The organism is Fundidesulfovibrio agrisoli (genome assembly GCF_022808715.1).
GTDB classification, from domain to species: Bacteria; Desulfobacterota; Desulfovibrionia; order Desulfovibrionales; family Desulfovibrionaceae; genus Fundidesulfovibrio; species Fundidesulfovibrio agrisoli.
The window spans coordinates 1-54487 of the sequence record NZ_JAKZKX010000012.1; the positions used below are offsets into that span (position 1 = coordinate 1).

Sequence of the window (54487 nt, forward strand, 5' to 3'; positions counted from 1 at the left end):
CCCCGGTGGCCGGCGGGGGGCCGGCGCACCCCGATATATTTGAAGAACATCGTCCTGCGCCGTCCCCCCGCAGGCCACCTTGGAGACACCGCGGATCACGGCGGCGACCCCGGGAATCGGAGACTGAGTACTGCGCGAAGCGGGATGGGATTCCAAAGGGAGGAACTCCCTTTGGCCGCCGGAGGCATCCCCACCCCCAGTTTGTCGAGATCATGTAAAAAAGGCGCGGCCCGGGCTTCCCCGGACCGCGCCTTTTGTCGGCGTTCAAGCCCTTTGCGGGGCTATTCCTTGATGGTGGTCTTGCCGGGCACCGAGTCCTTGCCGAGGAACTGCACCAGTTCCGGGTCGCTCATCATCATGGAGAGCGACTCGGAGAGCACATCGTTGACCAGGCGGGCGTTGGCGTTCTCGTCCGGGGCCATCATCAGCTCGCGCTCCTGGCTCACGGGGAAGTTGCCCTCCCAGGTGCCGGGGCCGTTGGTGGCGCGCACGGCCAGCACGCACTTGGTGGTCACCTTGCGGGTCACGGTCAGGGCCTGGGCGTTGTAGCCCAGCTCGCGGATGGTCACGGTCAGGCTGCGGGCCGCGCCGTCCTTGTAGGGGGCGGGCTCGAAGCCCAGGGAGGAGAGCATCCTGCCCAGGGGCTGGCCCACGGACTGGGCCAGGTCGCCTTCCACGGTGATGGGCGCGCCGTGGGAGCCGTCGGTGTTTCGATAGCCGATCACCCTGTCGGCGCGGGCGTCCACCACGCGCAGGGCCACTGCCTTGCCCTTGCCCACGTTGCCGCTGGGGGCCTTGATCTCGGGCTTCAAGTTCACGCTCTGGGCGGGAACGCCCGAACAGGAGGCCAAAAGCCCGGCGCAGAGGAGCGCGAGCAGAAAAATCGCGTAACGCTTCATTGTTCTTCCTCCTTCTTCAGGGCGGCGCTCAACCGCCACATTTCTTCAACAAGTTCTTCGAGCCCGGCCCCCTCCTTGGCGGAGATGAAGCGCACCTCGAGCCCCCTGTCGCGGGCGGCCTGGCGCAGCTTCTTCAGCCGTTCGGGGTCGAGCAGGTCCACCTTGTTCACGGCGCGCAACTGCGGACGCTTGGCCAGCTCCAGGTCGAAACGGACCAGCTCGTCGTCCACCAGGGAGAACCCGGCGAAGGGGTCGTCGCCCCCGGTCTCCTCGGCGGAGAGCAGGTGCACCAGCAGCCTCGTGCGCGAGACGTGCTTGAGGAAGTCGTGCCCCAGGCCCTGCCCCTCGTGCGCGCCCTCGATGAGCCCGGGGATGTCCGCCGCCACGAGTTGCATGCCGTCCTCGCCCTGGATCACGCCCAGATTGGGGGTCAGGGTGGTGAACGGGTAGTTGGCGATCTTGGGCTTGGCCGCCGAGACCGCCGAAATCAGCGTGGACTTGCCCGCGTTGGGCAGCCCGATGATGCCCACCTCGGCCAGCAGGCGCAGCTCCAGGCGCAGGCGCTTCTCCTCCCCGGGTTCGCCGGGCTGTGCGAAGCGCGGGGCGCGGTTGGTGGAGGTCTTGAAGTGCATGTTGCCCTTGCCGCCCCGGCCGCCCTTGGCTGCCACCCACTCCTGCCCGATGTCGGTCAGGTCGGCGGCCAGGTGCTCGCCTTCCTCGGTGAGCTCGAAGATCAGGGTGCCCTGGGGCACCTCCACCACCTGGTCCTCGGCGTTCTTGCCGTTGCACTGGCTGCCCAGGCCCATCTGGCCGTTGCGGGCCTCGTAGCGGCGCTTGAGGCGCAGGTCGTACAGGGTGAGCAGGCTGGGGGAGACGCGGAAGATCACGTCGCCGCCCTTGCCTCCGTCGCCCCCGTTGGGGCCGCCGAAGGCAATGAATTTCTCGCGCCGGAAGGCCACGCAGCCGCGGCCGCCGTTGCCTGATTTGACGGTGATGACCGCCTCGTCAACAAATCGCATGTTCTTGTCACCTCGCTGGGGCTGCGGGCCATACGGCCTGCGGCGTCCCGGCGTCAAGCATTTGTGGGCGTCTGGCCCTTCGAGGTTACACGCCCCGGCGCGAAAACGGCGCGGGCGGGCGCGAACCCATGCCCCCTCTAAGCCTCGCGGGGCCGCAAGTCAAACAGGACGCCCGGAAATGCGCCGGAGCGTGGACGCGGGGCCGCGCCTTGGGTATATGCCTTGCCGGTCCGCTCGCCGGGCCGGAGCATGACTGGAGACGCAAAATGAAGAGACGCCTCGATTTCATCAAGGACATCTGGCGCATCGCCCGCCCCTACTGGTTCTCGGAGGACCGCTGGGCCGGGCGCGGCCTGCTGGCCGTCATCGTGGCCATGAGCTTGACCCTGGTGTTCATCACCGTGCTGCTCAACAAGTGGAACAACGCCTTCTACGACACCCTCCAGAACCGCGACCTGGACGGCTTCTACCACCAGCTCGGCATCTTCGCCGCCCTGGCGGCCGCCTACATCGTGGTGGCGGTGTACCAGCTCTACCTGAACCAGATGCTCCAGATCCGCTGGCGGCGCTGGCTCACCGACGCCTTCCTGGCGCGCTGGCTGGAGGACAAGGTCTACTACACCGTGCAGATGCGCGGCGGCGCCACCGACAACCCGGACCAGCGCATCGCCGACGACATCCACAGCTTCGTGACCCAGACCCTGGCGCTCAGCCTGGGCCTACTGGAATCGGTGGTCACGCTGGTCAGCTTCGTGGGCATCCTCTGGGGGCTCTCCGGGGACTTCAGCCTGAACGTGGCCGGAAGCGACTGGGTGATCCCGGGCTACATGGTCTGGGTGGCCCTGGGCTACGCCATCCTGGGCACCTGGCTCACCAAGCGCGTGGGCAAGCCGCTCATCGCGCTCAACTACAACCAGCAGCGCTACGAGGCGGACTTCCGCTTCAGCCTGGTGCGCCTGCGCGAGAACGTGGAGGGCGTGGCCCTGTACCGGGGCGAACAGGGCGAGGCCGCCATCTTCCGCAGCCGCTTCGGGCGCGTGGTGGAGAACTGGTGGGCCATCATGAAGCGGCGCAAGATGCTCAGCTGGCTGACCAACGGCTACGCCCAGGTGGCGGTGATATTCCCGTTCATGGCCGCCGCGCCGCGCTATTTCTCCGGGGCGATCCAACTGGGCGGGCTCATGCAGACGGCCTCCGCCTTCGGCCGGGTGCAGGGGGCGCTGAGCTGGTTCGTGGACGCCTACACCGAGCTGGCCTCCTGGAAGGCCACCGTGGACCGCCTGACCACCTTCGGCCAGGCCATGGAGCAGGCCCGGGCGGACATGGCTGCCCCCGAGGCGCTCAAGCCCGCGCAAGGCAGCGAGGAGCTTCTGCGGGTGCGCGGCCTGGAGCTGGACCTGCCCGATGCGCAGCCTCTGCTCACGGGTATCGACCTGACGCTCTCCCCGGGTCAGACCCTGCTGGTCAGCGGCCCCAGCGGTTGCGGCAAGAGCACCTTGCTGCGGGCCATGGCCGGGCTGTGGCCCTTCGGGCGCGGCGACATCGAGCTGCCCGCCTCGGGCCGCGCGGCCTTCCTGCCCCAGAAGCCCTACCTGCCCATGGGCACGCTGCGCGCCGTGGCCAGCTACCCGGCCACGGAGGGCCTGGGCGACGAGGCCATCCGGGAGGCCCTGACCGCCTGCGGCCTGCCGCACCTGGCCGGGCGCCTGGACGAGGAGACCTACTGGGCGCAGGAGCTCTCCCCCGGCGAGCAGCAGCGCCTGGCCTTCGCCCGGCTGCTGCTCCAGGCCCCGGAGTGGATCTTCCTGGACGAGGCCACCTCGGCCATGGACGAACCCGGGGAACGCGCCCTCTACGCCCTGCTGCGCCAGCGCCTGCCGGGGGCGGCCGTGGTCAGCGTGGGGCACCGCAGCACACTCGAGGCCTTCCACGGCCTTCGCCTGGCCATGAGCGCGGGCAGGCCCGGAGCCGCCACGCTCGCGCCCATCGCGCCCGCGGGGTGATATCTGTTGCGTGGATCGCACGGATCAAGGAAAATGCCGCCTGGCCACTCGGGGGTTTGCGCTCGCCGCATGCCCTGCCGTCGGGCCCAAAAACCGCACACAGAGTGTAAGCCATGTCCAAGAAGGTCGTTTTCATTCACGGAAGCCCGCGCAAGAAGGGCAACACCCTGGCCCTGGCCGGGGTGGCCCGCGAGGCCCTGGCCGAGTCCGGCGTCGCCTCGGACGTCATCGACGCGGCCCGCCTGGAGTTCAAACACCCGGGCTGCATCGCCTGCTACAAATGCCAGCAGAGCCAGGAGTTCGGCTGCCACGTCGACGACGAACTGGCCCGGGCCGTGAAGACCCTGCCGGAATACGACGCGGTGGTCCTGGCCACGCCCATCTACTGGTTCAGCTACCCCGCCCAGGTGAAGATGCTCGTGGACCGCATCTTCAGCCTGGTGAAGTTCGGGCAGAACCACGAGTTCTTCAGCCCCCTCTCCGGCAAGCCCTGGGCGCTGCTGGCCACGGGCGGCGGCCAGCTTGAGAACAACCTGCTGGAGCTTGAGAAGCAGTGGCGCATCCCGGCGGGGCTGCTGGGCTGCGAGTTCGTGTCCGTGCTCTTCCCCACCTGCCATTACGAGCCCGGCAAGATCGTGGAGGACCCGGCCCCCGTGGCCAGGGCCCGCGCCTTCGGCCTGCGCTTGGCCGAGATGCTCTAGCAGACCGTTGAAAAATCCGCGCTGGCTGCGTTGCAGCGGAAAAGTCAGACCCTCGCGTATGCTCAATATGCTTCGGCCCTGACTTTTCCTTGCGCCTTGCCCCCGCGTATTTTGAACGGGCTGCAAGAAACGGCTTGCGCGACAGGCCGCCAGCCCCGCCCCCGTTCGCTGACATCAGGCCCGGCCCGGAGACGATCCGGGCCGGGCATTTTTCCAGCGCCCTTGACTTCGCGCCCGCATTCGCCCAATACGCTGGAGCATAACACCTTCCGGCGCATACAGTCCGCCGGGGCGCCGCCTGTAACCGGGGGCGGGCCTGCGGACGACCGGAGAATCTGGAGGTACACATGAACCACAGCACCAGAACCATCACCTTGCGTCCCCTGGCTGCAGCGCTGCCCCTGGTGGCCGCCCTCCTGCTCTGCCTCGCGCCCGCGGCCCGCGCCCAGGACCAGGCCCCTTCCGCACCCCAGACTCAGCCCCAGGCCAAATCCCAGGCCAAGCCCAAGGGCCAAAGAGGCGGCTACAACAACCCCGAGGCCGTGGAGGAGCGCATCGCCGAACTGCGGGCCAAGCTGGCCATCACCCCTGCCCAGGAGGCCGCCTGGGACGACCTGGCCAAGGTCATGCGCGACAACGGGGCCAAGATGCGCGCCAGCATCGACAAATGGCGGGAGCAGCGCGCATCCCTGAACGCCGTGGAGAACCTCAAGCTCCACGCCGGGATGGCCGAGGAGCACGCCCAGGCCATGCGCGGGCTGATCCCCGTGTTCGAGAAGCTCTACAACATGCTCTCCCCGGAGCAGAAGAAGGTCGCGGACGAGTCCTTCTCCCAGCGGATGGGCAGGGGCAAGAAGAAGGGGAGCTGACGGCGAGACCGACGCCGGCAGTGGTTCCCCACAATAGCCGCCCCAAGGAGGCCCCCATGACCAAGCACACCTTCCGCCGGATATTCACGGCTGCAGCCGTAGTGGCGGTGGCGCTCTGCGCGGCCCTGGCCGCCGCTCCGGCGCACGCCGACCGCTACTATTACCGGGGCTACGGCCCGCACTATGCGCCGCCGCCCCGTGGCTACTACTACCCCAGGCCCAGGCCCTACTACTACGCTCCGCCGCCGGTTTACTATTACGCTCCGCCACCGGCCTACTACGCCCCGCCGCCGGCCTACTACTATGCCCCGCCGCCGGTGCCGGTGCCCGGCTTCAGCATCACCATCCCTCTGCGCTGAAGGGTGATCCAAACACAAAACCCCGGGCGCACCGCAGTGCGTCCGGGGTTTCGCTTCTTTTTGCCGGCACCGGGCTCAAAAGCCGGTCGATACATTTGGATTTCACAGCCCGTTCAAAAAACTCGCCGGCAAGGCGCAAGAAAAAGTCAAGGCCGAAGCGTATTCGGCATACGCGAGGGTTTGACTGTTTCGCAGCAACGCAGCCTGCGAGGATTTTTCAACGGGCAGTCAGGCTCCGCGCTTGCGCCGCACGGTGATGGTCTCCCCGCCGATGCCCCAGTTGTCCGTGGGCACCTCCTCGATGACCACCACGGTGGTCTGCGGGTTCTTTCCCAGCACGTCGCGCAGAAGGTTGGTCACGCCCTCGATGAGCTTGGCCTTGGCCTCGGGCGAGGCCCCTTCCTGGGTGATCTTGATGTTCACGTAGGGCATTGCGCCTCCTCCTGTTGGGGTTGATTTCTCGCGGCCAGCCAGGCCCCCGCGCTGACGCAGGCCAGGACGGCGGCCAGGGCCGGGGTCATGGCCTCGCCCAGCAGCAGCGCGGCCAGGCCGCCCGACAAGGCGGGCACCAGGGCCATCAGCGCTCCCAGCCGGGCCGGGCCGAGCCGGTCCTGGGCTCGCAGGTACAGCCACATCACAACCACGGTGGTCACCGCCCCGTGGTACAAACCCTGCCCCGCAAGCCACAGCGGCGAGGCCGCGCCCAGGTTCTTGGGCAGAAACAGGGCGTACACAGGCAGATACAGCAGCGCGGGCGCAAGCGCCAGGAACCGTGTGAGCAGCCAGGGCTCCAGGCCCCAGCGTTTGGCCAGCACGGCGTAAAGCGCCCAACTGAGAGAGCAGCCGAGCAGCAGCGCGTCCCCCGCGAGGTGCTCCCCGCCCGCCAAGGCCTCCCTGCCCATGAGCCCCACCCCCAGGGCGATGAGCCCGTAACCGCCCCATTGCGCCCCGTCGGGCCTTTTGCCCAGCAGCCACCAGCCCAGCAGGGCCGTCTCGAAGGGCAGGACGCCCGGGAACAGCACCGCCCCGTGGGTGGCCGGAGCGAGCCTGAAGCCGCCGTACACCAGCAGGCCGTAGGCCAGCCCGCCGATGAGCGCCAGCGCCCACAGCCTCAAGGAGGTCCACTCGGCCCGGCCAAGGCCCCGGCTGAACGGCGCCAGCACAAGCGAGGCCGTGGCCAGACGCAGGGCCAGCATGTCGTAGACCGTCACCGGCGACTCGCCCGTGAGGCCCAGCCTGCTCACCAGCATGAACGCCGACCAGAACCCGACCACCGCCAGGCCGTACCCTATGCCGCCGGTGCATCTGCCTTCCACCGTCTCTCTCCTTGCCTTTGTTCCGGGGAAGGATTACCCGGACCAAGCATCATGTAAAACGATTTGATATGATTAAACCATTCGCAAAGAGTGAACGATGGAACTGAGCGACCTTCAGGCCTTCCAGGCCGTGGCCCAATGCGGGGGCGTGACCCAGGCGGCGCAACGGTTGAACAAGGTGCAGTCCGGCGTGTCGGCGCGCATCAAGAACCTGGAGCGCGAACTGGGGGTCGAGTTGTTCGCCCGCCAGGGGCGCGGCATGCTGCTGACCGCCAACGGGCGCTCCCTGCTGGACTACGCCGACAGGATTCTGCTGCTGGCGCGGGAAGCGGTGGACAGCGTGGCCGGGCAGGCTCCGTCCGGCCGGTTCCGGCTGGGCGCCATGGAGAGCACCTCGGCCTCGCGGCTGCCGCAACTGTTGGGGGCCTTCCACGCCCGCTACCCCGAGGTCGCGCTGGAGCTCGTCACGGGCACCTCGGCCGATCTGGCGCGCGCCGTGCGGGAGTACGCGCTGGACGCGGCCTTCGTCAGCGAACCCGTCCACGGCGAAGGGCTGGAGAAGCGCCCAGCATTCCGTGAGGAACTGGTGCTGGTGGCCGCCAAGACCCAGCCGACGCTGACCTCGCCCGGCCAGTTGGGCTCGCTTGCGCTGTTGGTGTTCAGCCACGGCTGCGCCTACCGCAAGCGGCTGGAGGATTGGGCCGCCAGCGGCGGCGGGGAGGCTCCGCGCACGGTGGAGCTCGGCTCCTACCAGACCATGCTCGGCTGCGCGGCCTCCGGCATGGGCGTGGCCATCATGCCCCGCTCCGTGACGGGGCTGCTGGCGGGCACGGCGGGCGTGAGCGTGCACGAGCTGCCGCCGGAGATTTCACAGGTGCGGACCTCGCTGGTGTGGCGCAAGGGCGACCGGACCGGCGCGGTGAAGGCTCTGGCGGCCATGCTGGAGGAGCAGCCGGAAGAGCAGGCGGAGGAGGGTCCGGGCGCCTCAATTCCAGTTTCCTCCATTGACTAAACGCCCGTAGTGTGAGCTAGGTTCAAGGTGCCAGGCACTCCTTCCAGGCGATTCCATCCGTTTTGAGATTCCAGGTCGTCAGGCTCACAGTCGTACTGTAGAAACACTGCGGCAAGGAGCACACACCATGTTGCGCAACTCGTTTCCCTGTGCGGTTGTTCTCTTGTTCGTCCTCGCGGCTTCTCCTGCATTCTCCCAGGCCAATTTCTACGTGGCCACGGCCATCCCGCCGGGTATCGGGACCAAAATCAAGAGCCTGCCCTACACCATCAGCAGCCCGGGCCTGTACTACCTGGGGGGCAACCTTTCCTACTCGGCAGCCGGAAACGCCATCACGATATCATCCAACGATGTCGTGCTGGACCTGATGGGCTTCGAGCTGCTGGGCAACCCGGCCAGCCACGGCATCCGAGTGAACTCCAACTCCGTGGAGATCAGGAACGGCACCGTGCGCAGCTTCGACACCGGCATCAGCTCCACCACGAACGTATACGGCCTGCACCTCAATAACCTCAGGGCCTACGCGGGCAGGAACGGCTTCGACCTGAGCGTCAACAACTCCGCCAGCGTCGTGGGCTGCGACTGCTCCGGCAACTCCGAGATCGGTGTGGCGCTCAAGGCGGGCCTAGTTTCCGGCTGCATGGCCAACGCCAACGGCACGGGTTATTATATCTCCGGCGCGGCCAACGTGCTGGGCAACAGCGCCACCAACAACAGCTACCGGGGCTTCGACATCGTCACCAGCGCCTATGTGCTCATGGACAGAAACATGGCCAACGGCAACACAAACGCGAACTACGCGAACAGCGCGCCGAGCGCGATAACCTGGGGCGTCAACGCCGGGCGTTGAGGCCGCTCCAGCTTCCCGGCCGTCAGAACCACAAAAGGCCCCGGATCGCTCCGGGGCCTTCGTCATTTCAGTCCGGCCGTTCTCCCTACTCCTCTTTCGCCCTCTTGGCCTTGTACTCGGCCACCACCTTCTCGGTCACGGGGGGCGGGGCGTCCTCGTAGTGGTCGAAGCCCATGGTGAAGGCCCCCTGGCCGCCGGTCATGGAGCCCAGGGCCTTGGCGTACTCCTGCATCTCGCTCATGGGCACGTGGGCCTGCACCTCGGTGACGCCCGCGGTGGAGTCGGAGCCGAGCACCTTGCCCCGGCGGCTGGAGAGGTCGCCGATGACGTCGCCCATGAACTCGTCCGGTATGGACACGCTCACCAGGGCGATGGGCTCCAGCAGCACCATCTTCATCTTCTCGCAGGCGGCCTTGAAGGCCAGGGAGCCCGCGATCTTGAAGGCCATTTCGGAGGAGTCCACCGTGTGGAAGGATCCGTCGAACAGCTCCACCTTGAAGTCCACCACGGGGAAGCCCGCCAGCACGCCGCGGTGCGCGGCCTCCTGCACGCCCTTGTCCACCGCGGGGATGTACTGCCGGGGTATGGAGCCGCCCACGATGGCGTCCACGAACTCGTAGCCAGCTCCGCGCGTGCCGCCCTCCATCCTGATCCAGCAGTCGCCGAACTGGCCGCGCCCGCCGGTCTGCTTCTTGTGGCGGCCCTGCACCTCGGCCTTGCCCCTGAGGGTCTCGCGGTAGGGGATGGTGGGGGCCTTGAGCACCGGGTTGGCCTTGTAGCGGCGCTTGGCGCGCTCCACGGCGTTCTCCACGTGGGACTGGCCCATGCCCGAGAGCAGCATGTCGCCCGTCTCCTCATTGCGGGAGAGGCGCAGCGTGACGTCTTCGTCCAAGAGCTTGGACATGGCCTGGTAGACCTTGTCCTCGTCACCCTTCTCCGCCGGGGCCAGCGCGTAGGAGATCATGGGCTCGGGCAGCTTGGGCTTGAGCATCGCGAAGGCGTGCTTCTCCTCGCAGAGGGTGTCGCCGGTCTTGGTCTCCTTGAGCTTGGCCACGGCGATGATGCCGCCCGGGCCGACGGGCTCCTTGCAGGGCTGGGTGTCCTTGCCGACCATGAAGAGCATGGAGCTGAAGCGCTCCTTGGCGGAGGAGCGGACGTTCAGCAGGTTGGCCTCCGGGGTGACGGTGCCGGTGAGCACGCGCATGATGGAGAGCTGGCCCGCGAACTGGTCGAACAGGGTCTTGAACACGAAACAGGCCGGAGGCGCATCCGGCGAGACGGGGTGCAGCGAGCCGTCCTCGGCCTCCACCATCTTCTGGCCCACGGGAACGTCCAGGGGGGAGGGGAAGAACAACTGCGCGGCCTGCAGGATGCGCTGGCCGCCCATGCACTTGAGGCCCGAGGCCACCATCACGGGGTAGAGCTCGGCGCAGACCACTGCCTTGCGCGTGGCGGCCACCAGGTCGTCCAGGGATACGCTGGCCGGGTCCTCCAGGTAGCGCTCCATGAGGGTCTCGTCGCAAACGGCGATCTCTTCCATCATGGATTCACGCAGCCCGTCCACTTCGTCCTGCATGTCATCGGGGACGGCGATCTCGCTCATCTTGCCGGTGGTGTCGAAGGCGTAGGCCTTGTTCTCCACGATGTTGACCACGCCGGAGAAGCTGTCGGCCTTGCCGATGGGGATGTTCTGGAGGAAGGGCTTCACGCCGAGCTGGTTGCGGATGCCGTTTAAGGCCATGTCGTAATCGGCGCGGTCGCGGTCCATCTTGGTGATGAGAAATATGGTGGGCAGGCGGAATTTGGAGACTTCCTGCCAGAGCTTCTTGGTCAGCGGCTTCACGCCGTCCACGGCGTCCACCACGAAGATGACGGCGTCCACGCTGGCCAGGATGTAGCCCAGGTCGCCGTTGAAAGAGAGGTCGCCCGGGGTGTCGACGAGGAAGTGCCGGTTCTTGTTCCACTGGAACGTGGCGAAGCCGGGCTGGACGGAGCCGCGCCGTTTGATTTCCTCGGGCTCGGTGTCGAGCACGGTGGTGCCGTCCTCGATCTTGCCCAGCTTCGGCGTCGCCCCCGCGACGTACAGAAGCATTTCGGCCACGGAGGTTTTGCCGCAACCCCCGTGGCCGACCAAAGCGTAGGTCCGCTGGTTTTTCAGAACGTCAAGCATGCCAGTCTCCCGTGGTTTCCTTAGAGGTTGCGCCTCGGAGCCTTCGTCTGCCTTCCGCTTCCGCCAAGGGCCTGTGCGGCCCGGACGGTTGGTTTCCAACTCTTTGCTTCTCTTGTAACGATATCGCAACCTTCGCGCAACCGCCCCTTGAGGGAAAATGCGTCGGCCAGCCATTTTCCCCGCCTGCCGGCAAGGCCCGCCCGTGGTTTGCTTCACGGAGCGGATGCTGTATGCTCCGAAGGTCGTCCGCAACCCAAACGCGAGGTCACTATGCGCACGCTCCTCATCCTGGCCGCCAGCCTCCTGCTCTCGGCCTGCTCCATGCTCGGCATGGGCGAACCCGCGAAGCAGCTCGAAATCGTCGAGGCGGGCATCTTCAAGAACGGCGCCCTGCTGCGCTCCACCAACGCCGTCCCCGTCGAGATGGGCACCACCTTCGGCTATCGCTTCCGCATCGCCGACCCCAAAGCCCAGGCCATGAAGGCCAAGATAGTCACCCTGACCCCCGGCCTGCTGGACCCCTCCAAGCCCAAGGCGCAGTTGGAGTACGTCACCGAGGCCGCGCTTCAGCCGGGCCAGAGCTACGACGTGTTCTTCACCTTCTCCCAACCGTGGGAAATGGCCCCAGGGCACTGGGAGCTGCGCGTGGAGACCGAGAAAGGCGAGGTTCTCACCCAGACGTTCGAAGTCTACAAACCTGCGATGTAAGATATGAACAGCAGCCCTGAAATCGTGGTGCTCGACGGCGCCACCCTCAACCCCGGCGACAACCCCTGGGACGCGGTGGCCGCGCTCGGCCCCCTCACCGTGCACGACCGCACCCCCGCCGGGCTGACCGTGGAGCGCGCCCAGGGCGCGCCCGTGGTGCTCACCAACAAGACCCGCCTGGGCGCGGACGTGATCGCCGCCCTGCCGGAGCTGCGCTACATCGGCGTGCTGGCCACCGGCTACGACGTGGTGGACCTGGCCGCGGCCGGGGCCAGGGGCATCCCCGTGTGCAACGTGCCCGGCTACGGCACCGAGTCCGTGGCGCAGTTCGTGGTGGCCCAGATGTTGGCCATGACCCGCCGCGTGGAGCTGCACGACAGCCAGGTGCGAGGCGGCGAGTGGAACCGCTGCGGCGAATTCACCTTCTGGAGCACCCCCCAGGTGGAGCTGGCCGGGCTGACGCTCGGCGTGGTGGGCTTCGGCGGCATCGGGCGGCGCGTGGCGGAGCTGGGCCTGGCTCTTGGCATGCGCGTGCTGGCCCACGCCCCCAGGCCCAAGGCCCCCATCGAGTCGGCGCTCTTCGGCTTCACCGGGCTGGAGGAGCTGTTCGAATATTCCGACGTGGTCACCCTGCATTGCCCGCTCACCGCCGAGAACGACGCCTTCGTCAACGCCGCGCTGCTCGGGCGCATGCGCCCCGGGAGCTATCTGGTGAACACCGCTCGCGGCCGCCTGGTGAACGAGACGGACCTGGCCCAGGCCCTGCACTCCGGCCGCCTGGCCGGAGCCGCGCTGGACGTGCTGGCCGTGGAGCCGCCCGACCCGGCCAACCCGCTGCTGGCCGCGCCCAACTGCCTCATCACCCCGCACATGGCCTGGGCCTCGCTCACGGCGCGCAAGCGCCTGATGGCCATCGCGGCGGACAACGTGAGGATGTTCCTGGGTGGCGCGGCCCAGAACGTGGTGAACAAGAAATTCCTGTAATATTCTCGACTGATGAAACAAAGAGGCCGCCCCCTTGGGGGCGGCCCTTTCTGTTTTGTATGGGGCAGCCTGTGAGTGTGTCCCCGGACAGCGTCTCCCCCTTTTCCCGCACTGCCGTCAAACCGGTTGCCCACTTCAACATTTTTCAACTTCCTCCCTACATAGCCCTATGTGGGTGGCGCTCAATGCTTTTGCCGCTAGAATGCCTGCTCATCGTACCCTGCGGGAAAGTTGCACGGTAACGCCGCCGGAAAGCGGCGATCCGTCAAAAGGCGATGAACCAGAAACCGCTTTCGTCTGGAAAGCGAGAACACGCCGCGAACAGCGGCAAGGAGAAGCAACCCCATGCTCTGGACCCTCGACTCTCTTTTCGGGCCTCTGGCCCGGGCTTCGTACAGATCAGCAGGCGCAGGAGAAGAACTTTATGTGGATCATCTGGCCGAGAGCTACCTCCGGGCTCACCCTGATCCTGATGAATTCAATGGAGGCGTAATACTGGTCAGCAATCATGAGGACACCGGGCCGGGAGGACTGAACCTGGACGGCAATCACGACAGCTGGCCTCAGGATGGCATGCGGCTTCTGGCTTCATCAGGCGAAGCCCCTGAACGAGGCTCAACGTCCGATTCGGGGCAGCCACAGCCCTCACAGCCTGCTGAAAATTCCGCTTCCGGCGACGCTGGCCCGGCCAAGGGCATCGTCCCCTTGCCGCCGCACCTGCAATGGGTCAACGACCCCGGGATGCTTTCAACCCACCTGGAAGGGTTCATGAAGCGCAATCCATTGAATCCGTCCAGCGCACCGAAAGAGGTCCGGGACATCTACGGCAACATGCAAGCCCCCGGCTCCAACTACGGTCCCCCCACGGGAACCGCCCAAGAGGACGTCAAGTACTGGAGCAATTACTTCGGATATCCCGACCAGTACGGGTACAACAAGGTGTCGGTGGAATCGAAAGGGAAGCCTGATGCCTACGCCAAGAGCACTCACGCGGCAGGTCTGGAGCAAGTGACTCCACAAACGGCAGAAGAAGTCGGATTCAACTTCTTCAACAATCAAGGGACAGAGGATTCCAAAGATCCCAAGCGAGGGACACTTGATGCGGATGCCTGGAAAACTGCCATGGCGGATCCCAACTTCTCAAGCATGGTCGGCTCAATGGTGGCGCGCAGGTATTTCAACCTTGCCGGCGGCGATCCCTTCAGGGCCGAGGCTGGGTACAGATACGGATTCGGTGCGCTACAGAAAGCGAAACGTGCTGGGAATCCCTGGCCGCACCCCGGATACATCCGGGAAATGTTCCCCGGGCAGTGGCAAGGAAGGTAAAACAGGATCGGCTAACGGATGTGCCACAACTCCCACGCCTTATTCACAACGGGGGTGAGATTCCTCTTGTAAAAATCGTCGTTGTACAGATCCAGTGCGTGCAGCGCCTCCCGGGCGAGGCGCTGCTCCACCGGGTAGAGGGGAGGAAAACTTTCGACCCTTGTCCGAAAAGGGTCACGGACGAGCTTGTCCGCATCGTCGTCTATCCTGAACAGGTCCGACACCAAGCGCAATCCGTCAGTGGACGTGCTTTCGGAGATGTCCGCAATCCAGGCCATGGACCAAAGATCGGCCCTGTAACGTACATCGTCCAGAAGATAGGCCAGTTTACCCGGCCAATTGTCCGTAATGCGGGCACCGTATTTCCTTGCCGCCTTCTCCGCTTCCATGCGGACGTGTTCGATCCGCCTCTTGAATGCCCTGAACTCCGGTGTGCTCGCGCATTGGGCATCAGCCCGAGTGCAGTTCGGCGAACCGTGTGCCCCGCATTCCGATTTCAAAAACTCGACCGCGCAAAGTACGGCATCCCGCTGCATCTCCCAGCTCTTTCCGGCCAGGGCCATGAACCTGGCATATTCGGGCATCTCCTCAAGGCCGCGAAGGGTCACAGCCACAGAGGTTTTCCTATCGTCTACCGAGTGCGCAGCCTGTTCGTAGCGCCGGGCGATGTCGCACAAGAGCAGCCGGGAAGCCTTGTCCCCTCTGCCGAGCAGCCCAAGTTCTTTCGCCGAGGTCAGCAGATTGAGGAGTTTCCCGGGATCACCAGCCGTCATTGATTTCGACCACCCGAAGCTGGCCCAGCCAGGCCCGGGAGGATCCTCGGCCAACCGCGCCCGTAGCGCCTCCGTTTCCCCGCGCCACAGATGCAAATGCTCCTGCTGGAGCTTTTCGGCAGCTATCAAGGCCGCCACAGCCTGCGCGTACTCGGTGCAGGCCGCATGTGCTTGAACAACGGGACAAACCGCCGCCAATGCGAGCCAGATCATTATCATTTTCAACATGTGCAACTCCGCATGATTGTATACTCAAATGTATCGCACCCCGGCAATGTACGCAGGGCGGAAAGGGAAGGCACTCCACTTCCGGGCCGATGCCACATCAAACGAATGTTCCGAAACCAGTACGGTGAAAACCGCGCTAGCCGTTCACTCATCCTTGTGCAGCCACCCCGCGACCTGCCTCCCTCGCACGTAAGGCCAGAAAATGCACCGGACGAATTTTTCATGCGCAAAACCTATACGCGACATGCCCGCACTCCGCAATCGGCCAGAAAAAAAAGCGCCGGTACGGGCAAACCCCGCACCGGCGCTTCCTATTCCGCAATCAGGCGGCGGCGCTAGACTTTCTTGTTGAACATGTCGCCCTTGAGGGCGAAGCCGCCCTCCAGAACCTTGGTCTGGAAGTCGTAGTCGGCGTTCTTCCTGGAAGAATCGAACGGATCGGTGTTCATGATGTCCAGGGTCTTCTTGACCACCTGGGCCCCGAACAGCTGCTTGGACGCCGCGATGCTCAGGCCCGAAGTCCCGGACACGCCGCCGCTGCCCATATCATCCGCCATGCGCCTCACCCCCTCAACACGGACGAACCGTGCCGTGTCGCCATCCTTATCGGCAATCACACGGCCCGACTTGAGCCCCGTGCCGAAAAAACCGCCGGAAGCGCCAAGCGGCGCAACCGGCGGTGTGATCGCGGCGACGGAAACCGGCGGGGACAACGACCGCCGGGTCGGCGGGGATGCTATTTCACGGCGTCCAGGGGGTACTTCGCGCCCTTCCAGGCGTAGATGCCGCCGGGGAAGCGCACCACGTTGGTATAGCCCAGCTTCTTGGCCCACAGGGCGCCGTTGTGGCTGCGGGAGCATTTGACGAAGCCGCAGTAGAACACGATGAGCCTGTTCTTGTCGGGGCCGAGCAGAGCCTCGAAATCCTTCTCGGACTTGCCGCCGGTCTTGGAGGCGTCCCACTGGGGCATGGGCTCGATGGGGAACTCGAAGGAAACGGCCTGGGGCACGTGCTCCTTCTTGTAGCTGGCCTCGTAGGGCATGGTGTCCACCACCAGCATGGGCTTGCCCTCGTCCATGGCCTTCTTGAGCTCCTCGCCGCTCATGACGGGGTACCCGCCAGCCACGACCTCGCGCACGAGCTTCACGCTCACGGCGTCCTTGTCCACTTCCTCCTCGAACATGTCCTTTGCGAAAGCCGACAGGGCTCCGCCCAGGATCAGGCCGCACACGGCCAGCACGGCGACGGTGTTGCGAAAGCTCATCATTTCCTCCCGATCAGGTTGTTGTCCGGTTCAGGGGCCTCGCGCCCATGCGCCCGCTCCAGAACAGGAAGGCCACGCCCGCGAGCATGGCGGCGTCGCGCCAGAGGGCGCGCCTGATGGAGCCGAAGGCCTTGTACTGCACGTCCGAGGGGCCGTAGCAGCCGCAGTCCACGTCCAGGCCCATGTGCAGGGCGTAGAGCAGCACGGCCACGAAGCAGCACAGCAAGAGCGCGGTGAGTTCGAGCCCGCCCCGCCGGCCCAGGGCAAGCAGCACGGCGGCCACGATCTCCAGCGCGGGCAGCGCCACGGAGAGCACGCTCACCAGCTGGTCCGGCAGGAGCCCGAAAGCCCCCACCGTCACCGCGAACACCGCAGGATTGAGCAGCTTGACCACTCCGGCGGCGAAAAACGCCGCCGCCAGGGCCAGCCGGACCAGCACCCGCAAGACCATGCCCACGCTCCCGAACGTGTTTGTTCAATAAGAGCAATGGGTACCCGTAAAATCGGGTGCGAGGCCAATCGTTTATCGGGATGTTTTTCTATGGATTGTATAGACTAAGTCGATGCGCATTCTCAAGAATGGTCACCGGTCAGGACTGCAACATGACGAAGCAGCCCTCCAGCATCAGCAGGCAGACAACTGTGGAATAGCCCACAAGGCAGCCCTTGACCACTGCCGCGCTGGCGAGCGGCAAAGCCACCCTGACTACTGGGGCGGAAAACATGCACTGAACAACCATGATGCAACAGACGCTGAGAAACATGTAGACCATCGCTGCGCTCCGTAATCGCAAATCAACCATCGTTGCCTGTGTGACGCGGCGGAGGAGCCTCAGGTTACGCGACGACCAACATCCGACCCCGCGCGGGTGTCATGCAAATGGCATAATCGTCCCGCACTTCCCCTGATATTGCCAGAATTCCCGCGTGCTGATAGCCTTCCGAACAGAAATAACCTGAGGTTCTCATGCCCCCGAAAACGAAAGGACGTACCTCCTGGCTCGGTGCCAGCACCGCCCAGGCCCGCGACACGGGCATGGCCCTGGTGCTGGTCTGCCTGCTCATCGCCTGGCTGGGCGACAAGAAGCCCTTCCTGGCCGCCGGCGTTCTGCTGCTCGTGCTGAACATGACCTGGCCCGCGGCCTACAAACCAGCGGCGAAGGTCTGGTTCGGCCTCTCGCACCTGCTGGGCACGGTGATGAGCAAGCTCCTGCTCGGCGCCGTGTTCTTCCTGGTGCTCACCCCCATGGGGCTGCTGCGCCGCCTCCTCGGCAAGGACCCCATGCAGGCCCGCAAATGGAAGCAGGACGCAACCAGCGTTTTCAGGGTGCGCGACCATCTGTTCACCAGCAAGGACATCGAAACTCCCTACTAGGCGGATAATCATGAGCTTTATTGGCGATCTTTGGGGCTTCCTGAGAGTCAGGAAGAAGTTTTGGCTGCTGCCCGTGATCCTGGTGCTGCTGCTCTTCGGCGTGCTCATCGTGCTCACCAGCGGCTCGGCCATAGCGCCCTTCATCTACACGCTGTTCTAGGTCGCGCCGCGCCGCGTGCGCGCGCCAGCCGTCAACCCGCGCCGGGCGGATCAGTCCCCGCCGCCCGGCGCACTGCATACCTTCAGGACCTGACATGCCAGAGGCCATCCTCGGGATTTCCGCCTACTACCACGACTCCGCCGCCGCCCTCATCATGGACGGGGCCATCGTGGCCGCAGCCCATGAAGAGCGCTTCACCCGCAAGAAGCACGACGCATCCTTCCCCACCAACGCCGCGGCCTACTGCCTGGCCGAGGCGGGGCTCTCCCTGCGGGACCTGGAGGCCGTGGCCTTCTACGACAAGCCCTTCCTCAAGTTCGAGCGCCTCCTGGAGACCTACCACGGCTACGCGCCCTCGGGCATGGTCAGCTTCCTTTCCGCCATGCCGGTGTGGATCAAGGAGAAGCTGTTCATGAGCCGGATGCTCTTCCAGGAGTTCGCCAAGCTGGGGCCCGGCAAGCCCAGGGTGCTCTTCCCGGAGCATCACCTCTCCCACGCGGCCAGCGCCTTCTTCCCCTCCCCCTTCGAGGAGGCCGCCATCCTGACCATCGACGGCGTGGGCGAGTGGACCACCACGGCCATCGGCCACGGCAAGGGCAAGGACATCACCTTCCTGCGCGAGCTGGACTTCCCCCACTCCCTGGGCCTGCTCTACTCGGCCTTCACATACTTCTGCGGCTTCAAGGTGAACTCCGGGGAATACAAGCTCATGGGCCTGGCGCCCTACGGCAACCCCGACGGCGAGCGCGTGCGCGAGTACGTCAGCATCATCCTGGACAACCTGGTGGATCTGCGCCCCGACGGCTCCCTGCTGTTGAACATGGAGCACTTCGGCTTCGCCACGGGCCTGCGCATGTGCAACGAGGCCTCCTGGGAGCGCCTGTTCGGCCTGCCCAAGCGCGCCTCGGAATCCGAGCTGACCCAGGACTACATGGACCTGGCCCTGGCCATCCAGCAGGTCACTGAGGAGGGCGTGCTGCGCCTGGCCCGCACCGCCAGGGAGCTCACGGGCTCGCGCAACCTGGTCATGGCGGGGGGCGTATCGCTCAACTGCGTGGCCAACGGCAAGCTTTTGCGCGAGGGAATTTTCGACGGCGTCTGGATACAGCCCGCCTCGGGCGACGCGGGCGGCGCGCTCGGCGCGGCCCTCACCGCCTGGCACGTCTGGAAGGGCGCGGAACGCACCCCCGCCGGCCGCGACGCCATGGCCGGCTCCTACCTGGGGCCGGAGTTCTCCTTCCCGGACGTGCGCCGCGTGGCCGCGCGCCATCACGCGCCCTACACCCACTTCGCCGACTACGACGCCCTCTGCGAGAAGGTCTGCGGCCTGCTGGCGGGCGGCGACGTGGTGGGCTGGTTCCAGGGCCGCATGGAATACGGCCCGCGCGCTTTGGGCAACCGCACCATCCTGGGCGACCCGCGCAACCCCGAGATGCAGAAGAAGCTGAACCTCAAGATCAAATATCGCGAGGGCTTCCGGCCCTTCGCCCCCTCCGTCATGGAGGAGGCCATCGGCGACTACTTCGAGATCGACCGCCCATCGCCCTACATGCTCCTGGTGGCCCCGGTGCGCGAGGAGCACCGCAAGCCCCTGCCCGAGGGCTACAACGAGCTCGGCATGTGGGACAGGCTCTACGTGCCGCGCTCCGAGGTGCCCGCCATCACCCACGTGGACTTCTCCGCGCGCATCCAGAGCGTGAACAAGGATGTGAACCCGCGCTACTGGCGGCTGCTGGACACCTTCCGCCGCACCCAGGGCTGCCCCGTGCTGGTGAACACCAGCTTCAACGTGCGCGGCGAGCCCATCGTCTGCACGCCGGAGGACGCCTACCGCTGCTTCATGCGCACGGAGATGGACCACCTCGTCATCGGCGACTGCCTGTTCAGCAAGGCCGGCCAGCCCCCGCTGCCCGACGACGCGGACTGGATGACCGAATACGAGCTGGATTGACGGGCATGTTTCGTGCATGGCTGACGGCATGAAACACGCCCTCGCCACCCTGCTGCTGCTGCTGGCCGTTCTGCTGCCCGTGCCCAAAGCCATCGCCATGGATCAGGAGATGGTCCTGCGGTGCGTGCTGGGCGAAGCTTTGGCCGCCCTGACCTGCAAGCATGTCAACGAGTTCCGCTTCGTGGGCAGGCGCGACGACGTGTACGTGTTCAACGCCCACTACGCGGCAAAATTCACCGAGTTCTACTGTCAGGTCTTCGACAAGGACGTGGTCATCACCAGCAAGGCCTGGCATGGCAACATGGCCTCCCTGCGCCTGAATTTCGACGCACAGCCCGGCTGCATCATCGCCAGCGTGGACGCCCCCTGGGGCGAGTGCCGCGCGCCCAAGAGCGTGCAGTGTTGCGGGACACAGTAAGAAAAGAGGCTGGAAGAGGCTTCAGGATGCCTCCGGCGGCCAATGGGCCTTCGGCCCTCTGGACTCCCTTATAGCTTCGCGTAATAACCTGATCCCACTCAATCCTTCCAGCCGATGCCTCTCAGCCAGGCGAAGGCCGCCCCCAGGCCCGCCAAGGGAAACACCGGCCAGGCCAGGCGCGCCTCCAGCAGCGCATACCCGACGCCGGCCACCACCAAGGCCACGGCCCAGGCCTCCAGGCAGCGCCGCCGCCTGCGCCGCGCGGCGGGGCTTGGCCCCTTGAGCGGGGCCAGCAGCTCCAGCCGCCCGGAGCCCTCATCGGGCTCATGGCGCTGGTGCCCCCCGGACTGGAGCTTGTGCCCGCAGCCCCGGCAGGTGAGGGCGTCGTCCGGGTTGTTCCCGCCGCATCGGTTGCAGATCATGGTGCCTGGCGCGTTGACAAATTTGCCCCGCATCCTACATGTTTCCGGGGCGATGCCCTTCCCTACCGCCGCGGACCCCGGCGGGCAACAAGCAAAGCGAGCAGCCATGAGCGACGACCAGACTCTCAAGCCCGTGTACCTGAACCTCGTGCCCTGCCACGGCTGCGGGGCCTGCGCCGAAGTGGCCCCCGAGGTCTTCGAGATGGACCCCCTCACCGACCGCCCCGTCCAACTGGCCGAGGAGGCCCCGGCGGAGACCATCCGCAAGGCCATCGCCTACTGCCCCAACGAGTGCATCTCCACCGACGAGGAGTAGCCCCGCCTTTCCGGCGACGGGGCGGTGTGCCCCGCGCCCGAGCATTTCTGCCGATGCTGTCAATTCGTCCCAAGCCCTGACGCACCCGCCCTGAACATCCCCCCGTCCGGGAAGCGCGCCGCCGGGCCGCTTCCCGCCCGCTTACCCGATTTCAGGCCGCCCTCCGGCAAGTCGCCGCCCCCCATGCGCCGCCCTTCCTCCGGCGGCGTCCCTCCCCCCTCTCGAGGCCGGGCTCGGCCCATACCGGTTCCATCCCGCCAGGATCGCTTCAAAAGTGCACAGCGCCGGCCACATCCTGGGAGATATGTTCATTTTTGAAGATTTTTGCCGCACCCCCGCTTGTGCCCATAGTACAACTTTGTTAATAACCCTTTCTGCCTGTGGCGAACTAACAAATTTGTAACGCCACATCACGCCGAAAACTCAGACAATTTGGCTCAAGAGCCCTTCCGTTCGACCCCGACAGGCCGCCCGGAAACAGAGAGCCGCCAGAAGGCGCGATCGGCGCGTTTTTTTGGCGCATCACCCGCTCGCGCGCCAACTGTCCAACAGGAGGACCCCCATGATCCAGGCGGGCGACACCGCATTCGTATTGATCAGCGCGGCTCTGGTGCTGCTGATGACCCCGGGCCTGGCCCTGTTCTACGGCGGCATGGTCCGGCGCAAGAACGTACTGGGCACCATCATGCAGAGCTTCGTGATGATCTCGCTCGTGAGCATCGAGTGGGTCTACCTGGGATACTCCATGAGCTTCGGGCCGGATGCGGGCGGCGGCTACATCGGCACGCTGGCCTGGGCGGGCCTGGCCGGGGTGGGCGCGGCCCCCAACCCGGACTACGCCCCCACCATCCCCCACGCCGTGTTCATGATCTACCAGTGCATGTTCGCGGTCATCACCCCGGCGCTTATCACCGGCGCTTTCGCCGAGCGCGTGCGCTTCAGCTCCTTCGTGGTGTTCAGCCTGCTGTGGACTGTGCTGGTCTACAACCCGGTGTGCCACTGGGTCTGGGGCAACGGCGGCTGGCTCAAGGAGATGGGCGTGATGGACTTCGCGGGCGGCCTGGTTGTCCACCTCACCTGCGGCGCGGCGGCCCTGGCCTCGGTGATGATCATCGGCTCCCGGCGCGACCACGGCAAACGCCAGTTCTTCCCGCACAACCTGCCCATGACCCTGCTGGGCACCGGCCTGCTCTGGTTCGGCTGGTTCGGCTTCAACGCGGGCAGCGCCCTGGCCGCCGACGCCGTTGCGGGTTCGGCCTTCGTGGCCACGCACCTGGGCGGCATGGCGGGCATGGCCATGTGGACCGTGATGGAGTGGCTCTACCAGGGCAAGCCCACCACCCTGGGCGCGGCCTCCGGCGCGGTGGCGGGCCTGGCCACCATCACCCCGGCCGCCGGGTTCGTGGGCCCCAACGCGGCCGTCATCATCGGCCTGGCCGCCGGGCTCTGCTGCTTCTGGGCCGTGGTGCTCAAGAGCAAGCTGCACTTCGACGACAGCCTGGACGTTGTGGGCATCCACGGACTGGGCGGCCTGCTGGGCACGCTCATGGCGGGCCTCTTCGCCAGCAAGCAGGTCAACCCCGCCGGAGCGGACGGACTTTTCTTCGGCAATCCCGCGCAATTGGGCATCCAGGCCCTTGGCATAGCCATCGTGGGCGCGTATGCTTTCATCGTCAGCTACGTCATCCTCAAGGCCGTCAACGCGGCCATGGGTCTGCGCCTCTCCCCGGATCAGGAAGGTGTCGGCCTGGACGTGGCGGAGCACAACGAAGCGGCATACGGCGAATAGCCACCCACTACCGAGCAGGGCAAGGAGCAGGCCATGAAGAAAATTGAAATCATCACGCGCCCCTATAAGACCGAAGACGTGAAGCAGGCCCTCACCGCCGTCGGCGTGAAGGGCATGACCGCAGGTGAGGTGAAGGGCTTCGGACGCCAGCGCGGCCACAAGGAAATCTACCGCGGCGCCGAATACCAGGTGGATTTCGTGCCCAAAGTGAAGATCGAGGTGGTCGTCTCCGACGAGCTGGCCCCCAAGGTCGTCCAGGCCGCCCGCGAGGCCGCCCTGACCGGCGAGGTCGGCGACGGCAAGATCTTCATCTCGCCCGTGGACGAGGTGGTGCGCATCCGCACCGGCGAGACCGGGGACGACGCCATCTAATCTCCGCCCTGCGCATAGTTGCGAAAGCCCGCTCCGGCCTGTCCGGGGCGGGCTTTTTCGTGCGCAAAGGCAGCCAAGCCGATTGACGCCCAGTCAGGCCGCCCGGCGAGGGTCGCCCGGCTAGGGCCTGTACGCCACGCTCATGGACGCCCCGGGGCGGATCCAGCCGTCGGTAAGGGTGTTCAGGAAGGCCACGATGCCCCTGACCTGCATGCGGCACATCCCAAGGCGGCCCATATCCGTGCGGTTCACGTTCTCGGCCACTTCCGGGGCGCGCCAGCAGGGGCGCGCCGAGGCCGCGCCGCCCTCGGGGCAGGGGGGGAGCATGTCGCGTGTGTTGTAGAACCAGACTATTTCCTCCAGGGTGCGGAACACGCCGTTGTGACCGTAGGGGGCAGTCCTGGCCACGTTGCGCAGGGTGGGCACCTTGAACCTGCCGCGCTGCAGCCCTTCGGGGTCGGCGGCCCTGACGGCCTCCACGCCGCCCAGGCCCAGGTCCGCCTTGGCGGACGCGCCGCCGGGCAAGGCCAAATTTTTCGGCAGCCCCAGGTTGTGATAGCTGAAATCGGTGAACACCGGCGGCGACAAGCTGCCATCGGGCGCGCGCCCCGGCTGCGCGGTATGGCAGTTGGCGCACCCGGCCCCCAGGAAGAAGCGGTAGCCCATGAGCTCCATGCGGTTCAGGCTGGCCTGCCCGGCCAGCCAGGCGTCGAACTTGGAGGTGAAGGCGCAGACCTCCGCCGAGCGCTCGTAGGCCGCGATGGCCTGGGCCATCCTGTCGAACACCTCCTGGGGGGATGCCTTGGCGGGGTCCATGCCATAGACGCTCTTGAAGGCCTGGACGTACTCCGGCCTGGAGGCCAGCCTTTCCCCGACCACATCCTTGCCGGGCATGGCCATCTCCACGGGGTTCATGGGCGGGCCGCCCGCCTGCTCCTCCAGGGTCTTGGCCCTGCCGTCCCAGAATTGGCCGCCCACGTAGCGGCGCGCGGCCTGGTCCCAGGTGAAGCCGGGGCTGTAGGCGGCATAGGCGGCGCTGGGGGCGTTGCGGCCGCCGAACATGCCGGGGTTCGTGCCCTCGGATACGGGGAGCCGGAAAGGATCGGCGGCGTTCTTGGGGTCGGCGAAGCCCGCGTCCGGGTGATGGCAGCTCTGGCAGGACTGGTTGCGGTTGAGCGAGAGGTCCTTCTCGCTGTAGAGCATCCTGCCGAGCGCCTGCTCCGGCGTGAGCCCGTTCGCGGCCTCCGTGCTGAAGGCCGAAGACGCCTGTCCGCACAGCAGACAGGCGACAATGAATGCAGAGAGCGTTGTTCGCCGCATGGCCGCGACCTCCCAGGACAGCTTCCGTCCGTTGAGCGGGCCTGCAAGCGTCGCAGCCCGCCAGACGCACGGTCCGGTCCCCATGTGGAATGCGCTGTTGCGCGCGGCGGCGCGCCTGACTGGTTGACCCGCCACGCGGGGAGGCTGCCGCCACCCTTCCCCTATGCCACATTCTTCCGCGAAGTCCAGGGAATGGCGCGAATATGAGCCGCAGTGGGCGGCGCGGCGGGAAGGCGGCCTAGACCCTGGGTTTGGGCCTGCAGGCCCCGGTGCAGCAGCCGCCGGAGAGCATCTCGGAGTAGGCGAAGAGGATGCGCCGCTCGCGCTCGGCCCGGGCTTCCTCAAGGGGAGCGGCCGGATGGGCCGCGGCCAGGGCGGCCAGGTCGGCGTGATAGGGGATGGCCCGCAGGCCCTCGCCCAGCACGGCGCCGGTGCCGGATGCCGCCAGCACGGCGGTCTTGGTGTCGGTGGTCAGCACCAGGGGCGCGGGGGGCACGTGCAGGCGGGCGGCGGCCAGGGCTTCGCGGAGGTAGCTGCCCGGCTCGCCCGAGCAGAAGATCACCAGCATCAGGGGCGCTCCGTCCGGACCGAGGACGGCCAGATCCACCATGCGGGTGTAGTCCTGCCCGTCGACGGGGAAGCAGACGCCTATCTTTGGGGAGAGGGAATCGCGGGGGTAGCCGCGCTCCTCCACCAGCATGCGCGCCAGGCCCTGGCGGTAGATCTCGTAGGAGGTCTCCTCCAACTCCTCGCCGGTGAGGTAGTCGCGGATGACGGTGCCCAGGGATTCTTCGTGCATGGCGGGTTCCTCGCTCGAAACATGGAAAAAGGCCGCCCGGTTGGGCGGCCTTGGAGGATAGCGTGTTGCCCATGTATGGGCAAGGAGGGGTCAGAGTGTGGCAGCCTTGGCGGCCAGTTGAAGGATCAGGTTCACCGCTTTGGCGACCTTTTCGATGAGGCCCGCCACTTCTTTGTACTGCCCGTTGCGCTTCTTGATTTCCTCGCAGGTTCTGTTCAGTTCGCTGGTGCTGGTTTCAAGCACCCCAGTCGAGGCATTGAACTGCTCCGCCACGAGCTTTTCCTCTGCATGCAGGAACAAGGTGGCAATGGTAAGAAAGCGTCTCCTTTCCGCAAATGTGTAAGAACCATTCCGGGCCATTTCGTTGGCCTTCGCAACCAGCTCACTCAATTCGTTTATTGCGTCGTCCACTTTCGACATATGACTTCCCTCCCCGGGGATTTCTATTTCGTGGGCGCGGCCTTGAGGGCTGCGATCTGGGCCGAGAACTGCTCGATGAACGCCGCCTGGGTTGTGATGGTCTCAACCATCTGCGCCCAGGTTTTGATGTTCTTGTAATCCTTCGCGTAGGCCACCAAGGCATCGAAGGATTTCCGCACACTCCCTATGACCAACTCCGGCCTGTTGAGCCTGGCCGAAACGAGCCGTTGCGCTGCGAGATTGATCTCATCCAGGTATTTCTGGCGGGTGGTACGGCTCATCTTCGTCCTGCGAACCTCCTCGTAGACCATAACGACCTGCGTAAGTTCAGTATCGCAGCGGTCCACGTATGCCTTGCCCAGACCGGCGAGGTCCGACTCAAGGAAGTTCAGGATTGAGGTCACTGAAGGTTCAGACTTGATGATGAAATCGGCCACATCCTTGTCGCGCGCGAGTTCAAGCCCCTTCTGAGCCAGTTGTGCAATGAGAGAGACCGGCCCTGCGTATTTCCCAACTGTAGGGTCGCTGGGAGCCGCCGCATTAATCGTAGCGACGAGTCTGTCCATGTTGGCGCCCAAGGCGTTGATCCCGGCGGCCGTCCGTGCCGGTGCGTCGCTCCCCGCCAGATCGGACAGGCGTTGCGCAAGCAGCCCCAGGGCGTTCAGGGCATCAAGCCGAGCCTGGATGCCGGCGGGTGAGAATACCGCATGGACAAGCGGGGTATACTGTTCGTCCTTGCCCTCGCCCACCTTTTCAACGACGCTGAGCGTAGGATCGTTAAGACGTTCATTCAGATAGGCGTCGCGCGCATGCTGATTGAGGTTGCGGTAATACGCCTCCAGCACCGCCGTCGATTTGGCCACGCTTTGCTGGTAGTTCGCCAGCGGTTCCTTGAATTTGGCCGGGGCGCAGCCCCCGGCGAGAAGGCCGAAGGCCAGACAAAACACAAACCCAGCAGCAAGACGGTTCATATACGACCCTCCTCCTGACCTTGGTCTGTTCAAAATGGTACATCGCCTGGGATCGAGCGCGGGGTATCCGCAAAAGAAAGTTTTCCGTCACATGTATTGTAAATTATCGCGAGACGGTCAACGAATCGCACACAATATACAACAAACTGATACAAATTAGCACTACAGCTCACCTGTGCCGCGCGCATGAACATGTTGAATTACGCGCGCATCAGCGCACCACAGCGCATACTTTGCACAACGGTACTCCCTAATAACTATCCGCACCAAGGGCACTACATTTGATCGACTCTCCAAATCCGTACCGCAATCGCCCGTTTACGGCTTCATTTCGCGATTCTGGTCTAATCCCGCTTGCGCAAACCATCGGATTATGGATTATGAAAGCTGGTGTTCCCGCGCTTCGAAAGACCGGCCCGGCTCGAAACGCCCCAAGCGGCCGCCATGCGGCTGTCGACTTGGCTCCGCATTGCTGATAGTGCGCACCGGTTCCCTGGTTCGGCCAGGGAGCAAGCCCGGCTCAGGGACGCGGACGCCATGCAGTAGCACGCACCGCCGTCAGACTGTTCATGACTCACCCTCCTTGCGGCCGGATTTTCTGGAAGTTGGACGTCGCCTCGGATTCAGGCGTGGACGTATCCCGGCGGTACGGATTTCCCGGACCAAATGCGGACCGGGCCGTCCGGCAATTCTTCAAGTGTGCGTAATACGAGTTTTCTTACATACAGGCGGTCAACACCATGCCGAACCCACGTTGCGAAGCCATCTCATCCTTTCTGGTCATGGACATCCTGGAACGCGCCTGCGCCTTGGAGCGCGAGGGCAACGACATCATCCACCTGCAGATCGGCGAGCCTGACTTCGACACCCCGGAACCGGTCAAGGAGGCCGCGGCCAAGGCCGTGCGCGACGGGCACACCCACTACACGCATTCCCTTGGCCTGCCCGCGCTGCGGGAGTCCATCTGCGCCTATTACGAGCGCACCTACGGGGTGAACGTCCACCCGGACCAGGTCCTGCTGACGCCAGGCACCTCCCCGGCCATGCTGCTCACCTTCTCGGCCCTGATCCACCCCGGCGACGAGGTGCTCCTGGCCAACCCGCACTATGCCTGCTACCCAAACTTCATCACCTTCGCCGGGGGCAGGGTGCGCCGCGCCGACACCCGCGCCGAGGACGGCTTCCAGTTCACCCCCGCCAGCCTGGCCCCCTGCCTGGCGGACTCGCCCCGCGCGGTGGTCATCAACTCGCCTGCGAACCCGGCGGGCACCGTGATCCCCGACGCGGACCTCAAGGCCATCTGCGAGAGCGGCGCGCTGCTGGTATCGGACGAGATCTACCACGGCCTGACCTACGAAGGCCGGGCCGCCAGCGCCCTGGAGTTCACGGACAACTGCTTCGTGCTCAACGGGTTCTCGAAGCTCTGGGCCATGACCGGCTGGCGGCTGGGCTGGGTCATCGCGCCCAAAAAGTACATGCCCGCCCTGCAGCGGCTGCAACAGAACTTCTTCATCAGCGCGTCTTCCGTGGCGCAGTGGGCGGGCATCGCGGCCCTTGAGGAGTGCGGGCAGCATGTGGCGGCCATGGTGGCCGAGTACGGCAAGCGGCGCAGGGTGATGCTCGACGGGCTGGCCAAACTGGGGCTCAAGGCCCCGGTGGAGCCGACGGGCGCGTTCTACGTGCTGGCCGACGCCAGGCACATCGGGCAGGACAGCCTGGCCCTGGCCCGCGACATCCTGGAGAAGGCCCACGTGGGCGTGACCCCGGGCATCGACTTCGGCCCCGGCGCGGAGGGATACCTGCGTTTCAGCTACGCCAATTCGGTGGAGAACATCGAGGAAGGCCTGGCGCGCCTGGGGCGCTACCTCAACAACCGCTAGGCGCGGCTTCCGCAAGCTGGCGGGCCAGCGACGCCGCGCCCCAGAGGCCCACGTTCTGGTCCCGCACGAGGCGCACGCCCACCCCGGCCATGAGCTCCGGGTGGGTGTGGCTGGCGCGGAATTCCCTCTCGAAGGCCCAGTGGGTCAGAAACAGCGGATTTTTGGCCGCCACGCCGCCAGACACGTACACCCCGCCCCGGGCCACCACTTCCAGCACGTAGTCCCTACAGGCCCGGCCCAGGAAGCGGGCGAACCACTCGGTGGTGGCGTCCGCCGCGCTCAAGGAGGCGGCCACCTGGGCCGGGGCGAGATTTTCGCCCGTAAGGTAGCGGTGAAGCAGCGCCAAGCCCGACCCGGAGACGACCGTCTCCCAGCGGACGTAAGGCTCGCCCGTGAGCCTGAGCACGAAATCCTGGAACAGCCGTTCCTCCCCGGCGTTGAACGGGAAGGCCGCGTGGCCGCCCTCCGAGCCCCCCACCACGAAACCGCCCCGCCCGTCCGGGATCAAGGTCGCCTTGCCCAGGCCGGTGCCTGGGCCGATCACGGCCTGCGTCTCGGCGGTGTCCACGGCCCCTGGCAGCACCGGGTCGGACTGCTCCACGCCCAGGTGTCGGCAGCCGTGGGCCTGGGCGGTGAAGTCGTTCACCAATTGGCTCGCCTGGGGCAGCAGCTCCGGGGAGAGCTGGTCGAGGTCCAGGAGGTAGGGGATGTTGGGCGGCACGCAGGAGCGCCCCTGCCGCACCGGCCCCGCAACGGCCAGCACCGCCGCCGCGGGCGCGGGGAGGTCCCGCCCCAGGGGGGCGAGGCCGTCCAGCGCGGAGCGGATCAGGGCCTCGAACCCGCCTGCCGCGGCGCTGGGCAGCTCCACGCGGGCGGCCATGGCCAGGGATTCCCCGCCGATGGTGAAAAGGGCGAACCGGCCGCTGGTGCCGCCGATGTCCGCCGCCAGGACCGTGGCCCGGCAATGGGATGCGCTGGCAGTAACCATACCCCCTCCTAGGCCAAAACACCCGCGCGGCGCAACCGTGAACCACCGCGCCGACTGCGCGGCGCCCGGCGCGGCGTGTGCGCTGTTGTCAAAACGGCCGGTATCTGGGAAACACGTCCAACACCGAAGCCCCGGAGGCAACCATGCGCATGCGCGCCCTTTCCGTCACGCTCTTCTGCTTCACGATCCTGGCCGCTTCAGCGGTTCAGGCCGAGCCAGTCCACTACAAGCAGCTCATCTCCATGCTCACGGTCAGCCTGCCCGGCTGGACCCCCGGCGAACCCACCGGCCAGACCGTGCGCTCGCCGCTGGAGGCCAGCGAGGCCACCCAGGAGTTCACCAAGGGCGAGAGCCGCATCGAGGTGGCCGTGTTCGACGGCGGCCCGGCCATGGGCGCGGCCATGGGCGCGGTGAGCCAGGTCGAGATGGAAAGCCCCGAGCAGACCGTGAAGCCCCTGACCCTGAAGGGCTTCAAGGGCGCGGTGTACACCTACCCCAAGGAGAACGAGGCCGACCTGGTGCTCATGGTGCCGCCGCGCTTCGCGGTGACCGTGCACTCCTCCGGGACCACGGACGTGGATCTGCTCAAGAAGGTCGCCGAGCAACTGGACCTGTCCAAGCTGGCCGCCGCCGGGAAGTAGCGATGGGCAACGTCGACGAGATCCTCAACTATGTCGAGGTGGACGCCCTGCTCTCCTGCGCGGGGCAGCCCCGCGCGGAGGATTTCGCCGCCCTGGGGGCCGGCGGCTTCAAGGAAGTGATCAACCTGGCCACGGCGGCCTCCACCGGGCACCTGCCCGACGAGGCGGAGCTGTGCGCCGGGGCCGGGATGGGCTTCACCTGGCTGCCCGTGGCCTGGGACGCCCCCACCCTCCAGGATTTCGAGGCCTTCCGGGCCTGGCTGGCCCCCCGCAGGCAAACCAAAACACTGGTGCACTGCGCCAAGAACTGGCGCGCATCCCTGTTCGTGGCGCTCTACCGCGTGCTGGAGGAAGGCCTCTCCCCGGACGCCGCCTGGGAAGAGGTGCTCTCCGTCTGGGAGCCGGACGGCGCATGGACGGGCCTGGCCAGGGCAGTTCTCAGCCGCGCGGGATCGCCATTGCCTGAGGGCCTGAAAAAGTAGGCAGCGGCCCGTCCATCCGCACCCGGCACCTCCCTGGAACCCGGCATTTCCCGCTCGCCCCGCGAAGCAATAAGGGATTCCAAAGGGATGAAATCCCTTTGGCCGCCGGAGGCCTCCCCTCCACCTTCTCCCTCCGTCATCTGCCTTTGGACGACAGACGCCCCTTACCCCAGCTTCACCGCCAGGGTCATGCCGTCGCCGATGGCGGTGAGGCAGGCGTCCACGCGCCTGTCGTTGCGCATGCGCTCGTTGAAGGCGCGGATGGCCAGGGTTTCCGGGTCGTTGTTGTCCGGGTCCACCACGCGGCCGTACCAGAGGGTGTTGTCCACCGCGACCACGCCGCCGGGGCGCACCAGGGCCAGGCACTTGTCGAAATAGTTCTGGTAGTTGCCCTTGTCCGCGTCGATGAAGGCCATGTCGTAGGTTCCGGCCAGCCCGGCGTCCAGCAGGCTCTCCAGGGTGTCCAGCGCCGGGGCGATGCGCAGGTCGACCTTCTGCTCCACACCGGCCTCGCGCCAGTAGCGACGGGCCACGTCGGTCCAGGGCACGGAGACGTCGCAGGCGGTGATGCGCCCATCGGGCGGCAGGGCCAGGGCCACGCACAGGGCGGAATAGCCGGTGTAGACCCCGATCTCCAGGGTGCGCCTGGCCTGGGTCAGCCGGGCCAGCAGCATCAGGAAGCGGCCCTGCTCCCAGCCGAGGCGCATGTGGGCCTTGACGTCCTTCGAGGTCTCCTCGGCCAGGCGGGCCAGGATTTCGGGTTCCTTGGTCTGCATGGCCCGCACATAGGCCACCAGCTCCTCCGTCATGTCGAGCGGCTTCGTGGTCATGGATGCTCCCGTTCTTGACAAGGACTTCTTCCTGGGTTCTCTAGCACCTCCGCTTTCTGGAGGAAACAGCCTTGAACGACGCCGCCTCATTCCTGCTCACGGGCCTGACGCTGGGACTGGCCGCCGGACTGACCCCGGGGCCGCTCCAGATGCTCATCTGCGCCCAAACCATCACCCACGGCCCGCGCGAGGGAGCCAAGGTCGCCCTGGCCCCCCTGTTCACGGACCTGCCCGTGATGGCCTTGTGCATCCTGGTGCTGGAGGCATTCTCCGGCCAGAAATGGCTCATGGGGCTGGTTTCGCTGGCGGGCGGCGTGGTGGTGCTGCGCTTCGGCTGGTATTGCCTGCGCTCGGGGCCGCTCAACCTGGCCCCGCCGGGCGGGGGCGCGGGCTCCTGGCGCAAGGGGCTGGCCACCAACATATTGAACCCCAAAATGATCGTGTTCTGGGGCACCGTGGGCGCGCCCACCATCCTGATGGCCTACGCGGCCTCGGCAGGGGCTGCCGCCGCCTTCCTGCTGGGGTTCTACGCCCTGCTCATCGGAGTGAACCTGGCCCTGGCCTGGCTCACGGCGCGCTTCGCCGCCTTCCTTGCTGGCAGCGGATACGTCTGGACCATGCGCGTGCTCGGCCTGCTGCTCTGGCTGGCGGCGGCGCAGCTGGTGTGGGACGGCCTGGGCCGCCTCGGCCTTGCCTAGCCCCGCCCCACAGGCTACAAGATCGGTCTCCATCATCGAAATCCGAGGAACTCCCATGCCCCATCACAAGCCCTACACCGTGGCCCTGGTCCAGATGGCCCCGGCCGACACGCCCGGGCGCTCCATAGAGAAAGCCGCGCAGCTCTGCTCCGAAGCAGCCGCCAAAGGCGCGAAGATGATCTGCCTGCCGGAGCTCTTCGCCACGCCCTATTTCTGCCAGAGCGAGGACCACGCCTTCTTCTCCTTGGCGGAGCCCATCCCCGGGCCCACCACCATTGCCCTCGGCAAGGCCGCCAAGGCCGCCGGGTGCACCATCGTGGCCCCGCTGTTCGAGCGCCGCGCCGCCGGGCTCTACCACAACTCCCTGGCCGTCATCGGCCCGGACGGCGAGATCAACGGCGTCTACCGCAAGATGCACATCCCCGACGACCCGCTCTTCTACGAGAAGTTCTACTTCGCCCCCGGGGATCTGGGCTTCAAGCGCTTCGACACCCCCGTGGGCCCCATCGGCACCCTCATCTGCTGGGACCAGTGGTACCCCGAGGCCGCCCGCCTGACCGCCCTGCGCGGCTCGCACATCCTGTTCTACCCCACGGCCATCGGCTGGCACCCCTCCGAAAAGGCCCAGTACGGCGTGGAGCAGCGCGACGCCTGGATCACCATCCAGCGCGCCCACGCCATCGCCAACGGCTGCTACGTGGCCGCCGTGAACCGCGTTGGGCACGAGGTGCCCGAGTGCGGCGGCGACGGACTGGAGTTCTGGGGATCGAGCTTCCTCTGCGGCCCCATGGGCACCATCCTGGCCCAGGCCTCCATGAACAAGGAAGAGACCGTGCTGGCCGAGGTGGACCCCAAGCTCGTGGACACCACCCGCACCCACTGGCCCTTCCTGCGCGACCGCAGGATCGACGCCTACGGGCCGCTGGAGAAACGATTCATCGACGAGTAAGACAAGAACGGGGGGAAACCTTTTGTGAACAAAAGGTTCTCCCCCCGGACCCCCCTTCCAAAAAACTTTAGTCCGCTTCGCGACGGTCGAGCGAGGCCCATGCAAAGCGGAACGGGAGTCCAGAGGGACGAAGTCCCTTTGGCCGCCGGAGGCCCTCTTCCATGACCGCAGCACCGTCCGCCCCCCTCGCCTTCCGCCTGCCCGCCGAGTGGGAGCCCCACGCCGCCACCTGGCTGGCCTGGCCCAAGAACCGGGAGGACTGGCCCGGCAAGTTCCACCCCATCGGCTGGGTCTACGGCGAAATCACGCGCAAGCTGGCCCGCTACGAGACCGTGCGCGTCATCGTGGACGACGCCGCGCAGGAGGCCAAGGCCCGCCGCATGCTGGAGAAGGTGGACGCCAACCTGAGGAACGTGCGCTTCCACCACATCCCCACGGACCGGGGCTGGACCCGCGACATGCTCCCGGCCTTCACCGTGGACGCGGCGCGCGCCAAGGCCAGGGCGGTATGCTTCGGCTTCACGGGCTGGGCCAAGTACCCCAACCACCTGCGGGACGCCCAGGTGGCCCGGGCCGTGGCCCGCGAGCTGGGCCTTGAGAGCTCTGCGCCCGAGCTGGGCGGCAGGCGCGTGGTGCTGGAGGGCGGCGGCATCGACTGCAACGGCCAGGGGGCCATGCTCACCACCGAGGAGTGTTTCCTGGACCCCATCACCCAGACCCGCAACCCGGGCATGAACGCGGCACAATACGAGGCCGTGTTCCGCGAGCACCTGGGCGTGACGCAGACGATCTGGCTGGACCGGGGCATCGCGGGCGACGACACCCACGGCCACGTGGACGACCTCTGCCGCTTCGTGGCGCGGGACAAGGTCCTGCTGTGCAGGGAGAACGACCCGGCCGACGCCAACTACCGCATCCTGGAGGAAAACAGGGAGCGCCTGGAGGGCGTGCGCCTGGAGGACGGCTCCAGGCTGGAGGTCGTGCCCCTGCCCATGCCAGAGCCGCTCTCTTTCGACGGCGTGCGCGTGCCCGCCAGCTACGCCAACTTCTACATCGCCAACGGCACCGTGCTGGTGCCCACCTTCAACGACCCGCAGGACCGCACCGCCCTGGGCATCATCGCGGAGTGCTTCCCGGACCGCGCGGTCACGGGCATCCACGCCGTGGACCTGGTCTGGGGCTTCGGCACCCTGCACTGCCTCACGCACGAGCAACCGGCGGCCGGCAAGCACAAATAGAAAAGGGGGGCCAAGGCCCCCCTTTTTCGTGTGCGGATTCGCTGGGGATCATTTCTCGCCCAGCAGGGCCGCGCGTCCGGCCATGCTGGTCAGTTCCACGGCCACCTCGCGCATATTGTAGTAATAGCTGAAGAACCGCATCACCACCTCCAGGGTGTAGCCGGGCAGCACCCGCTCCATGCGCAGGCGGGAGAGGGCGTCCTCGGCCTCGCCGATGGCCCGCACCACATCCTCCACGGGGCCGGGGTGCCTGTCCGCCCCGATGGCCAGGGCCAGGCGGGTCATGGCCGTAATGGTGGTCTGGGCCAGCAGGTCCATATCCCTGGCCACGAAATCGTGCAGTTCCTCCAGTTCGTCGTGGTGCACGGCGTGCTCCATGGAGAGCAGGTGCTCGGCGATGCGCTCCGTGAAGTTGAAGAGCGACACCGTGATCTGCTCGCGCACGGCCAGCCCGGCGGGCTCGCGCTTGGCCTCCTCCAGCAGGAGGTGGTTGCGCTCTCGCGTCTTCTCCAACTGGGCGATGGCGGCGGCTTCCTCGCCGGGGTCGCAGTCCTGCCCGCGACGGCAGGAGAGCAGGATGGAGTACAGCGCGGCCTCGTCGTGCAGGGCCCGCACCACGCCCGCCCTGAGCTGCCGCCCGGCGCGGGACGGCCAGACGAAGGCCGTGAAGAACAGCGCCACGCACACGCCCACCGTGATCTCGAAGAAGCGCGCGAAGGCCACCCAGGCGATGGAGTGCCCCTGGTTGCCCATGAGGATGACGATGGCGGCGGTCATCCCGGCCATCCGGAAGGACTCGTGCAGGTGGATGAAATAGGCGCAGACCAGGATGCACAGGCCCATCTCCAGCCCCAGGGCCAGGGGGTGGGTTCCCATGAGGCCCAGGGCCAGCGCGCCCATGGCCGCGCCCAGGGCGGTGCCTATGATGCGGTTCACCCCGGCGCGCAGGGAGCCGCCCAGGTTGGTCTGCATGACCACGATGACGCTGACCACGGCCCAGTAGCCCTGTGGCAGGTTCAGCAGTTCGGTGACGGCGTAGGCGGCCACGGCCGCGCCCGCCGTCTTGAGGCCGTGGCGGAAATGTGACTGATTCGGTGTGGGGAATTTCATACAAAGTCCGTGCAATCGGTGAAACACCGGCGTTTCCGGCGCTGGGTGCAGTATGGTGCTTCCCGCCCGGCAGTCAATGGAGTTGAGGCCCGAAACACCCTCACCCGGCTGAAATCGGCGCTGAAATCCGCATAGCGGCCCCACAATTCATACCGATTCAGTACACAATCGCCGAAATTGATACAATTTAGGCTGAAATTCACGAAAACCAAGCCCCGCCGCCTTGACCGGCACGGAATCTGTCGGTAGCCTAACGGTTGCAAAAATGACGCTTTGGTCATTTTTTCCTGCCGTTCCACCCAGTAACGCTTCTAAGGAGCTGGTTCTATGGCTTGGCGTGCATTCACGGCCTTGTGTCTGGTCCTGTGTTCCCTACTTCCGGCGTGGGCTTCCGACACCCTCAAGATCGGCGCGGTGCTCTCCGCGAGCGGCCCCGCCTCCTTCCTGGGCGAACCCGAGAAGAACACCCTGGTCATGCTGCAGGAGCGCATCAACGCCAAGGGCGGCATCGGCGGCAAGAAGATCGAAGTCGTCATCTACGACGACGAGTCCGACGTGAACAAGGCCGTGCTGGCCGCCGAAAAGCTCATCAAGAAGGACCAGGTCTCCGCCATCGTTGGCCCCTCCATCTCCGGCAACACCCTGGCCATCATGAACAAGGCCGCCGAGGCCAAGATTCCCCTGCTCTCCATGTCCGCCGCGGAGAAGATCGTGAATCCGGTCACCCCGTGGGTGTTCAAGACCCCCCAGTCCGACCGTCTGGCCGTGCAGGGCATCCTGGCCCACGCCAAGGCCGCGGGCGTCGCCAAGATGGCCATCGTCACCGTGTCCGACGGCTACGGCCAGAGCGGACGCGAGGTGCTCAAGGAGCTCATCCCCGCCGCGGGCATGGAGCTCGTGGCCGACGAGGTCTACGGCCCCAAAGACACCGACATGACCGCCCAGCTCACCAAGATCGGCGGCGCGGGCGCCCAGGCCGTGATCTGCTGGGGCACCAACCCCGGCCCGGCCGTGGTGGCCCGCAACCGCGCCCAGCTCGGCATGAAGACCCCCCTGTACATGAGCCACGGCGTGGCCTCGCAGAAGTTCATCGAACTGGCCGGGGAGGCCGCCGAGGGCCTGGTGCTGCCCGCGAGCTGGCTCATCGTGGCGGACCAGATGCCCGACGGCCCGTACAAAACGCTTCTCACCGGATACATAACCGACTATACTTCGAAGTTCGGCGTTGCCCCGTCGGCTTTCGGGGGCTATGCCTGGGACGCGCTCACGCTGCTGGCCGAGGCCGCCCGCATCTCCGGGGACACCACCCCCCAGGCCTTGCGCGACGGCCTGGAGAAGGTCTCCGGCTTCGTGAGCGCCACGGGCACCTTCACCTTCTCGCCCACGGACCACAACGGGCTCGACGCCTCGAGCTTCGCCATGGTCGAGATCAAGGGCGGGAAGTTCGTCCTGCTCCGCTAAAGGCGGGATGCGGGGCCGACAGGACGACACCGGCGCCGCCTCTCCCCTTGGGCGGGGGCGAGCGCCCGAGCGACGGTCCTTCGGCTGACGGCGACGCGCCGACAACTCATCATCGTTACGGCTGAAGCGCCGCGCGGGCAGCCCGCGCGGCCAGGCAAGGGGAGACGCATGATGCTTCGTATTCTGGGTCTTGTGGCGGCGGCCGTGCTCTGGGCCGCGCAGGGTTTCGCGGCTGATCCCATCAAGATCGGCGCGGTGGTCTCGGTCTCCGGCCCGGCCTCCTTCCTGGGCGAACCCGAGAAGAACACGCTGGAGATGGTCAAGGAAGAGATCAACGCCAAGGGCGGCCTCCTGGGCAGGCCCGTGGAGCTGGTGCTCTACGACGACGAGTCCGACGTGAACAAGGCCGTGCTGGCCGCCGAGAAGCTCCTGAAGAAGGACGGCGTCTGCGCCGTTGTCGGGGCCACCACCTCCGGCTCCACCCTGGCCATCATGAACAAGTTCCCGGCGGCCAAGGTGCCGCTGGTCTCCATGTCCGCTGCCGAGAAGATCGTCACCCCGGTGAACCCCTTCGTGTTCAAGGTGGCCCCCTCGGACCGCCACGCCGCCGGGCGCATCCTCAAGCACGTCAAGGCCCAGGGCTACAAGAACATCGCCATCCTGAGCGTGTCCGACGGCTTCGGCCAGGCCGGGCGCGAGGTGCTCAAGGAGCTGGTGCCCGCCCAGGGCTTCACCCTGGTGGCCGACGAGGTCTTCGGCCCCAAGGACACCGACATGACCGCCCAGCTGACCAAGATCGCGGACGCCAAGCCCGACGCCATCATCTGCTGGGGCACCAACCCCGGCCCCGCCGTGGTGGCCCGCAACCGCGCCCAGCTCGGCATGAAGACCCCCCTGTACATGAGCCACGGCGTGGCCTCCAAGAAGTTCATCGAGCTGGCGGGCGAATCCGCCGAGGGGCTGATGCTCCCGGCCGGGCACCTGATCGTGGCCTCCCAGCTGCCCGACTCCCAGCCTCAGAAGGCCCTGCTCATGGCCTACACCGCCGGATACCAGGAGCGCTTCAAGTCCCCGGTGTCCACCTTCGGCGGCCACGGGTGGGATTCGCTCAAGCTGCTGGCCAAGGCCATCGAGACCGCCAAGTCCGACAAGCCCGAGGACATCCGCGACGCCCTGGAGAAGGTCGCCGCCTTCCCCGGCATCGGCGGCGTGTTCACCTTCACCCCCACGGACCACAACGGCCTGGACGAGAACGCCTTCGAGATGGTCGTCATCCAGGGCGGAGACTGGAAGATACTGCAATAACGGACGGCCGGGGGCGACCCCGGCCGCCTTCCCCACCGCACACATGCTTTTCGGCGCGCCGCAATACCTCGTCTCCGGTCTGACCGTGGGAGCCACCTACGGGCTTACCGCCCTTGGCTTCACCATGATCTACAACACCACCGGGATCATCAACTTCGCCCAGGGCGAGTTCGTGATGCTCGGCGGCATGCTCTCCGTGGTGCTGCTCAAGGCCGGGCTGCCCCTGCCCCTGGCCATCCTGGCGGCGGTGCTCTGCTCGGCCCTGGCGGGCTGCCTCATGGAGCGCGCCGTGATACGCCCCGTGGGCCGCGCCGCGCCGGTGAACCTGGTCATCATCACCATCGGCGTGTCCATCCTGGTGCGCGGCGTCGTCATGCTCATCTGGGGCAAGGACACCTTCGCCCTGCCCGCCTTCTCCGGGGCCAAGCCCCTGCGCTTCCTGGAGGCCTCGGTGCAGCCGCAGAGCCTTTGGGTGCTGGCCATCACCCTGCTGGTGCTGGGGGCGCTCAAGTTGTTCTTCTCGCGCACGATCCACGGCAAGGCCATGCTGGCCTGCGCCTGCGAGCGCAAGGCCGCCGCGCTCATGGGCATCTCGGTCGAGCGCATGGCCATGTTCTCCTTCGGCATGTCCGGCTTTCTGGGCGCGGTGGGCGGGGCCATCCTGACCCCCATCACCCTGACCTCCTACGACGTGGGCGTGATGCTCGGGCTCAAGGGCTTCGCGGCCTGCATCCTGGGCGGGCTGGGCAACCCCTTCGGCGCGGCCGCGGGCGGGCTGATCCTGGGCGTGCTGGAATCCTTCGGGGCGGGGTTCATCTCCTCGGCCTACAAGGACGCCTTCGCCTTCATCGTGCTGCTCCTGCTGCTCTTCGTCAAACCCACGGGCCTCTTCGGCGGCCCCAAGTCGGACAGGGTGTAGCCCGTGGCCGTATCCGCCCGCTCCCTGCAACTGGCCGTCTTCGCGGGCCTGCTGGCCGCCGCCCCGCTGGCCCTGCCCAACGACTACTACATCAACATCCTCATCCTGTGCTGCTTCAACGCCCTGATCGTCATGGGGCTGAACCTGCTCATGGGCTACGCCGGGCAGGTGTCGCTGGGGCACGCGGCCTTCTTCGGCCTGGCGGCCTACACCACGGCGTTCGTCACGGCCACGGCGGGGCTGCCCGTCTGGGCGGGGGTGCCGGCCGGCATCGCCGTGTCCGCGCTGGTGGCCTGGCTCATCGCGGTGCCCACGCTCAAGCTGCAGGGCAACTACCTGGCCATGGCCACCCTGGGCTTCGGGATCATCGTCTCCATCGTGTTCAACGAGGCCGTGAACATCACCGGCGGCCCCTCCGGCTTCGTGGGCATCCCCCGGCTGAAGCTCCTGGGCTACGCCTTCACCTCGGACACGGCCTACTACTACCTGGCCGCCGGGGTGCTCTGGCTGGCCACGCTCGTCTCCCGCAGGATCATCGACTCGCGCACGGGCCGCGCCCTGCGGGCCATCCACGTCAGCGAGCAGGCCGCCCAGGCCATGGGCGTGGACATCGCCCGGCACAAGCGTTTCGTGTTCGTGCTCTCGGCCGTGTACGCGGGCGTGGCGGGCACGCTCTACGCCCACCACCTGACTTTCGTGGCGCCCTCCTCCTTCGGGTTCAACTTCTCGGTGCAGCTCATCACCATGGTGGTGCTGGGCGGCATGGCCAGCCTCTGGGGCGCGGTGGCCGGGGCCTTCTTCCTGACCTCGCTGCCCGAGTTCCTGCGCGTCTTCGAGGAGATGGACATCCTGATCTACGGGGCCATGCTGGTGGCCTGCATGATGTTCATGCCCTCCGGCCTGGTGGGGGGCCTGGGCAAGCTGGCCGCATGGCTCAAGCGCAAACTGACGGCCAACCCCACGCCCGGGCAAAAGCCTGGACAGAAACCCGGACTCAAGGCGGACTCCCGTGGCTGAGTTGCTCCCCGAGCTCCTGGCGGTCCGGGGCGTCTCGGTGCGCTTCGGCGGCGTGCAGGCCCTCACCGAGGTGGACCTCACCGCCCGCGCGGGGGACATCACCTCCGTCATCGGCCCCAACGGCGCGGGCAAGACCACCCTGCTGGGCGTCATCAACGGCGCCGTCACACCCCTTGGCGGCAGCGTGCGCCTGGACGGGGCCGACCTCTCGGGCCGCCCCATCTTCGAGCGCGCGGCAGCGGGCGTGGTGCGCACCTTCCAGAACCTGGAAATTTTCTCCAACATGACGGTGCTGGAAAACGTGATGACCGGCGGGCACCTGCACGCTGGCTACACTCTGCTGGACAGCCTGCTGCGCACCCCCCGCTTCCGGCGGGAGGAGAAGCGCCTTGCCGCCCTCTGCCGGGAGAAGCTCGACTTCGTGGGCCTGGCCCACAAGGCGCACCTCCCGGCGGCGGACCTGCCCTACGGCGAGCAGCGCCTGCTGGAGATCGCCCGGGCCATCGCCGTGGAGCCCAAACTGCTCCTGCTGGACGAGCCCGCCGCGGGCATGAACAACAAGGAGACCCAGCAGCTCGGGGCCATCATCCGGCGCATCCGCGGCGAGCTTTCCATCGGCGTGGTGCTGGTGGAGCACGACATGGAGCTGGTGATGGACGTCTCCGACCGCATAACGGTGCTCAATTTCGGGCGCATCCTGGCCGAGGGGACCCCCCGCGAGATACAGGACAACCCCGAGGTGGTGGCCGCCTACCTGGGCGAGGACTGATGCTCACCCTGACCAACCTGGACATCTCCTACGGCCGCATCCGCGCCGTGCGCCGCGTCTCCATGCATGTGGACGCCGGCGAGATCGTGGCCCTGATCGGGGCCAACGGCGCCGGCAAGACCACCCTGCTCTCCGCCATTTCGGGCCTGCTGCGCCCCGAGGCCGGGCAGGTGGTCTTCGACGGCAGGGACGTGACCCGCTTCGCCCCCGACAAGATCGTGCGCCTGGGCCTCTCCCACGTGCCGGAACGCCGCCTGGTGTTCAAGCCCCTCTCCGTGGCCGACAACCTGCTCCTGGGCTCCTACACGCGCCACGGCAAGACGCCGCGCTCCGTGCTGGACCAGGACCTGGACTCGGTGTACGCCATGTTCCCGGTGCTGCGGGAACGCGCCCGCCAGCCCGCCGGAACGCTCTCCGGCGGGGAGCAGCAGATGCTGGCCATCGGGCGCGCGCTCATGGCCGGGCCGAAGATGCTCTTGCTGGACGAGCCGGGCATGGGCCTGGCCCCCACCGTCTGCCGCGACATCTTCAAGCGCGTGCTGCAACTGCGCGAGGAGCGCGGGCTCACCGTGCTGCTGGTGGAGCAGAACGCCAAGAGCGCGCTGGCCGTGGCGGACAGGGGCTACGTGCTGGAGACCGGCAGGGTCATCCTGCAGGGCCAGTCCGCCGAGCTGCTTGCCAACCGGGACGTGCAGCGCGCATACCTCGGCAGAGACAAATCACGGGAGGAGTGATCCCAGATGAAACGTATCGCCCTGTTTGCCCTCATGATGCTCCTGGCGGCCTCCACGGCCCTGGCCCAGGGCAAGTTCGTCACCGATTTCAAAGGTATCCCCTTCGGCAAGGACCTCTCCGAGGTCGAGCGCATGGCCCCCACCGAGAACCGCGGCGAGGTCAAGCTCTACAAGCGCTACGCCGACGACCGCACCTTCCAGGGCCTGCCCCTCAAAGAGCTGCACTACGGCTTCTTCCAGAACAAGTTCTGCCTGGCCATGTTCTCCACCCAGGGGCCAAGCGCCTACAATACGCTCAAGGCCTATTTCGACTCCAACTACGGCCCGGCGCGCCAGCACACGGTGAACGTGAAGCGTTTCGACTACACCGCCGGTGAAGTGGGCATCCAGCTGGCCTACAACGACAACACCAAGATCGCAGAGGTCAGCTACCTCTACCTGCCCATCACGCGCCAGTTCATGCCCAAGCAGTAGCCTTTACCCCCGTCCAGCCCCGGGGCGGGCCGCCCGCCCCGGACGCCAACCCCTTGCAGCGAGGCCGTCCATGATCTGGGAACCAAAGTACGAAACCATGGAGCGGGACCAGCTGCGCCAGCTCCAGCTGGAGCGTCTCCAGTCCACGCTGACCCGCGTGGCCCGCAACGTGCCCTACTACCGCAAGGCCTTCGCCGAGGCGGGCATCGACCCGGACGACTTCCGCAGCATCTCCGACCTTGCGCGCATCCCCTTCACCACCAAGGCCGTGCTGCGCGACGCCTACCCCTATGGGTTCTTCGCCGTGCCCCTGCGCGAGGTGGTGCGCCTGCACGCCTCCTCCGGCACCACGGGCAAGGCAACCGTGGTGGGCTACACCGCGGGGGACATGAAGAAGTGGGCCTCCCTGGTGGCGCGCGTGCTGGTGGCGGGCGGCGTCACCCGCGAGGACGTGGTGCAGATCGCCTTCCATTTCGGCCTGTTCACCGGCGGCTTCGGCTTCCAGCAGGGCGCCGAAGCCCTGGGCGCGGCCCTTGTTCCGGCCTCCAGCGGCAACACCCGCCGCCAGATCGCCATCATGCAGGATTTCAAGACCTCCGTGCTGGTCTGCACGCCCGGCTACGCCCTGCATCTGGCCCGCGTCATGGAGGAGATGGGCGTCAACGCCAACGCGCTCAACCTGCGCCACGGCCTGTTCGGCGCGGAGAGCTGGTCCGAGGCGGCCAGGGCCCAGATCGAGGACAGGCTCAAGTTGACCGCCACGGACAACTACGGCGTGAGCGAGGTCATGGGGCCGGGCGTGGCTGGCGAATGCCTGGAACGAAACGGCCTGCACATAAGCGAGGACCACTTCCTGGTGGAGGTGGTGGACCCGGCAACCGGCGAACCCGTGGCCGAGGGCGAGGAAGGCGAGCTGGTCATCACCACCCTGTCCAAGGAGGCCTTTCCCCTGATCCGCTTCCGCACCGGGGACCGCACCCGCCTGCTGCCCGGGGCCTGCCCCTGCGGCAGGACGCTGGCGCGCATGGCCAGGGTCAGCGGCCGCGTGGACGACATGCTCATCCTGCGGGGCGTGAACGTGTTCCCGGGGCAGATCGAGTCCATCCTGCTGGAGATCGAGGGCACCACGCCCCAGTGGCGCGTGGTGCTGGAAAGCGAGGGCGGCCTGGACCGCGCCACCGTGGAACTGGAAGTGGACGAGAACTTCGTGTTCGACCGCATGGCCGACCAGCAGCGCTTTCTGGATACGGTGAAGAAGCGCCTGACCTCGGGGCTCGGGGTCGGGTTCGAGGTGCGCATGACCGAGCACGGCTCCCTGAACCAGGAGGAAGGCGGCAAGAGCCGCCGCGTGCTGGACCGGCGCGGCGCGTAGCGGGGCGGTGACGGACGGCGCGTCAGCGGATCAGACCGTCACGTCCAAGCCCTGGGCTTCGGCCTGGGCCGATGTTGCCGGGGCCTGTTTCGGCAGGCTCTGGTACTGCCTGATCTGCCTGTTCACGGCGCTCTGGGCGTCCGTGATCTTCGCGTACTCGGCGCGGGTCATCACGCCGTCCTTCATGGCGTCGGTCAGCAGCGAGCGCCCCTTGGCCGCCAGGGCATCCAGGTTCTTGAGCTGGTCGGCCGTCATGCTCCCGTAGGACTTCACCGACTTGAGCACGCCTTCCACCATGGCCTGTCCGCTCTGCATGGCGGAGACGGTACGGCCCTGGTTCGCCACAGCCTTGTCCTGGCTTTTGGTCTTGGCGGGCTTTGAGTTGGCGGCCGGAATCATCTTCTCCAGCGCGGCCTTCTCGCTCTGCGTGCTCTGGAGCACCCGCTTGTACTCGGCGCTGCTCAGCCTGCCGTCGGCCGTGTAGCGCTCAAGCAGGGCGTCCGTGGCCTTGGACATCTTGACCAGCGCGGCGCGCTCCGCATCGGAGAGCTCCCCCGACTTGCCGGCGGCCTCGATGCTCTCTTCCAGCTTCTTTCGCTGGTCCGCGATGTCCGCCAGATAGGCGGCGCTCTGCTTCGAGGCGGAAGAAGAATTCGTAACGGACTGCATGGCTGCCCTTTGGCCGGCTCGCGCCCGGCCATCTCTCACATATTGCCACCTTGGGGACCAACCGGGCGCAGCCCCCTGCGCCCCCCCGAACGCCGCGCACGCCAGGCGCGCGGCCCGCTACACGCTCACGCTCACCGGCTTGTACGCGGCGCTGGCGGCATTGGTCGTGGCGGCGGCCGCCGCCGCGGCAGGCTGTGCGCCCCCCTGGTTGAAGCTGCGCAGCGTGCGGCTGAAGGCGTTCTGGGCCTGCATGGTCTGCAGGAACTCCATGGCGGTGATGGTGCCGTCAGAGCTGGCCCCGGTCACGGACTGGGAGGCCTGGGTCTGGAGCTGCTGCAGCTGGGCCAACTGGTCGGCGCTGTACTTGCCCGAGGTCTGGCCGGCCTGCAGGCGGGCGTCCAGCCTGGATTCCCGCGAGGTCATGATGTTCTGGGCCAGGGTCTGCAGGTTCTTGTAGAACTGATCCGCCACGGAGGCAGCGTCCTGGGCGGCCTGGGCCGAGGGGTCCGTGGCCTGCGCGGCGGACTGCGTAGCGGACTGCGTGGAGGTCTGGCCGGTGGCGGTCGAACCGGTCTGGGCGCATCCCTGGCAGTCGTTCTGGGCCTGGTCGGGGTGGATCGTCTGGTAGATCTGGCGGCCGTTGGACTTGTAGGAGTCCATGATGGACTTGAACTCCTCGTTGCTGATCTGGCCGTCGGCAAGGGCCTGCTGGGTCATCTGGTCGGTCTGGTCCTCCAGGCTCTCCAACTGGCTGGCCTGGTCGGTGGTCAGCTTGCCGGAGGCCAGGCCCTTGGCGATGCGCTCTTCCTGCTTGTGCTTGCGCTTCTGGATCATGCTCTGAAAAATAGAGCTCATATCGCTGGACGTGGACGATGTGACGGCATCCATGGCTCACTCCCCGCCGGGGCGCACCCCGGCAATATTTTCCGATCCTGGCGGATCGCGGGGATGTTTGCCAAACCCGTGCCGGAAGAGCCGCTTCCCTGCGGGGCGGCTCTTTGCTAGGCTGGGGCATCGACAACGCCAAGGAGTGTCTCATGTGCACCGTCTCCGCCCTGGGCAAGGGCGTCGCTTTCCATAAGATGCAGGGCTGCGGCAACGACTTCGTAATCATCGACAACAGGGAGCTGCGCCTCCCCGTGGAGCACATGCGCGAGTGGGCCATCAAGGTCTGCCGCAAGTGCTTCGGCGTGGGCGCGGACGGCCTGATCTTCCTGGAGCAGGCCCCGGCCGGGTCCGGCGCCGACGTGCTCTGGCACTTCTACAACGCCGACGGCTCCCGCGCGGAGATGTGCGGCAACGGCGCGCGCTGCGCCAGCAAGCTGGCGAGCCTGTTGGGCCTGGCGGGGAAGAGCTTCGTGCTGAGCACCGACGCCGGGCCGGTGGCCTGCGAGGTGCTGGACAACGGCCAGGTGAAGGTGCGCCTGACCCCCGCCACGGACCTGCGCCCCGGCCAGGATCTGGAAGCGGCGGGCCAGAAGCTCACCGTGCATTTCGTGAACACCGGCGTGCCCCACGCGGTGGTCTTCCAGCAGGACGTCTCCCTGACGGACGTGAAGCGCCTGGGCAACGCCGTGCGCTTCCACGAGGCCTTCGCCCCCAAGGGCACCAACGCCAACTTCGTCCAGGTGAAGGATTCCGGCCACCTGCTGCTGCGCACTTACGAGCGCGGCGTGGAGGACGAGACCTACGCCTGCGGCACCGGGGCCTGCGCCTCGGCCGTGATCGCCCACAGCCTGGGCCTCACCGGCCCCGAGGTGGAGGTCACCACCACCGGCGGCGAGGTGCTGGGCGTGAGCTTGGCCGGGGGCGACGTGTACCTGCGCGGAGCGGCCGAGGTCTGCTTCAGCGGCCAGCTCTACCCCGCCGCCCTGGGGCTGTCCGGCCTGTAGCGCCGACGGCCGCAGGCCAGCGGAGCCATCCGGAAACAACGCTCTGAAATTATCGCCGCGCCCCCGCGGGACATGCCCATGCCTCGCGGGGCGCGACGCCAGGACCGTCATGCCGCGCTATACCGGGATCAACCACCTCGCCCTGGCCACCGGGGACATGGAAGCCACCATCCGCTTCTGGCGCGACCTGCTGGGCATGCGCCTGGTGGCCGGCCTGGGCCGTGAGGGCTACCGCCAGTACTTCCTGGAGATCTCCGAGCGCGACATGGTGGCCTTTTTCGAGTGGCCCCAGGTGGAGCCCCTGCCCGGCAAGGACCACGGGGTGCCCGTCAAAGGCCCCTTCGGCTTCGACCACGTGAGCATCGCCGTGGCGGAAAAAGACGACCTCTTCGAACTCAAGGCGAAACTGGAGGCGGCCGGGTTCTGGGCCTCCGAGGTGCTCGACCACGGGTTCATCCTCTCGCTCTACAGCTTCGACCCCAACAACGTGGCCATCGAGTTCAGCTGGCCCGTGCCCGGGGTGGATCTGCGCGCGCGGCCGCGCATGGCTGATTCGCACCGCCCGCCCTGCGGCCTGGAGGGCAGCGAGCCCCGGCCCGGGTTCTGGCCTCAGGCCGACCCCATCCCCGAAGATGACCGGCGCGTCTACCCGGGCGAAGGGCGGGAGCTGATCGAGGACGATTGATCCCCCTTCGGATTCACCTTGCCGCCGTGTGCGCCTGACGGGCGGGACTCGGCCGTCCGAATCCCCGCGGGCCAAGCCGGGGAGTATCTCTCCCGGAAATTTTTTCTTCGTGTCCCGCATCTCTATCGCTCCTCAACGCTGGACGCGGCTATGACAATAGTGGATAATGAGAAGTATTCACGCCCGCCCCGTCCATGGAGATTCCATGCCCAGGTTGAAGCCGCTCGGAATAATCTCCGTCTACGCCATCGCTAGCGCGTTGTGGATATTCTTTTCCGACAAGGCCGCCGCGACGCTCTTTACGGACTCGCCCGACGTTCTCCGCTGGGTGAGCACGCTCAAGGGCTGGTTCTACGTCGTCGTCATCGCCGGCATGCTCTGGCTGCTGCTGAGACGCTTCGAAAAGCAGCACTCCGTCCAGGCCGCGGCCCTGGCCGAGAGCGAATCGCGCTATCGCTCCGTGATCGAGAACATCCCCGACGTCTACTACCGCACCGACGCCGCCGGGAACCTGATAATGCTCAGCCCCTCCGTGCTGCCGCTGCTCCGCTACGACTCGCTGGATCAACTGCTCGGGAGGTCCAACGCGGGTTTCTGGGAACACCCCGAACAGCGCGAGGCCTTCATGGAGCTCATCAACCGGCAGGGCGAAGTACGCGATTACGAGGTCAGCCTCCTGCGCAGCGACGGCATCCCGGTCGTGGTCTCGACCAGCAGCAAGCTCTTCCGCGACTGCACCGGGGCCGTGGCCGGCATCGAGGGCATCTTCAGGGACATCTCCACGCGCAAGCAGGCCGAAAGATCCCTCAACGACAGCGCCGCCAGGCTGCGCCGGGCCGAACTGGTGGCCGGGACCGGCAACTGGGAGATCGACCTCACCACCCGCATCGTGACGTCTTCCGAGGGCGCGCGGAAAATCTACGGCATGACGACAGGCGAAATGACCCTGGAGGCCGTGCAGAGCCTGCCCTTGCCCGAATACCGCACCATGCTCGACAACGCGATGCTCGCCCTTGTCTCCAACGGCGAACCGTACAATGTCGAGTTCAAGATCCAGCGCCCCGAGGACGGCGCCATCCTGGATATCCATTCCATGGCCAACTACGACCCGGCCAGCCGCATGGTGTTCGGCATCATCCAGGACATAACGGCCCGCAAGCACATCGAGGACTCCCTCCGGGAGGCCCTGGCCTTCAACGAGAGCATCTTCACCTACTCTCCGGTGGCAATCGGCGTGTTCGACGGCTACACCGGGCGTTGCGTCCGGGCCAACCCCGTGCTGGCGGGAATCACCAGCCTCGACATCGAGGCCCTGGGCAAACGGGGCTTTCGCGATGTCGAATCATGGTTGACCAGCGGCCTGGAGGACCTGGCCGAGCGGGTTCTGGCCGATGGCATCTCCCGCCGGTCCGAGGTGAACCTGAAGGGCGATGGCAGGGAGCTCCGGCTGGACTGCACGCTGGCCCGCATGGAGGCCAAGGAGGCGGGGTTCCTGCTGCTCATCGCTGCGGACATCACCGAGCGCCGCCGCATGCAGGAGATGATGGTCCAGACCGAGAAGATGATCTCCGTGGCCGGACTCGCCGCGGGGATGGCCCACGAGATCAACAACCCCCTGAGCGGCATCCTGCAGAACGTGCAGGTCATGCGCCGGAGGCTTACGCAGGAATCCGAGGTCAACGCCGAAGCCGCCAGGGAGGCCGGGTGCTCCTTCGAGAGCATCGCCCGCTTCATGGAGTTGCGCGGCATCCTGGACAGCCTGGACAACGTGCGGGACGCCGGGTTCCGCGCCGCCCACGTGGTCACCGGCATGCTCGACTTCAGCAGGCGCAGCGAGTCGGACAATGCCCCCGCCGACCTGGCCGCCCTGCTGGACAAGACCGTGGCCCTGTGCTCCACCGACTACGACCTGAAGAAGAAATTCGACTTCCGCAACATCCGCATCATCCGCGAATACGAACCGGACCTGCCGGAGGTGCCCTGCTCCAAGACGCAGATCCAGCAGGTGGTCATGAACCTGCTGACCAACGCCGCGCATTCGCTCATGGGCAGATCCCTCCCCACGATCACTCTGCGCACTGCGCACGAGGGCGAGGTGGCCCGCATAGACATCGAGGACAACGGCGCGGGCATGGACGAGGCCACGAGGCGCAAGGTCTTCGAGCCCTTCTTCACCACCAAGCCCGTGGGAGAAGGCACCGGGCTCGGCCTCTCGGTCTCCTATTTCATCATCACCAGCAACCACGGCGGCAGCCTGGACGTAGCATCCACCCCCGGCAAAGGGTCCTGTTTCACCATTCGGCTGCCCTACCGCGCGGGCTCCGTGTCCGCCGCCAGACGCAACGCCAGGCTTCACGCCTGAGTTCCGCCGGCGTCCACAGCCTCCTGCCTCCTGAACCGTCCTCCCCTCTCTCCCCAGGTATCGTGGCGGAGCGACCGCTCGCAGCAACCTCCTCGGCGCGGGACATATCCTTGTCGTCCTGAGCGATTTCAAGGGCCATCAGCCCGCCATGCCGTCCTCCTTCGCCCCCCAGCCACGCCGGGCGCGCCTTGGCCGGGCCAACCGATTTGACGCCGCAGCCCCAGGTCGGAACATGCCGGACGGCCGCATCGCGGCGGCCTGATGCCCAGGCTTCGCGGGCGCCCGCAACCATAGAAAAAGGGGCCGTCCTTGCGGACGGCCCCTGCGAATGCGGTGGAACCTGCTGAGGGAAGGCCTACAGGCTGCCTTCCACCTCGGCCCGGACTTCCAGGGCGATCTTCCAGAGGATGGTCAGCACGAAGCCGCCCAGGGCGTACACCATGAGGGCGATCATGATCTCCGGCCCGGTGGGCAGGTACTCGGTGACCCTCTCGAAGGGGTTGGGGGTGAAACCGGCGGCGATGAGGCCCATGCCCTTGTCGATCCAGGTGCCGATGACCAGCATGATCAGGGCGGGCACCAGGATGTCGGGGTTGTAGCGCCACTTGTAGGGGATCAGCAGCACCAGCGAACCAATGGCCAGGAAGGAGGCCGTCCACATGAACGGGGTCATGTAGGTGTGGCCCTCGAAGCCCGAGAACAGGAACAGGATCGGGTCCATGTGGCCGGGCATGTTGGAGTAGAACGCCGTGAACACTTCCAGGAAGAAGAAGAACACGTTCACGCACATGGCGTAGGTGATGGTGGTGGAGAGGGACTTCACGGCCTCCTTGCCGGGGTCGAACCCGGTGAGGCGCTTGGCCAGCAGCGTCAGCAGCAGCAGAATGGCCGGGCCGGAGCAGAACGCCGAGGACAGGAAGCGGGCGGCCAGGATGGCGGTGAGCCAGAAGTGGCGGCCCGGAAGGCCCGCGTACAGGAAGGCCGTGACCGTGTGGATGGAGAAGGCCCACACCACGGAGGTGTACACCAGGGGCTTCACCCACGTGGGCGGAGACATGCGTTTCCAGTAGGCCATCAGGCTGGTCCAGCCGATGACGGCGTTCAGGATCAGGTAGCCGTTGAGCACCACCATGTCCCAGAAGAGCACGGAACGCGGGGTGGAGTTCAGCAGCACGTTGAGCATGCGCTGCGGCTGACCAATGTCGATGACGATGAAGCCCAGGCACATGATGACCGCGGCGATGGCGAGGAACTCGCCCATGATGATCATCTTGGAGTAGGCTTTGTAGTGGTGGAAGTAATACGGCAGCACCAGCATGACCGCGGAGGCGGCGACGCCGACCATGTAGGTGAACTGGGCGATGTAGAATCCCCAGGACACGTCGCGGGAGAGGCCGGTGACCATCAGGCCGTTGTTGAGCTGTATGAGGTAGAACCCGCCGCCGATGCCCATGACGGCCAGGAACACCATCAGCGCACCGAAGTAGCGGGGGCTTCCTTTGAGGGCTTTTTCAATCATGGCCGCACTCCTAGAGAATGTAGAAGACGCTGGGATCGGTGCCGGCGTCGGGTTTGCGCCGGATGGCGTACTTCTCTTTCAACACCTTCCTGACCTCGGACTTGGGGTCCTCAAGGTCGCCGAAGACCATGGCTCCGCCGGAGGCCTCGACGCACAGGGGCAACTTGCCCTGGGCCAGCTTCTCCACGCAGAAGGTGCACTTCTCCACCACGCCTCGGGTGCGGTGGGGGTACTGCAGGTTCAGCTTGTCCTTGGCGATGAACTCGCCGGGGTCGCGGAAGTTGAAGCTGCGGGCGCCGTAGGGGCAGCCGGCCATGCAGTAGCGGCAGCCGATGCAGCGGTGGTAGTCCATGATGACCAGGCCTTCATCGTTCTTGAAGGTGGCCTTGGTGGGGCACACGCGGGTGCAGGCCGGGTTCGCGCAGTGGTTGCACAGCAGCAGGTACTTGCGGTGCTCCTGGGCTTCGGCCAGGAAGGCCGGGCGCTCCGTGGGGAAGGAACCCTCGAAGTCCTCGGTCCAGATCCACTTGATCTCCTGCTTGCCTTCGATCTTGGGGACGTTGTGGTTGTCGTGGCAAGCGTCGATGCATTTCTTGAACAGGGCGTCGTCGAACTTGGCGGTGTCGATGACCATGCCCCACTGTTTGGCCTTGGCGGGCTTGGCGAAGTCCGCGGCGGAGGGGAGGGCGTCGGCTGCCTGGGCTCCCTCGCCGAGGAATCCCAGAGTTCCGGCCGAAAGCCCCAGGGCCGAAACGCCGGCCAGCTTCAGGAAGTCGCGTCTGGAGCGCTGCATGTTATTTCTCCCCCTCTTTCTTCAGCGGCGAGGTGTTGTGGCAGTTCCAGCAGTAGGGGTTCACGCCCACCTCGACGTGGCACTTGTCGCAGAACTTGTCCTTGTTCTCGTGGCAGCCCATGCAAGTGTTGGTGAGGCTCATGTTGAACTGCTTGCCGGACTCGTTGGTGTAGACCCTCTTGCCGTTGCGGATCACGTCGTCGCGCCATTCGTTCAGCAGAACCATGTGCACGTCGCGCATCTTCTCGGTCTTGAGGACGCACTCTTTGGAGTTCTTGGGCTTCTCGGTCTCCACCTTGAGGGGGCCGAGCCCGGCGCCCTTGATGAAGGGGAAAAGCACCAGGGCCAGGAAGATAATCAGGCCCGGGATGATGTATTTACCGTTGTACATTATTCATCCTCCTCGGAACCTTCGACACCGGGCAGGTCTTCCTGGCGCAGGTTCATGGTACGCTCCTCCTCGCCTTCGAAGACGAGGGCGTTGCCAACCAGCTCGTGCAGGCCGGTGACCTTGACGCCGGGAGCCCAGTAATCGGCCAGGCCGGGCAGCGTGGCGCGGTCGATGGCGCAGATGCAGCTCATGGTGTTCACGCCGAACTTCTCCTGCACGTAGCGCAGGGCGTTGCCGCGGGGCAGGCCGCCGCGCAGGCGCATTTCGGTGAACTCGCCGTTGTTCAGGCCAGCGCCGCCGCCGCAGCAGAAGGTCTGCTCGCGGATGGTCTGGGCGGGCATGTCCACGAACTTCTCCACCACGTTCTCGAGCACGTAGCGGGGCTCGTCGAAGAAGCCCATGCCGCGCGAGGTGTTACAGGAGTCGTGCCAGGTGGCGGTGATGCCTGCGTTGCGGCTCTTGTCCAGCTTGAGCTTGCCGTTCTTGATGAGGTCGGCGGTGAACTCCACCAGGTGGATCATCTTGGTGGACTTGGCGTTGTTGAACACCGTGCCGGTGATGGGGCTCTTGGGCACTTCCAGGAAGTCGGCGGGGCCGTTCATGGTGTCCATGAACTGGTTGAGCACGCGCCACATGTGGCCGCACTCGCCGCCGATGATGTACTTGACGCCCAGGCGCTTGGCCTCGTGGTACATCTTGGCGTTCAACTTCTTCATCCACTTGTCGTTGGTGAAGGAGCCGAAGTTGCCGCCCTCCGAGGCATACGTGGACCAGGTCACGTCCAGGTCCAGGTAGTCGAAGAGCAGCAGGTAGCCCATGAAGGTGTAGATGCCGGGCTCGGCGAAGATGTCGCCGGAGGGCGTGATGAACAGGATCTCGGCGCCCTTGCGGTGGAAGGTGGGCTCGACGCGGCGACCGGTGATGGTCTCGATGTCGTCCACCAGGAAGTCCATCATGTCCTTGAAGGCGTGGGGCTGGATGCCCAGGTGGTTGCCGGTGCGGTTGCAGTTGGCCACCGGTTCGAGGATCCAGTTGATGTTCACGCCGATGCGGTTCATCAGGTCGCGCGCCAGGAAGGTGATCTCGGCGGTGTCGATGCCGTAGGGGCAGTACAGCGAGCAGCGGCGGCACTGGGTGCACTGGTAGAAGTACATGAACCATTCTTTGATCACGTCTTCTTCCAGCTTGCGCGAACCGGAGAGCTTGCCCAGGATCTTGGCGGCCACGGTGAACTCGCCGCGGTAGATGGAGCGCAGCAGTTCGGCGCGCAGCACCGGCATGTTCTTGGGGTCGCCGGAGCCGATGTAGAAGTGGCACTTGTCGGCGCAGGCGCCGCAGCGCACGCACACGTCCATGAACACCTTGAGCGAGCGGTACTTCTTCAGAAGCTCGCGGAAGCCGTCCCGGACGATTTCACGCCAGTCGGGCGGAAGCTTCCAATCCTCTTCGACGGGGTTCCATTCCCTGGGGTTGGGAAGGCCCAGATATTTGAGCACATCCGGCTTGCCGGGGTAAGAGTAGTTTCCGAGCTTGAACTCAGGCTTGACGTCCATCCACGACTCGGCCGGCGTGGAATAGTCGACTTTCATTACTTCTTCAGGCGGCGCCATCTTCGACATACGATCTCCCTTGTGGAAATACGCCCAGCCCCGGGCGGTTTAGGCTTCCTTGTCCACCGGCAGGCCGGCCTCGATCATCTTCTCGCGGAAGTCGTCCTCGTAGTCCGCGTAGCTGTGCGGCTTGATGGAGGGATCGTTCCAGGGGTTGATGTAGCGGACCATGCGGGTGTTGTTGGGCAGGTTCCGGGTGGGGCTCAGGAAGACGCCGCCCAGGTGCATGAGCTTGGAGAAGGGGAAGTAGGCCCACAGCACGCACACCAGGAAGAAGTGCATGTAGAACGACCAATCGATGTTCGGCGGAATCACCGGCTTGAAGCTCACCAGCCCGATGGCCAGCTGCTTGATGGCGATCACGTCCACCTTGGCGAAGTAGCGCATGTAGATGCCGGACAGGGCGATGGCCAGGATGAGGAACAGGGGGAAGTAGTCGGAAACCAGGGAGATGTAGCTGACCTTGGGGTCCCAGATGCGCCTGGCCAGCAGGAAGGAGACGCCCACCACGAAGAACACGTCGGTCAGATAGAGGGTGGGGGCCGCGATCTGCAGGATGGAGTCGACGAACTCCACGCCGGTGACCACCATGGGCACGGGCTCCAGGAAGAAGCGCATGTGCCTGAAGAGCACGATCAGGAAGCTGTAGTGGAACATCAGCGAGAACAGCCACAGGGACTTGTCCGAGCCGTAGCCCACCCGGCCTTCGGAGGCGCGGTTGTCCAGCTTGGTGTTGCGGAAGAGGCTCCTGAAGCAGAGCACTTCCAGGGCCATGCGCACGACCGTCTGGAACGGGGTGGAGGGGTTGTCGAACTTCGACTGTTTGATCCAGGGCAGCGATTGCTGCTGGCCGCCAGTGGTGGCGATGGAGAAGGGCTGGGGCGTGGAAGCCCAGCCGATCACCT

57 protein-coding genes (1 of these 57 cut by a window edge) are annotated in these 54487 nt (G+C 66.2%); 33 read left to right on the top strand and 24 right to left on the bottom strand.

Going from position 1 to position 54487, the window contains the following annotated elements; genetic code table 11:
• Nucleotides 1–281: 281 nt before the first annotated feature.
• Both MLE27_RS10225 and obgE read right to left on the bottom strand, forming a co-directional pair.
• Nucleotides 282–899, bottom strand: coding sequence for a YajG family lipoprotein (locus tag MLE27_RS10225; protein WP_243311973.1), 618 nt, complete (start codon nt 897–899; stop codon nt 282–284).
• The gene (gene obgE / locus MLE27_RS10230) at nt 896–1918 is read right to left on the bottom strand and encodes a GTPase ObgE (RefSeq protein WP_341482529.1); all 1023 of its coding nucleotides are present in this window, start codon (nt 1916–1918) and stop codon (nt 896–898) included. Before obgE ends, MLE27_RS10225 begins: the two co-directional genes overlap by 4 nt.
• 266 nt (nt 1919–2184) lie before the next feature.
• Between obgE and MLE27_RS10235 the strand changes: the two genes are divergently transcribed.
• The 4 genes from MLE27_RS10235 to MLE27_RS10250 all read left to right on the top strand — a co-directional run bounded on the left by MLE27_RS10235 (nt 2185) and on the right by MLE27_RS10250 (nt 5850).
• A complete protein-coding gene (locus MLE27_RS10235; protein ID WP_243311974.1) occupies nt 2185–3921 on the top strand; it encodes an ABC transporter ATP-binding protein/permease in 1737 nt (578 codons plus the stop codon).
• A 113-nt stretch (nt 3922–4034) separates the two neighbouring features.
• Nucleotides 4035–4622: a flavodoxin family protein gene (locus MLE27_RS10240; RefSeq protein WP_243311975.1), complete on the top strand. Its 588-nt coding sequence runs from the start codon at nt 4035–4037 to the stop codon at nt 4620–4622.
• Nucleotides 4623–4969: 347 nt separating this feature from the next.
• On the top strand, nt 4970–5491 hold the full coding sequence (locus MLE27_RS10245) for a Spy/CpxP family protein refolding chaperone (RefSeq protein WP_243311976.1): 522 nt from the start codon (nt 4970–4972) through the stop codon (nt 5489–5491).
• Nucleotides 5492–5547: 56 nt separating this feature from the next.
• On the top strand, nt 5548–5850 hold the full coding sequence (locus tag MLE27_RS10250) for a hypothetical protein (RefSeq protein WP_243311977.1): 303 nt from the start codon (nt 5548–5550) through the stop codon (nt 5848–5850).
• A 228-nt stretch (nt 5851–6078) separates the two neighbouring features.
• Here MLE27_RS10250 and MLE27_RS10255 read toward each other — a convergent pair whose 3' ends face one another.
• Both MLE27_RS10255 and MLE27_RS18170 read right to left on the bottom strand, forming a co-directional pair.
• Nucleotides 6079–6282, bottom strand: a complete 204-nt coding sequence (locus MLE27_RS10255) for a tautomerase family protein (RefSeq protein ID WP_243311978.1) — start codon at nt 6280–6282, stop codon at nt 6079–6081.
• The gene (locus tag MLE27_RS18170) at nt 6270–7166 is read right to left on the bottom strand and encodes a DMT family transporter (RefSeq protein ID WP_243311979.1); all 897 of its coding nucleotides are present in this window, start codon (nt 7164–7166) and stop codon (nt 6270–6272) included. Before MLE27_RS18170 ends, MLE27_RS10255 begins: the two co-directional genes overlap by 13 nt.
• A gap of 97 nt (nt 7167–7263) precedes the next feature.
• Here MLE27_RS18170 and MLE27_RS10265 point away from each other — a divergent pair, with 97 nt between their 5' ends.
• On the top strand, nt 7264–8178 hold the full coding sequence (locus tag MLE27_RS10265; RefSeq protein ID WP_243311980.1) for a LysR family transcriptional regulator: 915 nt from the start codon (nt 7264–7266) through the stop codon (nt 8176–8178).
• Nucleotides 8179–8341: 163 nt separating this feature from the next.
• Nucleotides 8342–9028 carry a hypothetical protein gene (locus MLE27_RS10270; protein ID WP_243311981.1) on the top strand — a complete coding sequence of 229 codons (687 nt, stop codon included), beginning with the start codon at nt 8342–8344 and terminating at the stop codon, nt 9026–9028.
• Between the two features lie 85 nt (nt 9029–9113).
• Here MLE27_RS10270 and MLE27_RS10275 read toward each other — a convergent pair whose 3' ends face one another.
• A complete protein-coding gene (locus MLE27_RS10275; RefSeq protein WP_243311982.1) occupies nt 9114–11198 on the bottom strand; it encodes an elongation factor G in 2085 nt (694 codons plus the stop codon).
• A gap of 270 nt (nt 11199–11468) precedes the next feature.
• Here MLE27_RS10275 and MLE27_RS10280 point away from each other — a divergent pair, with 270 nt between their 5' ends.
• From MLE27_RS10280 to MLE27_RS10290, 3 genes are all read left to right on the top strand, one after another.
• Nucleotides 11469–11906 carry a DUF3859 domain-containing protein gene (locus MLE27_RS10280; protein ID WP_243311983.1) on the top strand — a complete coding sequence of 146 codons (438 nt, stop codon included), beginning with the start codon at nt 11469–11471 and terminating at the stop codon, nt 11904–11906.
• Nucleotides 11907–11909: 3 nt separating this feature from the next.
• Complete coding sequence (locus tag MLE27_RS10285; RefSeq protein ID WP_243311984.1) at nt 11910–12890, top strand: D-2-hydroxyacid dehydrogenase; 981 nt, start codon at nt 11910–11912, stop codon at nt 12888–12890.
• A 345-nt stretch (nt 12891–13235) separates the two neighbouring features.
• Nucleotides 13236–14216 (top strand): transglycosylase SLT domain-containing protein, encoded by a 981-nt coding sequence (locus MLE27_RS10290; protein WP_243311985.1) that lies wholly within the window; start codon nt 13236–13238, stop codon nt 14214–14216.
• Between the two features lie 11 nt (nt 14217–14227).
• On the opposite strand, the gene MLE27_RS10295 is transcribed toward MLE27_RS10290, so the two are convergent.
• The 4 genes from MLE27_RS10295 to MLE27_RS10310 all read right to left on the bottom strand — a co-directional run bounded on the left by MLE27_RS10295 (nt 14228) and on the right by MLE27_RS10310 (nt 16932).
• On the bottom strand, nt 14228–15217 hold the full coding sequence (locus MLE27_RS10295) for a hypothetical protein (protein WP_243311986.1): 990 nt from the start codon (nt 15215–15217) through the stop codon (nt 14228–14230).
• Between the two features lie 335 nt (nt 15218–15552).
• Nucleotides 15553–15774 carry a hypothetical protein gene (locus tag MLE27_RS10300; protein WP_243311987.1) on the bottom strand — a complete coding sequence of 74 codons (222 nt, stop codon included), beginning with the start codon at nt 15772–15774 and terminating at the stop codon, nt 15553–15555.
• 179 nt (nt 15775–15953) lie between these two features.
• Nucleotides 15954–16481 carry a rhodanese-like domain-containing protein gene (locus MLE27_RS10305; RefSeq protein ID WP_423747979.1) on the bottom strand — a complete coding sequence of 176 codons (528 nt, stop codon included), beginning with the start codon at nt 16479–16481 and terminating at the stop codon, nt 15954–15956.
• Nucleotides 16482–16494: 13 nt separating this feature from the next.
• Nucleotides 16495–16932 carry a MauE/DoxX family redox-associated membrane protein gene (locus tag MLE27_RS10310; RefSeq protein WP_243311989.1) on the bottom strand — a complete coding sequence of 146 codons (438 nt, stop codon included), beginning with the start codon at nt 16930–16932 and terminating at the stop codon, nt 16495–16497.
• Nucleotides 16933–17448: 516 nt separating this feature from the next.
• Between MLE27_RS10310 and MLE27_RS10315 the strand changes: the two genes are divergently transcribed.
• The 4 genes from MLE27_RS10315 to MLE27_RS10330 all read left to right on the top strand — a co-directional run bounded on the left by MLE27_RS10315 (nt 17449) and on the right by MLE27_RS10330 (nt 20385).
• On the top strand, nt 17449–17856 hold the full coding sequence (locus tag MLE27_RS10315; RefSeq protein WP_243311990.1) for an SxtJ family membrane protein: 408 nt from the start codon (nt 17449–17451) through the stop codon (nt 17854–17856).
• 10 nt (nt 17857–17866) lie between these two features.
• The gene (locus MLE27_RS10320; RefSeq protein WP_243311991.1) at nt 17867–18016 is read left to right on the top strand and encodes a DUF5989 family protein; all 150 of its coding nucleotides are present in this window, start codon (nt 17867–17869) and stop codon (nt 18014–18016) included.
• A gap of 94 nt (nt 18017–18110) precedes the next feature.
• Nucleotides 18111–19967, top strand: coding sequence for a carbamoyltransferase family protein (locus MLE27_RS10325; protein WP_243311992.1), 1857 nt, complete (start codon nt 18111–18113; stop codon nt 19965–19967).
• A 28-nt stretch (nt 19968–19995) separates the two neighbouring features.
• The gene (locus MLE27_RS10330; RefSeq protein ID WP_243311993.1) at nt 19996–20385 is read left to right on the top strand and encodes a hypothetical protein; all 390 of its coding nucleotides are present in this window, start codon (nt 19996–19998) and stop codon (nt 20383–20385) included.
• A gap of 98 nt (nt 20386–20483) precedes the next feature.
• Here MLE27_RS10330 and MLE27_RS10335 read toward each other — a convergent pair whose 3' ends face one another.
• Nucleotides 20484–20840: a zinc ribbon domain-containing protein gene (locus tag MLE27_RS10335; protein ID WP_243311994.1), complete on the bottom strand. Its 357-nt coding sequence runs from the start codon at nt 20838–20840 to the stop codon at nt 20484–20486.
• Nucleotides 20841–20913: 73 nt separating this feature from the next.
• On the opposite strand from MLE27_RS10335, the gene MLE27_RS10340 reads away from it, so the two are divergent.
• The 3 genes from MLE27_RS10340 (at nt 20914) to MLE27_RS10350 (ending at nt 23284) form a co-directional block, all read left to right on the top strand.
• Nucleotides 20914–21123, top strand: a complete 210-nt coding sequence (locus MLE27_RS10340; RefSeq protein WP_243311995.1) for a ferredoxin — start codon at nt 20914–20916, stop codon at nt 21121–21123.
• Between the two features lie 562 nt (nt 21124–21685).
• On the top strand, nt 21686–22912 hold the full coding sequence (locus MLE27_RS10345; protein ID WP_279355780.1) for an ammonium transporter: 1227 nt from the start codon (nt 21686–21688) through the stop codon (nt 22910–22912).
• Between the two features lie 33 nt (nt 22913–22945).
• Nucleotides 22946–23284: a P-II family nitrogen regulator gene (locus MLE27_RS10350; protein ID WP_243311996.1), complete on the top strand. Its 339-nt coding sequence runs from the start codon at nt 22946–22948 to the stop codon at nt 23282–23284.
• 120 nt (nt 23285–23404) lie between these two features.
• Here MLE27_RS10350 and MLE27_RS10355 read toward each other — a convergent pair whose 3' ends face one another.
• The 4 genes from MLE27_RS10355 to MLE27_RS10370 form a co-directional block, all read right to left on the bottom strand.
• A complete protein-coding gene (locus tag MLE27_RS10355) occupies nt 23405–24604 on the bottom strand; it encodes a cytochrome-c peroxidase (protein WP_243311997.1) in 1200 nt (399 codons plus the stop codon).
• A gap of 238 nt (nt 24605–24842) precedes the next feature.
• Entirely contained in the window at nt 24843–25403 is a 561-nt protein-coding gene (locus MLE27_RS10360; RefSeq protein WP_243311998.1) for a type I restriction enzyme HsdR N-terminal domain-containing protein, read from the bottom strand.
• 90 nt (nt 25404–25493) lie between these two features.
• Nucleotides 25494–25823, bottom strand: coding sequence for a hypothetical protein (locus MLE27_RS10365; RefSeq protein WP_243311999.1), 330 nt, complete (start codon nt 25821–25823; stop codon nt 25494–25496).
• Nucleotides 25824–25846: 23 nt separating this feature from the next.
• Entirely contained in the window at nt 25847–26794 is a 948-nt protein-coding gene (locus MLE27_RS10370) for a hypothetical protein (RefSeq protein WP_243312000.1), read from the bottom strand.
• A 740-nt stretch (nt 26795–27534) separates the two neighbouring features.
• Between MLE27_RS10370 and MLE27_RS10375 the strand changes: the two genes are divergently transcribed.
• On the top strand, nt 27535–28674 hold the full coding sequence (locus tag MLE27_RS10375) for a pyridoxal phosphate-dependent aminotransferase (protein ID WP_243312001.1): 1140 nt from the start codon (nt 27535–27537) through the stop codon (nt 28672–28674).
• On the opposite strand, the gene MLE27_RS10380 is transcribed toward MLE27_RS10375, so the two are convergent.
• Nucleotides 28661–29662: a glucokinase gene (locus tag MLE27_RS10380; RefSeq protein WP_243312002.1), complete on the bottom strand. Its 1002-nt coding sequence runs from the start codon at nt 29660–29662 to the stop codon at nt 28661–28663. The genes MLE27_RS10375 and MLE27_RS10380 overlap by 14 nt on opposite strands.
• Nucleotides 29663–29805: 143 nt before the next feature.
• Between MLE27_RS10380 and MLE27_RS10385 the strand changes: the two genes are divergently transcribed.
• Both MLE27_RS10385 and MLE27_RS10390 read left to right on the top strand, forming a co-directional pair.
• A complete protein-coding gene (locus MLE27_RS10385) occupies nt 29806–30303 on the top strand; it encodes a hypothetical protein (protein ID WP_243312003.1) in 498 nt (165 codons plus the stop codon).
• A 2-nt stretch (nt 30304–30305) separates the two neighbouring features.
• On the top strand, nt 30306–30785 hold the full coding sequence (locus tag MLE27_RS10390) for a protein tyrosine phosphatase family protein (protein WP_243312004.1): 480 nt from the start codon (nt 30306–30308) through the stop codon (nt 30783–30785).
• A 164-nt stretch (nt 30786–30949) separates the two neighbouring features.
• Here the strand turns inward: MLE27_RS10390 and MLE27_RS10395 are convergent, their stop codons facing one another.
• On the bottom strand, nt 30950–31615 hold the full coding sequence (locus tag MLE27_RS10395; protein ID WP_243312005.1) for an O-methyltransferase: 666 nt from the start codon (nt 31613–31615) through the stop codon (nt 30950–30952).
• A 71-nt stretch (nt 31616–31686) separates the two neighbouring features.
• Here MLE27_RS10395 and MLE27_RS10400 point away from each other — a divergent pair, with 71 nt between their 5' ends.
• The 3 genes from MLE27_RS10400 to MLE27_RS10410 all read left to right on the top strand — a co-directional run bounded on the left by MLE27_RS10400 (nt 31687) and on the right by MLE27_RS10410 (nt 34500).
• The gene (locus MLE27_RS10400) at nt 31687–32313 is read left to right on the top strand and encodes a LysE family translocator (RefSeq protein ID WP_243312006.1); all 627 of its coding nucleotides are present in this window, start codon (nt 31687–31689) and stop codon (nt 32311–32313) included.
• Nucleotides 32314–32368: 55 nt separating this feature from the next.
• Nucleotides 32369–33262: a carbon-nitrogen hydrolase gene (locus tag MLE27_RS10405; RefSeq protein WP_243312007.1), complete on the top strand. Its 894-nt coding sequence runs from the start codon at nt 32369–32371 to the stop codon at nt 33260–33262.
• A 161-nt stretch (nt 33263–33423) separates the two neighbouring features.
• Entirely contained in the window at nt 33424–34500 is a 1077-nt protein-coding gene (locus MLE27_RS10410; protein ID WP_243312008.1) for an agmatine deiminase family protein, read from the top strand.
• Between the two features lie 48 nt (nt 34501–34548).
• Here the strand turns inward: MLE27_RS10410 and MLE27_RS10415 are convergent, their stop codons facing one another.
• Nucleotides 34549–35610: an FUSC family protein gene (locus MLE27_RS10415; RefSeq protein ID WP_243312009.1), complete on the bottom strand. Its 1062-nt coding sequence runs from the start codon at nt 35608–35610 to the stop codon at nt 34549–34551.
• Nucleotides 35611–35937: 327 nt separating this feature from the next.
• Here MLE27_RS10415 and MLE27_RS10420 point away from each other — a divergent pair, with 327 nt between their 5' ends.
• The 8 genes from MLE27_RS10420 to MLE27_RS10455 all read left to right on the top strand — a co-directional run bounded on the left by MLE27_RS10420 (nt 35938) and on the right by MLE27_RS10455 (nt 43661).
• Nucleotides 35938–37071, top strand: a complete 1134-nt coding sequence (locus tag MLE27_RS10420) for an ABC transporter substrate-binding protein (RefSeq protein ID WP_243312010.1) — start codon at nt 35938–35940, stop codon at nt 37069–37071.
• A gap of 168 nt (nt 37072–37239) precedes the next feature.
• On the top strand, nt 37240–38376 hold the full coding sequence (locus MLE27_RS10425) for an ABC transporter substrate-binding protein (RefSeq protein ID WP_243312011.1): 1137 nt from the start codon (nt 37240–37242) through the stop codon (nt 38374–38376).
• Nucleotides 38377–38419: 43 nt separating this feature from the next.
• Entirely contained in the window at nt 38420–39295 is an 876-nt protein-coding gene (locus tag MLE27_RS10430; RefSeq protein ID WP_243312012.1) for a branched-chain amino acid ABC transporter permease, read from the top strand.
• Between the two features lie 3 nt (nt 39296–39298).
• Nucleotides 39299–40312, top strand: a complete 1014-nt coding sequence (locus tag MLE27_RS10435; protein ID WP_243312013.1) for a branched-chain amino acid ABC transporter permease — start codon at nt 39299–39301, stop codon at nt 40310–40312.
• A complete protein-coding gene (locus tag MLE27_RS10440; RefSeq protein WP_243312014.1) occupies nt 40305–41081 on the top strand; it encodes an ABC transporter ATP-binding protein in 777 nt (258 codons plus the stop codon). Before MLE27_RS10435 ends, MLE27_RS10440 begins: the two co-directional genes overlap by 8 nt.
• On the top strand, nt 41081–41815 hold the full coding sequence (locus MLE27_RS10445; RefSeq protein WP_243312015.1) for an ABC transporter ATP-binding protein: 735 nt from the start codon (nt 41081–41083) through the stop codon (nt 41813–41815). Before MLE27_RS10440 ends, MLE27_RS10445 begins: the two co-directional genes overlap by 1 nt.
• Nucleotides 41816–41821: 6 nt before the next feature.
• A complete protein-coding gene (locus MLE27_RS10450) occupies nt 41822–42289 on the top strand; it encodes a hypothetical protein (RefSeq protein WP_243312016.1) in 468 nt (155 codons plus the stop codon).
• Between the two features lie 70 nt (nt 42290–42359).
• Nucleotides 42360–43661: a phenylacetate--CoA ligase family protein gene (locus tag MLE27_RS10455; RefSeq protein ID WP_243312017.1), complete on the top strand. Its 1302-nt coding sequence runs from the start codon at nt 42360–42362 to the stop codon at nt 43659–43661.
• Between the two features lie 30 nt (nt 43662–43691).
• On the opposite strand, the gene MLE27_RS10460 is transcribed toward MLE27_RS10455, so the two are convergent.
• The gene (locus tag MLE27_RS10460; RefSeq protein WP_243312018.1) at nt 43692–44330 is read right to left on the bottom strand and encodes a hypothetical protein; all 639 of its coding nucleotides are present in this window, start codon (nt 44328–44330) and stop codon (nt 43692–43694) included.
• 117 nt (nt 44331–44447) lie between these two features.
• A complete protein-coding gene (locus MLE27_RS10465; protein WP_243312019.1) occupies nt 44448–45185 on the bottom strand; it encodes a hypothetical protein in 738 nt (245 codons plus the stop codon).
• A 182-nt stretch (nt 45186–45367) separates the two neighbouring features.
• Here MLE27_RS10465 and dapF point away from each other — a divergent pair, with 182 nt between their 5' ends.
• The 3 genes from dapF (at nt 45368) to MLE27_RS10480 (ending at nt 49269) form a co-directional block, all read left to right on the top strand.
• A complete protein-coding gene (gene dapF / locus MLE27_RS10470; protein ID WP_243312020.1) occupies nt 45368–46222 on the top strand; it encodes a diaminopimelate epimerase in 855 nt (284 codons plus the stop codon).
• A gap of 109 nt (nt 46223–46331) precedes the next feature.
• Nucleotides 46332–46907: a VOC family protein gene (locus MLE27_RS10475; RefSeq protein ID WP_243312021.1), complete on the top strand. Its 576-nt coding sequence runs from the start codon at nt 46332–46334 to the stop codon at nt 46905–46907.
• A 205-nt stretch (nt 46908–47112) separates the two neighbouring features.
• Nucleotides 47113–49269, top strand: coding sequence for a PAS domain-containing sensor histidine kinase (locus MLE27_RS10480; RefSeq protein WP_243312022.1), 2157 nt, complete (start codon nt 47113–47115; stop codon nt 49267–49269).
• A gap of 355 nt (nt 49270–49624) precedes the next feature.
• Here MLE27_RS10480 and dsrP read toward each other — a convergent pair whose 3' ends face one another.
• The 5 genes in view from dsrP to dsrM are tightly spaced (at most 39 nt apart) and all read right to left on the bottom strand, a layout consistent with a single transcriptional unit that may run on beyond the window.
• Entirely contained in the window at nt 49625–50788 is a 1164-nt protein-coding gene (dsrP, locus tag MLE27_RS10485) for a sulfate reduction electron transfer complex DsrMKJOP subunit DsrP (RefSeq protein WP_243312023.1), read from the bottom strand.
• Between the two features lie 10 nt (nt 50789–50798).
• Nucleotides 50799–51581 (bottom strand): sulfate reduction electron transfer complex DsrMKJOP subunit DsrO, encoded by a 783-nt coding sequence (dsrO, locus tag MLE27_RS10490; protein WP_243312024.1) that lies wholly within the window; start codon nt 51579–51581, stop codon nt 50799–50801.
• A 1-nt stretch (nt 51582) separates the two neighbouring features.
• Nucleotides 51583–51972, bottom strand: a complete 390-nt coding sequence (dsrJ, locus tag MLE27_RS10495) for a sulfate reduction electron transfer complex DsrMKJOP subunit DsrJ (RefSeq protein WP_243312025.1) — start codon at nt 51970–51972, stop codon at nt 51583–51585.
• Entirely contained in the window at nt 51972–53591 is a 1620-nt protein-coding gene (dsrK, locus tag MLE27_RS10500; RefSeq protein ID WP_243312026.1) for a sulfate reduction electron transfer complex DsrMKJOP subunit DsrK, read from the bottom strand. Before dsrK ends, dsrJ begins: the two co-directional genes overlap by 1 nt.
• Nucleotides 53592–53630: 39 nt before the next feature.
• A protein-coding gene (gene dsrM, locus MLE27_RS10505) for a sulfate reduction electron transfer complex DsrMKJOP subunit DsrM (protein ID WP_243312027.1) crosses the window boundary here: on the bottom strand, nt 53631–54487 show its 3' portion. The gene runs 145 nt beyond the window's last position; the window shows 857 of its 1002 coding nt (coding positions 146–1002); its start codon lies beyond the right edge, outside the window; the stop codon is at nt 53631–53633.

Bases quoted from the DNA above. Each gene is read 5' to 3' on its own strand.
- MLE27_RS10225 (WP_243311973.1), bottom strand. From the start codon at position 899: ATGAAGCGTTACGCGATTTTTCTGCTCGCGCTCCTCTGCGCCGGGCTT.
- obgE (WP_341482529.1), bottom strand. From the start codon at position 1,918: ATGCGATTTGTTGACGAGGCGGTCATCACCGTCAAATCAGGCAACGGC.
- MLE27_RS10235 (WP_243311974.1), top strand. From the start codon at position 2,185: ATGAAGAGACGCCTCGATTTCATCAAGGACATCTGGCGCATCGCCCGC.
- MLE27_RS10240 (WP_243311975.1), top strand. From the start codon at position 4,035: ATGTCCAAGAAGGTCGTTTTCATTCACGGAAGCCCGCGCAAGAAGGGC.
- MLE27_RS10245 (WP_243311976.1), top strand. From the start codon at position 4,970: ATGAACCACAGCACCAGAACCATCACCTTGCGTCCCCTGGCTGCAGCG.
- MLE27_RS10250 (WP_243311977.1), top strand. From the start codon at position 5,548: ATGACCAAGCACACCTTCCGCCGGATATTCACGGCTGCAGCCGTAGTG.
- MLE27_RS10255 (WP_243311978.1), bottom strand. From the start codon at position 6,282: ATGCCCTACGTGAACATCAAGATCACCCAGGAAGGGGCCTCGCCCGAG.
- MLE27_RS10265 (WP_243311980.1), top strand. From the start codon at position 7,264: ATGGAACTGAGCGACCTTCAGGCCTTCCAGGCCGTGGCCCAATGCGGG.
- MLE27_RS10275 (WP_243311982.1), bottom strand. From the start codon at position 11,198: ATGCTTGACGTTCTGAAAAACCAGCGGACCTACGCTTTGGTCGGCCAC.
- MLE27_RS10280 (WP_243311983.1), top strand. From the start codon at position 11,469: ATGCGCACGCTCCTCATCCTGGCCGCCAGCCTCCTGCTCTCGGCCTGC.
- MLE27_RS10285 (WP_243311984.1), top strand. From the start codon at position 11,910: ATGAACAGCAGCCCTGAAATCGTGGTGCTCGACGGCGCCACCCTCAAC.
- MLE27_RS10290 (WP_243311985.1), top strand. From the start codon at position 13,236: ATGCTCTGGACCCTCGACTCTCTTTTCGGGCCTCTGGCCCGGGCTTCG.
- MLE27_RS10295 (WP_243311986.1), bottom strand. From the start codon at position 15,217: ATGTTGAAAATGATAATGATCTGGCTCGCATTGGCGGCGGTTTGTCCC.
- MLE27_RS10300 (WP_243311987.1), bottom strand. From the start codon at position 15,774: ATGGCGGATGATATGGGCAGCGGCGGCGTGTCCGGGACTTCGGGCCTG.
- MLE27_RS10305 (WP_423747979.1), bottom strand. From the start codon at position 16,481: ATGAGCTTTCGCAACACCGTCGCCGTGCTGGCCGTGTGCGGCCTGATC.
- MLE27_RS10310 (WP_243311989.1), bottom strand. From the start codon at position 16,932: ATGGTCTTGCGGGTGCTGGTCCGGCTGGCCCTGGCGGCGGCGTTTTTC.
- MLE27_RS10315 (WP_243311990.1), top strand. From the start codon at position 17,449: ATGCCCCCGAAAACGAAAGGACGTACCTCCTGGCTCGGTGCCAGCACC.
- MLE27_RS10320 (WP_243311991.1), top strand. From the start codon at position 17,867: ATGAGCTTTATTGGCGATCTTTGGGGCTTCCTGAGAGTCAGGAAGAAG.
- MLE27_RS10325 (WP_243311992.1), top strand. From the start codon at position 18,111: ATGCCAGAGGCCATCCTCGGGATTTCCGCCTACTACCACGACTCCGCC.
- MLE27_RS10330 (WP_243311993.1), top strand. From the start codon at position 19,996: ATGAAACACGCCCTCGCCACCCTGCTGCTGCTGCTGGCCGTTCTGCTG.
- MLE27_RS10335 (WP_243311994.1), bottom strand. From the start codon at position 20,840: ATGCGGGGCAAATTTGTCAACGCGCCAGGCACCATGATCTGCAACCGA.
- MLE27_RS10340 (WP_243311995.1), top strand. From the start codon at position 20,914: ATGAGCGACGACCAGACTCTCAAGCCCGTGTACCTGAACCTCGTGCCC.
- MLE27_RS10345 (WP_279355780.1), top strand. From the start codon at position 21,686: ATGATCCAGGCGGGCGACACCGCATTCGTATTGATCAGCGCGGCTCTG.
- MLE27_RS10350 (WP_243311996.1), top strand. From the start codon at position 22,946: ATGAAGAAAATTGAAATCATCACGCGCCCCTATAAGACCGAAGACGTG.
- MLE27_RS10355 (WP_243311997.1), bottom strand. From the start codon at position 24,604: ATGCGGCGAACAACGCTCTCTGCATTCATTGTCGCCTGTCTGCTGTGC.
- MLE27_RS10360 (WP_243311998.1), bottom strand. From the start codon at position 25,403: ATGCACGAAGAATCCCTGGGCACCGTCATCCGCGACTACCTCACCGGC.
- MLE27_RS10365 (WP_243311999.1), bottom strand. From the start codon at position 25,823: ATGTCGAAAGTGGACGACGCAATAAACGAATTGAGTGAGCTGGTTGCG.
- MLE27_RS10370 (WP_243312000.1), bottom strand. From the start codon at position 26,794: ATGAACCGTCTTGCTGCTGGGTTTGTGTTTTGTCTGGCCTTCGGCCTT.
- MLE27_RS10375 (WP_243312001.1), top strand. From the start codon at position 27,535: ATGCCGAACCCACGTTGCGAAGCCATCTCATCCTTTCTGGTCATGGAC.
- MLE27_RS10380 (WP_243312002.1), bottom strand. From the start codon at position 29,662: ATGGTTACTGCCAGCGCATCCCATTGCCGGGCCACGGTCCTGGCGGCG.
- MLE27_RS10385 (WP_243312003.1), top strand. From the start codon at position 29,806: ATGCGCATGCGCGCCCTTTCCGTCACGCTCTTCTGCTTCACGATCCTG.
- MLE27_RS10390 (WP_243312004.1), top strand. From the start codon at position 30,306: ATGGGCAACGTCGACGAGATCCTCAACTATGTCGAGGTGGACGCCCTG.
- MLE27_RS10395 (WP_243312005.1), bottom strand. From the start codon at position 31,615: ATGACCACGAAGCCGCTCGACATGACGGAGGAGCTGGTGGCCTATGTG.
- MLE27_RS10405 (WP_243312007.1), top strand. From the start codon at position 32,369: ATGCCCCATCACAAGCCCTACACCGTGGCCCTGGTCCAGATGGCCCCG.
- MLE27_RS10410 (WP_243312008.1), top strand. From the start codon at position 33,424: ATGACCGCAGCACCGTCCGCCCCCCTCGCCTTCCGCCTGCCCGCCGAG.
- MLE27_RS10415 (WP_243312009.1), bottom strand. From the start codon at position 35,610: ATGAAATTCCCCACACCGAATCAGTCACATTTCCGCCACGGCCTCAAG.
- MLE27_RS10420 (WP_243312010.1), top strand. From the start codon at position 35,938: ATGGCTTGGCGTGCATTCACGGCCTTGTGTCTGGTCCTGTGTTCCCTA.
- MLE27_RS10425 (WP_243312011.1), top strand. From the start codon at position 37,240: ATGATGCTTCGTATTCTGGGTCTTGTGGCGGCGGCCGTGCTCTGGGCC.
- MLE27_RS10430 (WP_243312012.1), top strand. From the start codon at position 38,420: ATGCTTTTCGGCGCGCCGCAATACCTCGTCTCCGGTCTGACCGTGGGA.
- MLE27_RS10445 (WP_243312015.1), top strand. From the start codon at position 41,081: ATGCTCACCCTGACCAACCTGGACATCTCCTACGGCCGCATCCGCGCC.
- MLE27_RS10450 (WP_243312016.1), top strand. From the start codon at position 41,822: ATGAAACGTATCGCCCTGTTTGCCCTCATGATGCTCCTGGCGGCCTCC.
- MLE27_RS10455 (WP_243312017.1), top strand. From the start codon at position 42,360: ATGATCTGGGAACCAAAGTACGAAACCATGGAGCGGGACCAGCTGCGC.
- MLE27_RS10460 (WP_243312018.1), bottom strand. From the start codon at position 44,330: ATGCAGTCCGTTACGAATTCTTCTTCCGCCTCGAAGCAGAGCGCCGCC.
- MLE27_RS10465 (WP_243312019.1), bottom strand. From the start codon at position 45,185: ATGAGCTCTATTTTTCAGAGCATGATCCAGAAGCGCAAGCACAAGCAG.
- dapF (WP_243312020.1), top strand. From the start codon at position 45,368: ATGTGCACCGTCTCCGCCCTGGGCAAGGGCGTCGCTTTCCATAAGATG.
- MLE27_RS10475 (WP_243312021.1), top strand. From the start codon at position 46,332: ATGCCGCGCTATACCGGGATCAACCACCTCGCCCTGGCCACCGGGGAC.
- MLE27_RS10480 (WP_243312022.1), top strand. From the start codon at position 47,113: ATGCCCAGGTTGAAGCCGCTCGGAATAATCTCCGTCTACGCCATCGCT.
- dsrP (WP_243312023.1), bottom strand. From the start codon at position 50,788: ATGATTGAAAAAGCCCTCAAAGGAAGCCCCCGCTACTTCGGTGCGCTG.
- dsrO (WP_243312024.1), bottom strand. From the start codon at position 51,581: ATGCAGCGCTCCAGACGCGACTTCCTGAAGCTGGCCGGCGTTTCGGCC.
- dsrJ (WP_243312025.1), bottom strand. From the start codon at position 51,972: ATGTACAACGGTAAATACATCATCCCGGGCCTGATTATCTTCCTGGCC.
- dsrK (WP_243312026.1), bottom strand. From the start codon at position 53,591: ATGTCGAAGATGGCGCCGCCTGAAGAAGTAATGAAAGTCGACTATTCC.